The sequence below is a fragment of the Rhizobium sp. NRK18 genome (genome assembly GCF_024385575.1).
In the GTDB taxonomy this organism is placed as follows: Bacteria; Pseudomonadota; Alphaproteobacteria; order Rhizobiales; family Rhizobiaceae; genus JANFMV01.
This window is the reverse complement of sequence record NZ_JANFMV010000001.1, coordinates 115,343-173,013: the sequence shown is the minus strand read 5'-3', so window position 1 is coordinate 173,013 and position 57,671 is coordinate 115,343. Positions and strand designations below refer to the sequence as shown.

General features: G+C 58.9%; 51 protein-coding genes and 1 tRNA gene (2 of these 52 running past the window's edge). 35 read left to right on the top strand and 17 right to left on the bottom strand.

The features are described 5' to 3' along the window. From NN662_RS00735 to NN662_RS00725, 3 genes are all read right to left on the bottom strand, one after another. A protein-coding gene (locus NN662_RS00735; RefSeq protein WP_261928403.1) for a GH36-type glycosyl hydrolase domain-containing protein crosses the window boundary here: on the bottom strand, positions 1–3,949 show its 5' end (the start). Its footprint begins 4,553 nt before the window's first position; 3,949 of the gene's 8,502 nt are visible here — the first part of the coding sequence; the start codon lies at positions 3,947–3,949; its stop codon lies off the left edge, out of view. A 311-nt stretch (positions 3,950–4,260) separates the two neighbouring features. Beyond that, a complete protein-coding gene (locus tag NN662_RS00730; RefSeq protein WP_261928402.1) occupies positions 4,261–4,959 on the bottom strand; it encodes a helix-turn-helix domain-containing protein in 699 nt (232 codons plus the stop codon). Positions 4,960–5,073: 114 nt separating this feature from the next. Next, positions 5,074–5,271 carry a hypothetical protein gene (locus NN662_RS00725; RefSeq protein WP_261928401.1) on the bottom strand — a complete coding sequence of 66 codons (198 nt, stop codon included), beginning with the start codon at positions 5,269–5,271 and terminating at the stop codon, positions 5,074–5,076. A 146-nt stretch (positions 5,272–5,417) separates the two neighbouring features. Here NN662_RS00725 and NN662_RS00720 point away from each other — a divergent pair, with 146 nt between their 5' ends. Beyond that, complete coding sequence (locus NN662_RS00720) at positions 5,418–7,079, top strand: GMC family oxidoreductase (RefSeq protein ID WP_261928400.1); 1,662 nt, start codon at positions 5,418–5,420, stop codon at positions 7,077–7,079. Between the two features lie 22 nt (positions 7,080–7,101). On the opposite strand, the gene NN662_RS00715 is transcribed toward NN662_RS00720, so the two are convergent. Both NN662_RS00715 and NN662_RS00710 read right to left on the bottom strand, forming a co-directional pair. After that, the gene (locus NN662_RS00715) at positions 7,102–8,946 is read right to left on the bottom strand and encodes an ABC transporter ATP-binding protein (RefSeq protein WP_261928399.1); all 1,845 of its coding nucleotides are present in this window, start codon (positions 8,944–8,946) and stop codon (positions 7,102–7,104) included. Positions 8,947–8,990: 44 nt separating this feature from the next. Beyond that, positions 8,991–10,154 carry a M20 aminoacylase family protein gene (locus tag NN662_RS00710; RefSeq protein WP_261928398.1) on the bottom strand — a complete coding sequence of 388 codons (1,164 nt, stop codon included), beginning with the start codon at positions 10,152–10,154 and terminating at the stop codon, positions 8,991–8,993. A 309-nt stretch (positions 10,155–10,463) separates the two neighbouring features. On the opposite strand from NN662_RS00710, the gene NN662_RS00705 reads away from it, so the two are divergent. The 3 genes from NN662_RS00705 (at position 10,464) to NN662_RS00695 (ending at position 14,163) form a co-directional block, all read left to right on the top strand. Next, entirely contained in the window at positions 10,464–12,170 is a 1,707-nt protein-coding gene (locus NN662_RS00705) for a peptide ABC transporter substrate-binding protein (RefSeq protein ID WP_261928397.1), read from the top strand. A 78-nt stretch (positions 12,171–12,248) separates the two neighbouring features. Continuing rightward, entirely contained in the window at positions 12,249–13,259 is a 1,011-nt protein-coding gene (locus NN662_RS00700) for an ABC transporter permease (protein ID WP_261928396.1), read from the top strand. Then, positions 13,252–14,163, top strand: coding sequence for an ABC transporter permease (locus NN662_RS00695; RefSeq protein ID WP_261928395.1), 912 nt, complete (start codon positions 13,252–13,254; stop codon positions 14,161–14,163). The genes NN662_RS00700 and NN662_RS00695 overlap by 8 nt, the downstream gene beginning before the upstream one ends. A gap of 90 nt (positions 14,164–14,253) precedes the next feature. Here NN662_RS00695 and NN662_RS00690 read toward each other — a convergent pair whose 3' ends face one another. The 3 genes from NN662_RS00690 to NN662_RS00680 form a co-directional block, all read right to left on the bottom strand. After that, positions 14,254–15,969, bottom strand: coding sequence for a thiamine pyrophosphate-dependent enzyme (locus NN662_RS00690; protein ID WP_261928394.1), 1,716 nt, complete (start codon positions 15,967–15,969; stop codon positions 14,254–14,256). Positions 15,970–15,978: 9 nt separating this feature from the next. Continuing rightward, the gene (locus tag NN662_RS00685) at positions 15,979–17,628 is read right to left on the bottom strand and encodes an FMN-binding glutamate synthase family protein (protein ID WP_261928393.1); all 1,650 of its coding nucleotides are present in this window, start codon (positions 17,626–17,628) and stop codon (positions 15,979–15,981) included. A 224-nt stretch (positions 17,629–17,852) separates the two neighbouring features. Continuing rightward, positions 17,853–19,475 (bottom strand): ABC-F family ATP-binding cassette domain-containing protein, encoded by a 1,623-nt coding sequence (locus NN662_RS00680; protein WP_261928392.1) that lies wholly within the window; start codon positions 19,473–19,475, stop codon positions 17,853–17,855. Positions 19,476–19,640: 165 nt separating this feature from the next. Here NN662_RS00680 and NN662_RS00675 point away from each other — a divergent pair, with 165 nt between their 5' ends. Further along, positions 19,641–20,159 carry a hypothetical protein gene (locus NN662_RS00675; protein ID WP_261928391.1) on the top strand — a complete coding sequence of 173 codons (519 nt, stop codon included), beginning with the start codon at positions 19,641–19,643 and terminating at the stop codon, positions 20,157–20,159. Positions 20,160–20,180: 21 nt separating this feature from the next. On the opposite strand, the gene NN662_RS00670 is transcribed toward NN662_RS00675, so the two are convergent. Further along, positions 20,181–21,728 carry a trimethylamine methyltransferase family protein gene (locus tag NN662_RS00670; RefSeq protein ID WP_261928390.1) on the bottom strand — a complete coding sequence of 516 codons (1,548 nt, stop codon included), beginning with the start codon at positions 21,726–21,728 and terminating at the stop codon, positions 20,181–20,183. A 90-nt stretch (positions 21,729–21,818) separates the two neighbouring features. On the opposite strand from NN662_RS00670, the gene NN662_RS00665 reads away from it, so the two are divergent. Further along, positions 21,819–22,748 (top strand): LysR substrate-binding domain-containing protein, encoded by a 930-nt coding sequence (locus NN662_RS00665; RefSeq protein ID WP_261928389.1) that lies wholly within the window; start codon positions 21,819–21,821, stop codon positions 22,746–22,748. Positions 22,749–22,884: 136 nt separating this feature from the next. Next, a complete protein-coding gene (locus NN662_RS00660) occupies positions 22,885–23,847 on the top strand; it encodes a diguanylate cyclase domain-containing protein (RefSeq protein WP_261928388.1) in 963 nt (320 codons plus the stop codon). Positions 23,848–23,879: 32 nt separating this feature from the next. Here the strand turns inward: NN662_RS00660 and NN662_RS00655 are convergent, their stop codons facing one another. Continuing rightward, positions 23,880–24,242, bottom strand: coding sequence for a hypothetical protein (locus tag NN662_RS00655; RefSeq protein WP_261931827.1), 363 nt, complete (start codon positions 24,240–24,242; stop codon positions 23,880–23,882). A 295-nt stretch (positions 24,243–24,537) separates the two neighbouring features. On the opposite strand from NN662_RS00655, the gene NN662_RS00650 reads away from it, so the two are divergent. From NN662_RS00650 to NN662_RS00625, 6 genes are all read left to right on the top strand, one after another. Beyond that, on the top strand, positions 24,538–25,764 hold the full coding sequence (locus tag NN662_RS00650) for a PAN domain-containing protein (protein WP_261928387.1): 1,227 nt from the start codon (positions 24,538–24,540) through the stop codon (positions 25,762–25,764). A 457-nt stretch (positions 25,765–26,221) separates the two neighbouring features. Then, complete coding sequence (locus tag NN662_RS00645; RefSeq protein ID WP_261928386.1) at positions 26,222–27,397, top strand: tyrosine-type recombinase/integrase; 1,176 nt, start codon at positions 26,222–26,224, stop codon at positions 27,395–27,397. A 37-nt stretch (positions 27,398–27,434) separates the two neighbouring features. Then, positions 27,435–28,400: a hypothetical protein gene (locus NN662_RS00640; protein ID WP_261928385.1), complete on the top strand. Its 966-nt coding sequence runs from the start codon at positions 27,435–27,437 to the stop codon at positions 28,398–28,400. A 314-nt stretch (positions 28,401–28,714) separates the two neighbouring features. Continuing rightward, positions 28,715–28,960: a helix-turn-helix transcriptional regulator gene (locus NN662_RS00635; protein ID WP_261928384.1), complete on the top strand. Its 246-nt coding sequence runs from the start codon at positions 28,715–28,717 to the stop codon at positions 28,958–28,960. Further along, positions 28,953–29,708, top strand: coding sequence for a hypothetical protein (locus NN662_RS00630; RefSeq protein WP_261928383.1), 756 nt, complete (start codon positions 28,953–28,955; stop codon positions 29,706–29,708). Before NN662_RS00635 ends, NN662_RS00630 begins: the two co-directional genes overlap by 8 nt. A gap of 123 nt (positions 29,709–29,831) precedes the next feature. Further along, entirely contained in the window at positions 29,832–30,722 is an 891-nt protein-coding gene (locus tag NN662_RS00625) for a hypothetical protein (protein WP_261928382.1), read from the top strand. 15 nt (positions 30,723–30,737) lie between these two features. Here the strand turns inward: NN662_RS00625 and NN662_RS00620 are convergent, their stop codons facing one another. Then, complete coding sequence (locus NN662_RS00620) at positions 30,738–31,253, bottom strand: hypothetical protein (RefSeq protein WP_261928381.1); 516 nt, start codon at positions 31,251–31,253, stop codon at positions 30,738–30,740. 264 nt (positions 31,254–31,517) lie between these two features. On the opposite strand from NN662_RS00620, the gene NN662_RS00615 reads away from it, so the two are divergent. Both NN662_RS00615 and NN662_RS00610 read left to right on the top strand, forming a co-directional pair. After that, positions 31,518–32,099, top strand: coding sequence for a hypothetical protein (locus NN662_RS00615; RefSeq protein ID WP_261928380.1), 582 nt, complete (start codon positions 31,518–31,520; stop codon positions 32,097–32,099). A gap of 8 nt (positions 32,100–32,107) precedes the next feature. Beyond that, positions 32,108–32,473 carry a DUF3768 domain-containing protein gene (locus NN662_RS00610; protein WP_261928379.1) on the top strand — a complete coding sequence of 122 codons (366 nt, stop codon included), beginning with the start codon at positions 32,108–32,110 and terminating at the stop codon, positions 32,471–32,473. Positions 32,474–32,499: 26 nt separating this feature from the next. Here the strand turns inward: NN662_RS00610 and NN662_RS00605 are convergent, their stop codons facing one another. Further along, positions 32,500–32,766, bottom strand: a complete 267-nt coding sequence (locus tag NN662_RS00605; protein WP_261931826.1) for a helix-turn-helix domain-containing protein — start codon at positions 32,764–32,766, stop codon at positions 32,500–32,502. Between the two features lie 161 nt (positions 32,767–32,927). Between NN662_RS00605 and NN662_RS00600 the strand changes: the two genes are divergently transcribed. After that, positions 32,928–33,434, top strand: a complete 507-nt coding sequence (locus tag NN662_RS00600; RefSeq protein ID WP_261928378.1) for a DUF805 domain-containing protein — start codon at positions 32,928–32,930, stop codon at positions 33,432–33,434. Next, a complete protein-coding gene (locus tag NN662_RS00595; protein WP_261928377.1) occupies positions 33,434–33,952 on the top strand; it encodes a superinfection immunity protein in 519 nt (172 codons plus the stop codon). Before NN662_RS00600 ends, NN662_RS00595 begins: the two co-directional genes overlap by 1 nt. A 148-nt stretch (positions 33,953–34,100) precedes the next feature. On the opposite strand, the gene NN662_RS00590 is transcribed toward NN662_RS00595, so the two are convergent. Then, positions 34,101–36,629, bottom strand: a complete 2,529-nt coding sequence (locus NN662_RS00590; protein WP_261928376.1) for a DEAD/DEAH box helicase family protein — start codon at positions 36,627–36,629, stop codon at positions 34,101–34,103. Positions 36,630–37,045: 416 nt separating this feature from the next. Between NN662_RS00590 and NN662_RS00585 the strand changes: the two genes are divergently transcribed. The 4 genes from NN662_RS00585 to NN662_RS00570 all read left to right on the top strand — a co-directional run bounded on the left by NN662_RS00585 (position 37,046) and on the right by NN662_RS00570 (position 42,701). Continuing rightward, entirely contained in the window at positions 37,046–38,806 is a 1,761-nt protein-coding gene (locus NN662_RS00585) for an ATP-binding protein (protein WP_261928375.1), read from the top strand. A 287-nt stretch (positions 38,807–39,093) separates the two neighbouring features. Beyond that, complete coding sequence (locus NN662_RS00580) at positions 39,094–39,663, top strand: recombinase family protein (RefSeq protein WP_261928374.1); 570 nt, start codon at positions 39,094–39,096, stop codon at positions 39,661–39,663. 276 nt (positions 39,664–39,939) lie between these two features. Next, on the top strand, positions 39,940–41,346 hold the full coding sequence (locus NN662_RS00575; RefSeq protein ID WP_261928373.1) for a hypothetical protein: 1,407 nt from the start codon (positions 39,940–39,942) through the stop codon (positions 41,344–41,346). Positions 41,347–41,621: 275 nt separating this feature from the next. Continuing rightward, positions 41,622–42,701, top strand: coding sequence for a hypothetical protein (locus NN662_RS00570; RefSeq protein WP_261928372.1), 1,080 nt, complete (start codon positions 41,622–41,624; stop codon positions 42,699–42,701). A gap of 131 nt (positions 42,702–42,832) precedes the next feature. On the opposite strand, the gene NN662_RS00565 is transcribed toward NN662_RS00570, so the two are convergent. Continuing rightward, positions 42,833–42,922: transfer RNA gene (locus tag NN662_RS00565), tRNA-Ser, on the bottom strand. A 308-nt stretch (positions 42,923–43,230) separates the two neighbouring features. On the opposite strand from NN662_RS00565, the gene rplU reads away from it, so the two are divergent. The 14 genes from rplU (at position 43,231) to NN662_RS00495 (ending at position 55,426) form a co-directional block, all read left to right on the top strand. Next, complete coding sequence (gene rplU, locus NN662_RS00560; protein ID WP_261928371.1) at positions 43,231–43,548, top strand: 50S ribosomal protein L21; 318 nt, start codon at positions 43,231–43,233, stop codon at positions 43,546–43,548. A 31-nt stretch (positions 43,549–43,579) separates the two neighbouring features. Continuing rightward, positions 43,580–43,852: a 50S ribosomal protein L27 gene (gene rpmA, locus NN662_RS00555; protein ID WP_261928370.1), complete on the top strand. Its 273-nt coding sequence runs from the start codon at positions 43,580–43,582 to the stop codon at positions 43,850–43,852. 128 nt (positions 43,853–43,980) lie between these two features. Beyond that, positions 43,981–44,619: a GNAT family N-acetyltransferase gene (locus tag NN662_RS00550; protein ID WP_261928369.1), complete on the top strand. Its 639-nt coding sequence runs from the start codon at positions 43,981–43,983 to the stop codon at positions 44,617–44,619. Then, the gene (locus NN662_RS00545; RefSeq protein WP_261928368.1) at positions 44,616–45,191 is read left to right on the top strand and encodes a GNAT family N-acetyltransferase; all 576 of its coding nucleotides are present in this window, start codon (positions 44,616–44,618) and stop codon (positions 45,189–45,191) included. The genes NN662_RS00550 and NN662_RS00545 overlap by 4 nt, the downstream gene beginning before the upstream one ends. A gap of 161 nt (positions 45,192–45,352) precedes the next feature. Then, positions 45,353–46,423, top strand: a complete 1,071-nt coding sequence (gene obgE / locus NN662_RS00540; RefSeq protein ID WP_315972573.1) for a GTPase ObgE — start codon at positions 45,353–45,355, stop codon at positions 46,421–46,423. A gap of 1 nt (position 46,424) precedes the next feature. Further along, entirely contained in the window at positions 46,425–47,594 is a 1,170-nt protein-coding gene (proB, locus tag NN662_RS00535) for a glutamate 5-kinase (RefSeq protein ID WP_261928367.1), read from the top strand. Continuing rightward, the gene (locus NN662_RS00530; protein ID WP_261928366.1) at positions 47,587–48,861 is read left to right on the top strand and encodes a glutamate-5-semialdehyde dehydrogenase; all 1,275 of its coding nucleotides are present in this window, start codon (positions 47,587–47,589) and stop codon (positions 48,859–48,861) included. Before proB ends, NN662_RS00530 begins: the two co-directional genes overlap by 8 nt. Before the next feature lie 66 nt (positions 48,862–48,927). Next, positions 48,928–49,509 (top strand): nicotinate-nucleotide adenylyltransferase, encoded by a 582-nt coding sequence (locus NN662_RS00525; protein WP_261928365.1) that lies wholly within the window; start codon positions 48,928–48,930, stop codon positions 49,507–49,509. A 186-nt stretch (positions 49,510–49,695) separates the two neighbouring features. Beyond that, positions 49,696–50,109: a ribosome silencing factor gene (gene rsfS / locus NN662_RS00520; RefSeq protein ID WP_261931825.1), complete on the top strand. Its 414-nt coding sequence runs from the start codon at positions 49,696–49,698 to the stop codon at positions 50,107–50,109. 111 nt (positions 50,110–50,220) lie between these two features. Continuing rightward, entirely contained in the window at positions 50,221–50,703 is a 483-nt protein-coding gene (gene rlmH, locus NN662_RS00515) for a 23S rRNA (pseudouridine(1915)-N(3))-methyltransferase RlmH (protein WP_261928364.1), read from the top strand. Positions 50,704–50,813: 110 nt separating this feature from the next. Continuing rightward, positions 50,814–52,256, top strand: coding sequence for a murein hydrolase activator EnvC family protein (locus NN662_RS00510; RefSeq protein WP_261928363.1), 1,443 nt, complete (start codon positions 50,814–50,816; stop codon positions 52,254–52,256). Then, entirely contained in the window at positions 52,246–53,583 is a 1,338-nt protein-coding gene (locus NN662_RS00505) for a S41 family peptidase (protein ID WP_261928362.1), read from the top strand. The genes NN662_RS00510 and NN662_RS00505 overlap by 11 nt, the downstream gene beginning before the upstream one ends. Positions 53,584–53,653: 70 nt before the next feature. Continuing rightward, entirely contained in the window at positions 53,654–54,862 is a 1,209-nt protein-coding gene (locus NN662_RS00500) for a divergent polysaccharide deacetylase family protein (RefSeq protein ID WP_261928361.1), read from the top strand. A 36-nt stretch (positions 54,863–54,898) separates the two neighbouring features. After that, complete coding sequence (locus NN662_RS00495) at positions 54,899–55,426, top strand: RNA pyrophosphohydrolase (RefSeq protein ID WP_261928360.1); 528 nt, start codon at positions 54,899–54,901, stop codon at positions 55,424–55,426. 73 nt (positions 55,427–55,499) lie between these two features. Here NN662_RS00495 and bfr read toward each other — a convergent pair whose 3' ends face one another. The 3 genes from bfr to NN662_RS00480 all read right to left on the bottom strand — a co-directional run. Then, a complete protein-coding gene (gene bfr / locus NN662_RS00490) occupies positions 55,500–55,985 on the bottom strand; it encodes a bacterioferritin (protein ID WP_261928359.1) in 486 nt (161 codons plus the stop codon). After that, positions 55,951–56,262 carry a (2Fe-2S)-binding protein gene (locus NN662_RS00485; RefSeq protein ID WP_261931824.1) on the bottom strand — a complete coding sequence of 104 codons (312 nt, stop codon included), beginning with the start codon at positions 56,260–56,262 and terminating at the stop codon, positions 55,951–55,953. Before NN662_RS00485 ends, bfr begins: the two co-directional genes overlap by 35 nt. Positions 56,263–56,407: 145 nt before the next feature. Continuing rightward, a protein-coding gene (locus NN662_RS00480) for an error-prone DNA polymerase (RefSeq protein ID WP_261928358.1) crosses the window boundary here: on the bottom strand, positions 56,408–57,671 show its 3' end. The gene runs 2,060 nt beyond the window's last position; 1,264 of the gene's 3,324 nt are visible here — the last part of the coding sequence; its start codon lies beyond the right edge, outside the window — the gene reads right to left on this strand; it ends in the stop codon at positions 56,408–56,410.

Genomic DNA, 57,671 nt, shown 5'->3' with positions numbered 1-57,671 from the left:
CGTTCGGCAGATCGCCCTTGGCGATGGCAAACAGGCTGGTCAGGCGCGCTTCGGATGCCAGGAGGTCGTAGCAGGCGTCATCGAGTTCGTTGGTGTCGATACGATAGCCGATCGAAAGGAGGCGGCGTTCCGGACGGAACAGGAAGCCGAAATCCATCGAGAAGGCGATATCGCGGGCCCGGTCTCGCACCTTGGCAAGGCGCTCGCGCAACGGTTCGATATTCGACAGGTCGAACAGCGTGTCGTTGATGTGCGCCTGGCAGACGGCAACGAGCGAACGCGCCCATTTCGTCACTTCACTGCTCTTCGGCGAGCCGATCTCGTGATCGAGATTGACGGCGAGCTTCTCGATGTCGCCGGAGAGCACCGTCAGGTTCGACATGCGCAGCGACGTGAAGGCCTGTTCGCGGCGGATCGCCGAGAGCGCGGCACCGAAGCCGGCAATGCGCTCCTCGAGGCGGCGCCGCATCGGGCGCAGCGGCTTGCGGTCGTCCGGCAGGTCGGCCAGCACTTCCTTCAGGATGTTGGCGACGTCGCCGACACCGTCGAGATTGCCCTGGAGGTAGGCCGCAGGCGCTTCCGCCCAGTCGCGGCAGGCCGACGACACGGCGATCAGGTGACCGGCGAGGTTGCCGCTGTCGACAGCGGACACGTAACGCGGCTTCATCGGCTTCAGCGTGTCGGTGTGATACCAGTTCAGCAGGTGGCCGCGGTATTTCTCCATCCGATCGACCGTGGCGACCGTCTGTTCCAGTCGCTCGATCGTCTGCTCGAAACTGATCCAGCCGAACTCGCGCGCCGAGATGACGGAGAGGAGGTAGACGCCGATATTCGTCGGCGACGTCCGATTGGCGACTGTCGGCTCGGGAACTTCCTGGTAATTGTCTGGCGGCAGGAAATTGTGTTCTTCGGTGACGAAGGTCTCGAAGTAGCGCCACGTCCTGCGGGCAATGCCGCGCAGGCTCGCCGACACCGGCTCGGCGACGATGAGGCGGTCTTCGGTTTCCGCCGACTGGCTGACATACCAGGCGATCAGCGGCGAGAGGATCCAGAGCGTTGCGAACGGCACGCCGACATAGAAGCCCGGATCGCCCGAAATGACGGCGAGGAAATAGATGAACAGGCCGATCAACGGCGCATGGCGCATGTTGCTGTAATAGGAGAGGATGCTCCCCTGCGAGCTTGCCTGCACGCTGGCCGCCGTCCGCCATTCCAGCATGTGCTTGTGGCTGACGAACATGCGGAACAGCGACCGGACGATCGCATCGCCCATCATGCAGGCGGTGTCGGCAATGAAGACGATCCGAAGCGCCACCTGGGCGTTGGCCGAGCGGATATCGGCCCAGACGGTCGAGAAATGCGCCTTGGCGATGATATCCGTGCTGCGCGGAATGACGCCGGAGAGAAGCGACAGGGTCGGCGCCACGAACAGGCTGAAGATCATGAAGATCTGCCAGGCGAGCGCGCCCGTCGCATCCATGATGAACCAGCCGCTGAGCGACGAAAGCAGCCAGGCGATCGGCGTCAGCGAACGACGCAGGTTGTCCGCCATTTTCCAGCGGCCGAGCGCAGGAATGCCCTTCTTCGGATTGAAGATGAACGGCAGGAGCTGCCAGTCGCCGCGGGCCCAGCGATGCTGGCGCGACATCTCCACTTCGTAGCGGATCGGGAAATCCTCGACCAGTTCGACGTCGGTGACCAGCGCGCAACGCGCAAACGAGCCTTCGAGAAGGTCGTGGCTGAGAACCGTGTTCTCGTCGATCCGGCCTTTCAGCGCCGCCTCGAAGGCGTCGACATGATAGAGGCCCTTGCCCGTGAACGTGCCTTCGCCGGCAATGTCCTGATAGACGTCGGAAACGGTGAAGACGTACGGGTCGAGGCCGCGGTTGATCGAGAAGATGCGCTGGAAGACCGAGGCGTCCTTGCCGGTGGTCAGCGACGGCGTGACGCGCGGCTGGAGGATGCCGTAGCCGCTGACGACGCGGTTCGATGCCGGATCGAGCACCGGCCGGTTGATCGGGTGGTGCATCTTGCCGACGAGCTTGGTCACGGCATCCCGCGTGATGCGGGTATCGGCGTCGAGCGTCATCACATACTGGATATCGGCCGGCAGTTGCTCCGGCGCCGCCAGATAGCTGGTGTCACGGTCTCCGCGCAGCAGGAGATTGAGCTCATGCAGCTTGCCGCGCTTGCGCTCCCAGCCCATCCAGGCGCCCTCCGACGGATTGTAGAGCCGGCGGCGGTGCAGAAGGTAGAAACGGCGCTTGCCGTCATGGGCATAGCGGCTGCTCAGCCGATCGACTTCCTGGCGCGCATAGGCGAGGATTTCCTGGTCGGCTTCGGATTCCACCCGTTGGCTGTCCGGCCAGTCGCTCAGGAGCGCGAAATAGATCTCGCCGCGCGGGTTGGCCAGATAATGGACTTCGATATTGCGGATGAGCTCGTCGACACCGTCACGGTTGGAAATCAGGCAGGGCACGGCAACGAGCGTGCGCGCTTCGGCCGGAATACCCGACTTGAACTCGTAGCCGGCGAGACGCGCCGGGCGGATCATGAACGACATGACCGTGTTGAAAAGCCCCGTCACGCCTTCCGAGGCGGGAAGGGCAAACAGGATCAGCAGCAGGATCACATCCACGGTCGGAATGTCCTGCCACAGAAGCAGCTTGCCGACGAGAGCCATAGCAATCAGTGTCATCGAAATGACCGGCAAGGCGATGGAAATCCAGCTCAGGCTGCGGCCGATCGCGATCAGGCGGTCGAGCACGCTCGGCTGATAACCAATGCTCTTCTCGAACGAGGCGCGCATCGAGCCCACGAGAAACTCGCCGACATTTTCCGGCTCGCTGCCATCGACGAGCGCTTCGCCGCAATGGCCGGAAATGGAGATGGCGCGACGCGCGACCTCCTCTTCGGTGAGGTCCGACCGACGGGCGAGGCGTTCGACGCGGTCGCGGTAGACGTCGCGGGTGCCGAAGTCGAGGTCGGCGAAATCGGTGCCTTCGCGCAGGATCTTGTCGACGACGGATACGTCTTCGAACCAGACCGGCCACTCGGCGTCGTCGATCTCGCGCAGGCTCTTGATGATGTTGCCCATCGTGACATTGCCGGAGGCAAGCCGGTTATGCTCGGCGAGGATCATTTCCTCGCTGTCGGTGCCGGCCTTCTTCAGGCAATCGTCGAGCCAGGAAACGGCAAAGCCCGAGGTTTGCGAACCATCGCGCAGACGATAGAGAAACTGCGTCGCGAAGGTGCAGTCGGCCGCGATCGGTGCGGCATTGGCAAGTAGGTCGGCGCATTTGGCCGGGTCGGCGAGGCGGATAAGCTGGTCGGCGAGGTCGTTGGCCTTGCCGCGCATGCGCCGGGCGCGTTCGACCCGGATGGAGATACGCCGAAGGTTCTCGATCAGAACGAAGCGCAGAAGCGACGGCAGCGCCCAAAGCTCGCCGATCTCCATTGTCACATTCGTCTGGTAGCCGTCGACCAGCGCCTTGAGGCTCGCCTGCGAAACGGTGCTGTGAGTATGCGCCACATAGAGCCAGGCGAGCGCCAGAGCACGCGGCATCTTCATGCCGCCGACGTCGATCTCGGCAAGCTGGCGGTAGAATTTGCGCGGCAGGTCCCGGCGCACCTGCAGGATCGCTTCCTCGACGATGTAGTGATTGTCCAGCAGCCACTCAGCCGCAGGCGTAATGGTTTCGCCTTCCTCCACATCCGCCGCCGTGGTGCGATAGACCCTAAGAATTTCCTTTTCGTTGTCGCGGCTGCGCGAGTGGAAATCGAAGGGAACGAGCAGCGGCAGCGCGCTCACGCCTTCGCGCGAAGCCCGTTCGCCATACTCTCGCAGTTCATCGGCGTTGAAGAACTCCGCGCGGATCGAACCGTTATGATCGACGACGCTCGCTTCTGCTTCGGGATTGGTCACGGGGGGCTGGGATGTAGGTGTCATTGTGTCAACGATGGGATTCTTGTATTTCCGGGAAATTGGCTGCCGCACCTGTCCTGTGCGGCAAGATCGATGTCATGTTCTCGGAACGGCTCATCTCTGGTCCCCGACAAACGTATAGCGCGAGGACGGTGGCAAATTGAACGCTAAACGTTTCAAGATCGGGTTGGTTCCGAGGCTCTAGATCCCTTCAGGAAAAGCCGGCCGGCGAAGACGCCGAACCAAGGATGATCGCAAGAATTGCGCATGTGGCAGTGCAATAGAATAATGGCCGCATTTAGACTTGAGCGCGGAGCGGTCAGCACGACGGGCGCTCATATTGCACCATTTCTATCCGCATAGGAGATGATGGAAAGAAACCGGATCGGCAGCGTCACCAGAACCTCCGGCCCGTGCGGCGCGTCGGCATCGAAAAACAGGCTGTCGCCCGGCAGAAGCGTGTAGAGCTTGTCGCCGTGGCGGTATTTGACCTCACCCTCGAGCATGTAGATGAACTCGATGCCCTCATGCTGGAAGGCCGGAAAGACATCGGAATCGGCAGTCAGCGTGATGAGGTAAGGCTCGACCTGCACGCCGCCGGCGGAGTGATCGATCTGGCCCAGCAGATTGTACTGGTGGCCGGAACGCGTGCCGCGCCTCTCGATCTCGACACCGGAGCCGGCACGCACGAAGACCGCGTTTCGTACCTCTTCAAACCTGCGGAAAAATGCCGTCACCGGCACCCCCAGCGCCCGTGCGAGCGATTGCAGTGTGGTCAGCGACGGGGATGTATTGCCGTTCTCGATCTTGGACAGCATGCCGAGCGAAATACCGGTCGCGGATGCAAGATCCGCCCCGGTGATGCCGAGTTTCTTGCGGAAGGCGCGGACCTCGTGACCGATGGCGATCTCCAGATTGTTGACCTTGGGATCGCGATGGCTCTGGGGATCCTGGCTGAGAGAGGGCTTGCTGGCCGCATATTCCACGGCGGGTATGCCCTCGACTACGTCACTGCTCGCCACGGATTTCGCCATTCCACCCCTCATTCACTGATACTGCGCTACCACAGTAATGTGACAGCCATAGAAATTCTATCCTCGAGGTAAAAAAAATCCACTCAAGAAAAAGCTTACATAAGCATCTGCAAATCAGGAAATGACACCGGCCGTCAGTGCGAAAATGAAGACGATCGAGCCGAAAAGCGCGAGGAACGGAATGTTCGACCGCCAGGCAATATTTGCCTTGCGGCGATGCAGCGACCCCGCTCTCGAAAGACAGATGTCATTGTTCTGCATGTGAGAAATCCGGATATCCAGAGACATGGTGATGTTGTTGATCTTCATCATACGCACGGGCCATCCAGTGAAATAGATATGGTTTTTTCCATGCGAGGCGGCAGGGAAAACGGACGACGGCAAAATGGTCGCTTTGAAAAAATCCATTCCGCCCGCTAAGGATGATCGGAGCATTACGGGGAGGAGACCCGAAACCCATGCCAGAAACAGTATTCGACTACGTCATCGTCGGGGCTGGTACAGCCGGCTGCCTTCTTGCCAACCGGCTGAGCGCCGATCCGGAGAAGCGGGTTCTGCTGATCGAGGCCGGCGGCAAGGACAATTATCACTGGATCCACATTCCGGTCGGCTACCTTTACTGCATCGGCAATCCGCGCACGGACTGGCTTTTCAAGACCGAAGCGGAAAAGGGTCTCAACGGCCGCAGCCTGCTTTACCCGCGCGGCCGGACGCTGGGCGGCTGCTCGTCGATCAACGGCATGATCTACATGCGCGGCCAGGCCCGCGATTATGACAGCTGGGCAGACGCCAGCGGCGACGACGCCTGGAGCTGGAACAACGCCCTGCCGGACTTCATGGCCCACGAAGACCATTACCGTCTCGACGACGGACAGGATCCGCCATCGGCCGGCAACAAGCATTTTTCCGATGTGCACGGCCATGGCGGAGAACTCCGGGTCGAAAAGCAGAGGCTGCGCTGGGATGTGCTGGACGCCTTCCAGGAAGCCATGGTTCAGGCCGGCGTTCCCCGCACCGACGATTTCAACAGCGGCGACAACGAAGGCGTCGGCTATTTCGACGTGACCCAGAAGGGTGGCTGGCGCTGGAATTCGTCAAAGGCATTCCTGCGCCCGGCAGCCGGTCGCAGGAATCTCGAAATCTGGACCGATACCCAGGCGGAAAGGCTCGTCATCGAGCCGGGCGCCGATGGCGCGTTGCGCTGCAGAGGCGTCGTCGTCCATCGCGGCGGCGAGAAGCGGAAGGTCAGCGCGCGCGGCGAGGTGGTGCTCTCCTCCGGCGCGATCGGCACGCCGTACATCCTCCAGCTTTCCGGTATCGGACCGGCAGACCATCTGCGCGAAAACGGCATCGACCCGGTTCACGAATTGCCGGGCGTTGGCGGCAACCTGCAGGATCACCTGCAGATCCGTGCCGTGTTCAAGGTGAACGGCGTGAAGACGCTGAACACCCTGGCGAGCACGATGTTCGGCAAGGCGATGATCGGCCTTGAATATGTGCTGAAGCGCAGTGGTCCGATGAGCATGGCGCCTTCGCAGCTGGGCGCCTTCGCGAAGTCCGATCCCGATCAGCCGCACGCCAACATCGAATACCACGTGCAGCCGCTGAGCCTGAATGCCTTTGGCGAGCCGCTGCATGCCTTCCCGGCCTTCACCGCGAGCGTCTGCAATCTCAATCCGACCAGCCGCGGGGCCGTGCGTCTCAAGGGCCCGGATTTCCGCGCCGCGCCGGCCATTGCGCCAAACTATCTGAGCACGGAAGGTGACCGCAAGATCGCCGCCGACAGTCTCCGCCATGTCCGCAAGGTTGCAAGTCAGCCGGCTTTGGCGAAGTACAAGCCGCAGGAATGGAAACCCGGCGTCGAGTACCAGTCCGATGAGGAGCTGGCGCGCCTTGCCGGCGACATCGCAACGACAATCTTCCACCCTGTCGGCACCGCGAAAATGGGCAAGCTGGACGATCCGTTCGCCGTCACCGACAGCCATTTGCGGGTGAGGGGCATCGACGGCCTGAGGATAGCCGATGCCAGCGTCATGCCGACGATCACCAGCGGCAACACCAACGCGCCAACCCTGATGATCGCGGAAAAGGCCGCCCGCTGGATCGCCGGCGGCCTCTGATCCGGGCTCGTTACGAAGGCACTCAGATCATCACGAGATGGCCTTCGGAGATCGTCTTGTACTGCCGGCGCGGCGGCTCGAAACCGAGCGGCCGGACCGGGCTCTTGATTTCGTCCGTCGACAGATTGCGCTTCATGCCGCGGCGCGCCGGATCGGGGACGGGAACCGCCGCCATCAGCTTCTTCGTGTAGGGGTGTTGCGGATCGCTGAACACCGCTTCGCGCGGGCCGATCTCGACGATTTCGCCAAGATACATGACCGCGACGCGGTGGCTCACGCGTTCGACCACCGCCATGTCATGCGAGATGAACAGATAGGCGAGGTTGAGGCTGTGCTGCAGCTCCAGAAGCAGGTTGACCACCTGCGCCTTGATCGACACGTCGAGCGCCGAGACGGACTCGTCCGCAACGATGATCTTCGGATCGAGCATCAGGGAACGTGCGATGCAGATGCGCTGCCGCTGGCCGCCCGAGAATTCATGCGGATAGCGCTTCATCATGTCGGCGCTGAGCCCGACCTTTTCTAATAGACCGGCCGCCTTGTCACGCGCCTGCAACCGGCTGCCAAGACCGTGCTCCAGGAACGGCTCGGCGACGGCGGACCCGACACTCATGCGCGGATTGAGGCTGGCGAAGGGATCCTGGAAGACCATCTGGATGCTGCGCCGCATCTTTCTCAATTCGGAATTCGAAAGCTTCATCACGTCGAAACCGTCGACGATGATCGAGCCGCTTGTCGGGTTGACGAGACGGGTGATCGACCGCCCGGTGGTCGACTTGCCGCAACCAGATTCGCCGACAAGCGACAGGGTTTCACCCTCATAGAGATTGAACGAGACGTTCTCGACGGCATGGACCGCGCCGCTCTTGCGCCCGAACAGTCCGGAGACGATGTCGAAGCGGGTGGTCATGTTCTTGACTTCGAGGATGGGCGTTCGGCTCTTGTCGATCGTGCTGTCGACCTCGACCGGCTCACTGCTCTCGCCGGTATTGATGTCGACGATCGGGAACTTCAGCGGCCACTTCTTGCCTTCCATCGAGCCAAGCTTCGGCACGGCTGAGAGAAGCGCCCGGGTATAGGCATGTTTCCCACGATGGAAGATATCCTCCGTGGGTCCCTCCTCCACCACGTCGCCGCGGAACATGACGACGGTCCGGTCGGCGATTTCGGCGACCACACCCATGTCGTGGGTGATGAAGAGGACGGACATGCCGTCTTCGACCTGCAGCTCCTTGATGAGGTCGAGGATCTGGCCCTGGATCGTCACGTCGAGCGCGGTCGTCGGCTCGTCGGCGATCAGTAGCTTCGGCTTGGAAGCGAGCGCCATGGCGATCATCACGCGCTGGCGCATGCCGCCGGAAAACTGGTGCGGATATTCGTCGAAGCGATTGGCGGCATTTGGAATGCGCACCTTTTCCAAGAGCCGGATGGTCTCCGCCCTGGCGCTCGCCGCCGAAATATCGCGGTGGCAGGTCATCGCCTCGGCGATCTGCTTGCCGATCGGAAAGATCGGATTGAGGCTCGTCATCGGCTCCTGGAAGATCATCGAGATGTCGTTGCCGCGTACCTTGCGCATCTCTTCTTCCGGAAGCGCGAGCAGGTCGCGGCCGCCCAGCATCACCTGACCGGTAATCCGGCTGGTATTCTTCGGAAGGAGCCGCATGATCGACAGCGACGTCACGCTCTTGCCGGAGCCGGATTCACCGACGATCGCCACGGTCTCGCGCGGGTTGATGTCGAAGGATATCGAATTGACGACCGTCCGCCATTGATCGTCCACACGGAACGCGGTCGACAGGTCCCGGACCGAGAGAACCGGCCCGGCCAGTCCCCCCGATGGCATTTTCGATGTTTCGGCGCCGAGCATGATTTCCCCTTTATTGTCGGCCTTTTCGGCCTCTTGATTGAGCGTCAGGCAGCAAGAGCCGTTTCGGCGAGCGTCACCCAGTAGCTGATGCCGTAGGGGATCGCTTCGTCGTTGAAATCATAGGACGAATGATGAAGGATCGGCGTATCGCCATTGCCGATGAAAACGAAGGCGCCGGGCCGGCTTTCCAGCATGTAGGAGAAGTCCTCGGCACCCATCAGCGGTGCTACCTCGCCCTCCACCGCAGCGGTCCCGGCAACGTTGCGGGCGACCGAAACGACGAAATCGGTTTCGCGGTCATGGTTGACGGTGACGGGATAGCCGCGGACATAATTTACCTTGGCGCTACCGCCGTAGATGGCGGCCGTCGCGCTCGCCACTTCCTCGATCCGCGTCGCCGCGAGATCGCGAACCTCCGGAGACAGCGTGCGGACGGTACCCGACAGCTTCACCTCGTTCGGAATGACGTTGTAGGCGTCTCCGCCGCGCATCATGGTGACGGAAATCACCAGCGATTCCAGCGGATCCGTCTGGCGTGACACCAGCGACTGAAGGGCGATGATCACATGCGCGGCAATGACAATCGGATCGATCGTCTTGTGCGGCGTCGAGGCATGGCCGCCCCTGCCGATGACGGTGATGTCGAACTGGTCGGCCGCCGCCATGATCGACCCCTTGCGGGTGGTGAAATGGCCAACCGGCAGGCCGGGCATGTTGTGCATGCCGTAGACTTCGCTGATCGCGAATTTCTCCATCATGCCGTCCCGGACCATGGCGAGACCACCGCCCCCACCTTCTTCGGCAGGCTGGAAGATGACCGCGACGGAACCCTTGTAATTGCGCGTCTCGGCCAGATACTGGGCGGCGCCCAGCAGCATTGCCGTATGCCCGTCATGCCCGCAGGCGTGCATCTTGCCGGGCGTGTTCGACGCCCATGGCACACCGCTGGTCTCGCTGATCGGCAACGCATCCATGTCGGCGCGCAGGCCGACGGTCGGCCCCTCTCCGTGACGGCCCTTGATCAGGCCGACGACGCCGGTGCGGCCGATGCCGGTCTCCACCACGTCGCAGCCGAACTCCTTGAGCTTGCCGGCGACGAAGGCCGACGTCTTGACCACGTCGTACAGCAGTTCCGGATTCTGATGGATGTGACGACGCCAGCCGGAAACCTCTTCCAGCATGTCCGTGGCGCGATTGATCAAAGGCATTTGCTGTTCCCGTTCGTTATCAAAATTCTTAGTTGAGCGGGATATTGCACAGCCGAAAACGGGTTTTGCAAGGTGCAATTTTCTTTCTTGAATGGAAAATAGGAGCATGCTTAGATGCCAGCGATTTTAGCGGGGCTGGTGGCACAACCCCGCGAAACGTTTGAGGAGACTCACATACAGATTTCTGCCGCCCGTTGGGAAAAACCCATAACTACCAATGACTAAAATAGGGCGCGCCAAGAAATTCCAGGTCTGAAAATCATCATGACCTGGCTGCTTTCATGACAAAAACACAAGGGGAATAATGTTATGAAGAAACTGAAGGCTCTCATGGCCGGTACAGCTCTGGCGGTGTCCGTTCTTGGCGGCGTCGCCCACGCGGCACGCGGCACGGACGGCGACCTGAAGATCATTTTCTGGCAGGCCGTATCCACCATGAATCCGTATCTTTCGGGAGGAACGAAAGAAGTCTACGCGGCGTCCATGGTCATCGAACCGCTGGCCCGCTATGACGAGAAGGGCAATCTCGTCCCGATGCTCGCAGCCGAAATTCCGACCGTCGAGAACGGTGGAGTGGCCGCCGACCTCAAGAGCATGACCTGGAAACTGAAGCCCGACCTGAAATGGTCCGACGGCTCCCCGGTCACCGCTGACGATGCCGTCTTCACCTGGAAATACTGCACGGCGCCCGATGGCGGCTGCGCACAGGGTGCTTACTTCGAAGGCGTGAGCAACGTCGAAGCCGTCGATCCGAAGACGGTCAAGATCACCTTCTCGGAAGCCAAGCCATACCCCTACAGCGCCTTCGTCGGCGCCCAGTCGCCCGTTATCCAGGCAGCACAATTCAAGGACTGCATGGGCATCAAGGCACCGGAATGCACGGACGCCAACTTCCATCCGGTCGGCACCGGCCCGTTTGTCGTCAAGGACTTCAAGCCGAACGACGTCGTGACCTTCGAAGCCAATCCGAACTATCGCGACGCTGAAAAGCCTGCCTTCGCAACCGCCACGCTGAAGGGCGGCGGCGATGCGGCCTCGGCTGCCCGTTCCGTTCTGGAAACCGGCGAATTCGATTACGCCTGGAACATGCAGGTCGAGCCGGAAATCCTCGACCAGATGATGCAGGCCGGCAAGGGCCACCTCGTCACCGCCTTCGGCACCCAGGTCGAGCGTATCGACATCAACCACTACAATCCGGATCCGGCGCTCGGCGACAAGCGCTCGACCAAGGAAGCCGGCCCGCATCCGTCTCTCGCCGATCCGGCTGTCGACCGGGCGCTTTCGCTCGCCATCGACCGCGAAGTGCTGGTTGAAGCCGGCTACGGCGCTGCCGGCAAGCCGACCTGCAACATCCTGCCTGCCCCGGACATCTATGCTTCGACCGATGTCGACTGGTGCCTGAAGCAGGACATCGAGGGCGCAAAGAAACTTCTCGACGATGCCGGCTGGAAGCCCGGCCCGGACGGCATTCGCGCCAAGGACGGCGTTCGCCTCTCCTACCTCTTCCAGACCTCGACCAACTCCGTCCGCCAGGGCAGCCAGGCCCTGATCAAGGATTGGTGGAGCCAGATCGGCGTTGAAACGGAACTGCGCAACATCTCCGCCAACGTCTTCTTCGGCGGCGATCCGGCATCTCCGGACACCTTCCAGAAGTTCTATGCCGACGTGCAGATGTACACCAACAACTTCGACGGAACCGATCCGGAAAAGTACATGGCCAGCTGGATGTGCGACAAGATCCCGGGTCCGGCCAATGGCTGGCAGGGCGAAAACATCGTTCGCTACTGCAATCCGGAATATGACAAGCTGGTCAAGGAACTCGGCAAGACCGCAAAGCTCGAAGAGCGCGCGACGATTGCCAAGAAGCTCAACGACATGCTGACGAACGAATTTGCGCAGATCCCGCTGATCCACCGTGGTCAGGTCTCCGCCGTCAGCAACACGCTCGAAGGCGTGCGCATGAACGGCTGGGATTCCGAGCTTTGGAACGTGGCCGACTGGTCCCGCAAGAAGTAATCCGCTTTGCCGGATCCGGGCACATCGCCCGGGTCCGGCCTTTGCCTCAAGCGGTAATGCGGACCGGAGCAAATTCCCATGTTTAATTACACGCTGCGTCGATTGTTCTTCGCAATACCGACGCTGCTCGTCATAAGTTTCATCATTTTCGCGCTGCTCGATCTGGCCCCTGCCGATCCCCTGAGCAACCTGCCTCTGACCATTCCACCGGAAGTTCGCGAGCAGATCAGGAACGCGCTTGGCCTCGATCAGCCCTTCCTCATCCGATACCTGAAGTGGCTGCACCAGTTCTTCGTCAACGAGCCGCTCAACATCCTGCAGCAGACGACGGGCATCGTGATCGGCGATCCGCATCGGCTGAGGATCCTGTCCTGGGCGACCAGAAGCCCCGTCGTCGACCTGATCGTGCAGCGCATGCCGCAGACCCTCTGGGTGGTCGGCCTCTCCTATGTCTTCGGCGTCATGCTGGCGATCCCGATCGGTGTCATCTCCGCCTACAAGCAGTATTCGATCTTCGACCAGATCGGCACCTTCGTGTCGATGGTCGGCTATTCGGTACCGACCTTCTTCACCGGCGTCCTTTTCATCGTCATCTTCAGCTCGACGCTGCAATGGTTCCCGTCCGTCTACGACACCACGCTTTCGGTGAACGACTGGTCCTCATTCGTCGCGCAGGTCAAGCAGATGGTGCTGCCGGTCACCGTGCTCACCCTCTACAATACGTCGCAGATCAGCCGCTTCGTGCGCGCCTCGATGCTGGAAAACCTGCATCAGGACTATGTCCGCACGGCGCGCGCCAAGGGCGTGAAGGAAAAGACGGTGCTTCTGGTGCACGTGCTGCGCAACAGCCTGATCCCGGTCGTGACCGTCATCGCGCTCGGCGTCCCGACGATCTTCTCCGGCGCCATCATTACCGAGCAGATCTTCCGCGTGAACGGTCTCGGCCAGTTGCTGATCACCGCGATCCAGGGCGCCGACCTGCCGCTGGTGCAGACGCTCACCTTCATCTTCGCCGTCCTGATCGTGCTCTTCAACCTGATCGCGGACGTGCTCTACGGCATTCTTGACCCGAGGATCCGCTATGACTGACATCGCCCAGCCAGCCCTGCCGGAAAGGCGCCGCAGCGCGCTCGGCGACCTCTGGCACCGCTTTCGCCGCCACAAGGGCGGAGCGGTCGGCCTGTTCACCTTCCTGTTCATCCTGGTGGTCGTCTATCTCGGGCCGCTGGTCCATACCGTCGATCCCAACAAGCTCGACATCCGCGCCAAGAACCAGAGCCCCTCGCTCCTGCATCCCTTCGGCACCGACAATCTCGGCCACGACATGCTGGCGCAGGTGATGGCCGGCGGGAAGGTTTCGCTCGCGGTCGGCATCACCGCCATGCTTCTCGCCATCGTCATCGGCACGCTTGTCGGCGTACTCTCAGGCTACATCAAATGGCTGGACGGGCCGCTGATGCGCCTGACCGACCTGTTCCTGGCCCTGCCGCTGCTGCCGCTGCTGCTCGTCATCATCATGCTGTTTCGCGACACGCTGCGCTCGGCCTTCGGCCCGACGACCGGCATCTTCATCCTGATCGTCTTCGTGATCGGGATCACGAGCTGGATGCACACGGCCAGAATTGTGCGTGGCGATGTGCTGGCGGTCAAAAACCAGGAGTTCATCCTGGCTGCGAAAAGCGGCGGCACGCGGGAATACAATATCATCCTGCGCCATCTGCTGCCGAACGTGATGAGCTCCATCATGGTGTCGGCGACGCTCGGCATCGCCTCGGCAATCATCACGGAATCGGCGCTGAGCTTCTTGGGCCTCGGCTTCCCGTCCGATTATCCGACCTGGGGCCGGCTTCTGTTCGACGGCTCGCCCTTCCTGCAGATCACCCCCGCCCGCGTCTTCTGGCCGGGGCTGGCGATCTCCCTGACAGTGCTCAGCATCAACTATGTCGGCGATGCGCTGCGCGACGCCCTGGATCCCCGATCCGCCCGGCACTGATCGCGGCAGGCTCTCCATTGGAAATGGGCGACATCCCGCAAGGATGCCGCCCTTTCGCCATTATGGGGAACCTGACGATCGGCCGCCTCGTTACCGCAGAAAATTATCCCTCAGCAGCGATATCACCTCGTCGGTGCGCCCGTTGAGAACCGCCTTGGCGCCGAAGAGCGCGGTCGAGGCCACCTGTCCGAACTCCACCTTGGGCGGCATGATGAGTTCCATGCGGCTGACTTTCACATCGAGGAGCGCCGGACCGTCATGGGCGAGGAACCGCTCCATCGCCGGCTTGAGATCGGAGGCGCGGTCCACCCGATGGCCCCAGAAGCCGCAAACCTCCGCCAGCCGCGAGAAGTCCGGGTTCATGAGCTCCGTAAAGGCGTCTAGCATGCCTTCCACCCGCTGCTCCATCTCCACGAAGCCGAGCGATCCGTTGTTGTAGACCAGTAGCTTGACGGGAAGTTTCTCCTGCACCAGCGTCAGCAGGTCACCCATCAGCATCGTCATCCCGCCGTCGCCGCAAAGCGCCACCACCTGCCGTCCCGGATAGGCCGCCGCGATGCCCATCGCCTGCGGATAGGCATTCGCCATCGTGCCGTGCAGAAGGCTGGTGAGGAACCGGCGCCTCCCATTGGCAGTCAAGTGCCTCAGGCTCCACAACATCGGGCCGCCGCCATCAGCGGTGAAGGCCGCGTCATCGTCTGCAAGCTCATCGAGCGTCTGCGTTACGAATTGCGGATGGATGAGGCTGTCGTCCTTTTCCTCCGCCGATGCCGCATAGGCGTTCAGGTCCTCCTTCCATTGCTCGAGAGCCGCATCGAGATGCTGGCCGCCCGGGCGCTGTTCGATCATCGGCAGCAAGGCGTCGATCGTCGCACCGACATCGCCGACCAGACCGAGATCGACCGGCGTGCGCTTGCCGATATTGTCCGTCGAAATGTCGACCTGCGCGATCTTCGCCTTCTGCGGATAGAACTGAGAATAGGCAAAGTCCGTCCCCAGGCAGAGAAGCAGGTCGCAACTGCCGATCGCGTCCATGCCGGCGCGGTTGCCGAGGATACCGGTCATCCCGACATTGTGCGGATTGTTCGGCTCGATGAACTCTTTCGATCGCGTCGTGTGGACGACGGGGGCACCGATCCTTTCGGCCAGGGCCACCACCTGGTCATGGGCGTGCCGGGCGCCGATACCCGCATAGATCGTCACCTTCTCGTGTTCGGCAATCAGCCGCGCAAGCGCGCCGAGTTCGTCATCGCTCGGCCGGATCATCGGTCTCGGACGGTTGACGGCCCAGGGCGTCTCGTCCGCCACCTTCTCCTTGAACATGTCACCATTGACGATGATGACCGCCACACCCTTTTTCGTCAGCGCCGCCTGCGCCGCCATGGCCGTGATCCGCCGCGCCTGGTCCGGATGCGAGATCGACTTGCAGAAGACGGAGGCCTGCTCGTAGATCTTCTGCTGGTCGACTTCCTGGGGAAAGCCGAAGCCGACCTCCTGCCTGTCGATATTGGAGGCGATCAGGACAACCGGCGCACCGTTGCGATGGCTTTCGAAGATGCCGTTGACGAAATGCAGGCTGCCCGGACCGGTCGTCCCGGCGCAGACGGCGAGTTCACCAGTCATATAGGCCTCGCCGCCGGCGGCCAGCGCTCCGGTCTCCTCATGGCGCACATGCACCCATCGAAGATCGGACGAATGAATGGCATCGACGAAGTGGTTGATCGTGTCGCCGACAATCCCGTAGCAGCGCTCGGCCCCTGCCTTCATAAGCGTTTCGACGATGACCTCGGATACGGTTTTTGACATGGGAGACTCCTATACGGCGGCCTGCTGGCTGCCTTTCTTGGCGCGAACGCTTTCCAGATCGGTCCGCGGTTTGAAACTTTCGGGCGTCGCGGCCTGCCACCAGTCGGCATAGACAGTGTCTTCCGGGGCATCGAGCAGCACGCCTTCAGGCAGGAAGGGATAGATCATGTCCATGGTCTCGGCCTTCTCCGGACCCATGCGATGCATGACGTGATGCGGTGACAATTCGCGCGGATGTTCGAGACCTGCGGCGGCGATCATGTCGGCAAGCGAATCGAGCGTCTTGGCGTGAAAGCGCGCTGCCCGCTCTGCCTGCACCTCCGGCACAAGCGCCCGCATCCGCGACGGATCCTGTGTCGTCACGCCGGTCGGACAGGTGCCGAGATGGCAGCGCTGAGCCTGGATGCAGCCGACGGAAAACATGAACGCGCGGGCCGCATTGCACCAGTCGGCCCCGATCGCCATGTTGTAGGCGAGCCCCATGCCGGAATAGACCTTGCCGGATGCGGCAAGCTTGATCTTCGGCTGGAGGCCGGCGCCGACCAGCGCATTGCGCATCAGGATGAGCCCTTCCTTCAGCGGCATGCCGACCCAGTCGGAGAGCTCCAGCGGGGCTGCACCGGTTCCGCCCTCCGCACCGTCGACGACGATGAATTCCGGCGTGATGCCAGTCTTCAGGATCGCCTTGACGATGGCGAAGACCTCGTGCGGTTGGCCGATGCAAAGTTTCAGGCCCACCGGCTTGCCGCCGGACAACTCGCGCATGCGGGCGGCAAATTCCAGCATCTCGATCGGCGTGGAAAAGGCCGTATGGCCGCGCGGCGACAGCGCATCCTGATGGACCGGAATCTGGCGGATGCGGGCGATCTCCTCGGTCACCTTGGCCGCCGGCAACAGGCCCCCATGGCCGGGCTTCGCACCCTGGCTGAGCTTGATCTCCGTCATCTTCACATTGTCGCGCTGCGCGCCGTCGCGAAATTTGTCCGGATCGAAATGCCCGTCCTTGTCGCGCGCGCCGAAATAGGCGGAACCCAGTTCCCATACGAGATCACCGCCATGTTTCAGATGGTAGTCGCTGACGCCACCCTCGCCGGTGTCGTGATAGAAGTTGCCCTTCTTAGCCGCCATGTTCAACGCCTCGACGGCATTGGCCGACAAAGCCCCGAAGCTCATGGCCGAAATGTTGAATATCGATGCGTCATAGGGCTTGCCCGTCTGGTCGTTGCCGACACGGACGCGTGGCGAGCGCTCCGGATTTTCCGCTGGCGCGATGGAATGCGAGAGCCAGTGATAGGTGCTGGCATCGGTATCGCGCTCGGTGCCGAAGGGATGGGTATCGGTCACGCCGCGGGCGCGGGCATGGACGAGATTGCGGGCCTCGAAGGAAAACGGCGTACCGTGGAGGTCGTCCTCGACGATGTAGGCGCGGAGGAAGGGGCGCAGATCATAGAAGAACCAGCGCAGACGGCCGGCGACGGGATAATTGCGGGTAATGGTCCAGCGTGTCTGGAAGAAATCGTAGAGCCCGAGAACCACGAGCCCGACAGCAGGGACAAGAAGCAGGAACCACCAGACATTCCGCGCCATCAGGAAAAGACAGAGGATGGAGATGATGAAGGCGGTGATGGGAATGATGGTGCGGCGTATGAACCCTACCATATGGGTGTGTCCTCCTTCGGTTGCGACCGTTAGGAAGAACACTTGGGACTCCGATCACCCAAGTCCAGCGGGCGGGCGGCATTTAGGCCCTTGTCGGGGAACGACAAAGGGTCGCAAGGCTGTGCGTCTCGAAAGCCAAAGCCACCCGCAGCCGATTGTTCCGGTCAGGGCCGAAATTCCGCTACAGAAACCCCGCCTGACCGGCTCGATGCCGGCCGTGGCGCTCAGGAATGCAGCCCCGGCGCTTCCTGGCCGGTACGCTCCACATACTCGGTGTAGCCGCCACCATATTGATGGATGCCCTCCGGCGTCAGTTCCAGCACGCGGTTGGAGAGAGCGGCAAGGAAGTGACGATCGTGCGAGACGAACAGCATGGTTCCCTCGAAGGACGACAGCGCCTTGATCAGCATTTCCTTGGTGTCGAGGTCGAGGTGGTTCGTCGGTTCGTCGAGCACGAGGAAGTTCGGCGGATCGAACAGCATGGCCGCCATGACGAGGCGAGCCTTCTCGCCGCCCGACAGCACCCGGCAGCGCTTTTCGACATCATCGCCGGAAAAGCCGAAGCAGCCGGAAAGCGCCCGAAGCGGTGCCTGTCCGGCCTTCGGGAAGCGTTCCTCCAGCCATTGCAGGATGGTCAGGTCGCCGTCGAGCAAGTCCATCGAATGCTGGGCGAAATAGCCGAGCTTGACGCTGGCGCCGATCGTCACATTGCCCTTGTCCGGCTCGGTCGTGCCGGTGACGAGCTTCAAGAGCGTCGACTTGCCGGCGCCGTTGACGCCCATGATGCACCAGCGCTCGCGGCGGCGGACCATGAAGTCGAGTCCGTCATAGATCGTCCGGCTGCCATAGGCCTTGTGAACGCCCTTGAGGCTGACGACGTCCTCACCCGAGCGCGGCGCAGGCAGGAAATCGAAGGCGACGGTCTGGCGCCGGCGCGGCGGCTCGACGCGGTCGATCTTTTCCAGCTTCTTGACCCGGCTCTGCACCTGGGCGGCATGCGAGGCACGCGCCTTGAAGCGCTCGATGAACTTGATCTCCTTGGCGAGCATCGCCTGCTGGCGCTCAAACTGCGCCTGCTGCTGCTTTTCGTTCTGCGCCCGCTGGCCTTCGTAGAATTCGTAATCGCCGGAATAGCTGGTCAGCGATCCGGCATCGATCTCGATGATCTTGGTGACGATGCGGTTCATAAACTCGCGGTCATGCGAGGTCATCATCAGCGCGCCGTCATAATTCTTCAGGAACGCCTCCAGCCAAATCAGGCTTTCGATGTCGAGATGGTTCGACGGTTCGTCGAGCAGCATCACATCGGGGCGCATCAGCAGGATGCGGGCCAGCGCCACCCGCATCTTCCAGCCGCCGGAGAGCTTGCCGACATCGCCGTCCATCATCTCCTGGCTGAAGCTCAGGCCCGCCAGCACCTCCCGGGCGCGGCCTTCCAGCGCATAGCCGTCGAGTTCCTCGTAGCGCGCCTGCACCTCGCCGTAGCGTTCGATGATGGTGTCCATCTCATCCATGCGGTCGGGATCGGACATCGCCGCCTCGAGATCGCGCAGCTCGGCCGCGACTTCGCTGACCGGCCCCGCTCCCTCCATGACCTCGGCAACCGCCGAACGACCGGCCATCTCACCGACATCCTGGTTGAAGTAACCGATGGTGATACCCTTTTCGGCAGAGACCTGTCCCTCGTCCGGCAGCTCCTCGCCGGTAATCATGCGAAACAACGTCGTCTTGCCGGCACCGTTCGGTCCGACCAGGCCGATCTTCTCGCCACGGTTCAGGGCGGCCGACGCTTCGATGTAGAGAATGCGATGGCTGTTGGACTTGCTGATGTTTTCGATGCGGATCATGGAACCGGAGGCCTTGAGGAAAATCGCGCTCCCTATGGCACGGCCCGCCGGCAAAGTCACCTGCCGAGCGCCGATCATAACGGTGCCGGCCTTGAAGCCCGGAGTTAGCGGTGGCGGTTGGACGCCGACGCCGCTATGAGAAGACCGCAAGCATCAGGAGAGCGGATGTCCCCGAAGCCGAAACGCGGCCGCGCCGACTACAAGAAGCGGCTCAAGAAGGAATTCCCGGAGATCCACGCTGATCTGCGCGCCGGGAAATATGCGAGCGTCACCGAAGCCGCCATCGCCGCGGGCATCAAGGAGCGCCGCGACCGCCTGGACGACCTGAAGGCGGCCTGGACGAAGGCCAGCCGCGGCGAACAGGACGCCTTCCTGGCATGGCTCGGAGGCACAGCACTGCCCCAGCCACAGTCACAGGTAAAGGCGGCCGTTCCCTCCTCGCCGAGCTTCGTCGGTCCCCGCGCCTCCACCATCGCCGCCGGCCGCTACCTGCTGCCGCATGCGGCGGCGCGGGTCGAGAACATCATGATCCGCCGAAAGATGAAGCCTGCCGACATCATGGCGGAAATGGGCTTCGACAAGCGCGACGCCTCGCTCGGCCGGGCGCTGATAAACGGCTCGAGCCTGCGGCTTGCCGTCATTGCCGCGCTGGAAACATGGATTGCCGAGAACGACAAACCCTAGCGGGCGTCCAAGGCACGCCGGTCAGTACCACGCATCCGGCAGCGCCGCCTTCTTGCGGGTGACGAAATCGAGGAGCGCCTCGTCGACGGCGACGTCCAGCGGCGGCGCCTCGTATTCGGCAAGCGTCTTCTTCCATTGCCGGTTGGCGCGCGTCGCCATGTCCGTCGATCCGCCTTCCTGGCTCCATTTTTCGAACGGCTCGTTGTCCGAAAGGCCGGAATCCCAGAACGCGGTCTGGTAATTCCGCATCGTATGGGCGGAGCCGAGGAAATGACTTCCCGGCCCGACTTCCGTGAAGGCGTCCACGGCCAGCGTATTGTCATCGACCACGACGCCGGCGAGATAGGAGTGCAGCGCGCCGCAGAAATCGGCGTCCATGACGAACTTCTCATAAGACATGGAGAGAAGCCCATCGAGGAAGCCGGCCGAATGCAGGATGAAGTTGGCGCCGCAATGGACCGCCGAGAGCATCGACATCACGCCTTCCTGCATCGCCTGTGCATCCGGCAGTTTCGAATTGGAAAAGTTGCCGGCGCAACGCATCGGCAGGCCAAGCCGCCGGCAGAGCTGGCCGATCACCATCGACCCGATCGCCGGCTCTGGGGTTCCGAAGGTCGGCGATCCGGACCGAAGCGACATTGACGACAGGAAATTGCCGAAGATCACCGGCGCGCCCTTGCGCTCGAGCTGCGTGAGCGCGCAGCCGGCCATGGTCTCGGCATAGGATTGGGCGATCGCACCGGCATTGGTGACCGGCCCCATCGCGCCGCCGAGGATGAAGGGAACGATGACCGCCGCCTGGTTTGCGCGTGCGTAAGCCCTGAGCGACTTCGTCATGGTTCCGTCCCAGACGAGCGGGGAGTTGACGTTCACATTGCCGAGGATCACGCAGTGGCCGTCGACGAAATCGGCGCCGAACAGAATGCGGGCCATCTCGATCGAATCTTCCGCCCGATCCTCCGCCGTGATCGAGCCCATGAAGGGACGGTCCGAATAGCGCATGTGACTGTAGACCATGTCGAGATGGCGCTTGTTGACCGGCAGATCGACCGGCTCGCAGATCGTGCCCCCGGAATGGTGCAGCCACGGGCTAGACTGCGCCAGCTTGATGAAGTTGCGGAAATCCCCGATCGTGCCGTATCGCCGTCCCTTGTCGAGATCCATGACGAAGGGCGAACCATAAGCCGGCGAGAAAACGACATTTTTGCCGCCGATCCTGACCGATTTCTCCGGATTGCGGGCATGCTGTGTGAATTCGCTCGGCGCGCTGGCAAGGATTTCCTTCAGCATGCCCGGTTCGAAGCGGACGAGAACGCCGTCGACCTTCGCACCGGCCCGACGCCAGAGATCGAGGGTTGCCGGATCGTCGCGAAATTCGATGCCGACTTCGCTGAGGATGCGATCGGCCGTCGCCTCGATGCGAAGAAGGCTCTCCTCGCCGAGGATGTCGTAAGTCGGGATGTTGCGGACGATGTAAGGGACGCCCTTGATCTTGGCGGAATTGTCCCGCCGCACACCGCGCCCCGCCGATCTGGGCCGTCTTTCGATGGTGATGTCTGCAGCGTCCATTGGCGATCTCCCATAAATCTGAATTAAGGTACCGCGGCAAATACCACCTGTAATCTTGGAAATTTCTTTTCCTTCCTATAAGAAAGGATTATGGAAAATCTTCGTGGTCTCCTGCCCTCCGCCTCCCGGCTGATCCTTTTCGAGGCTGCCGCCCGACACCTGAATTTCAGTCGCGCCGCAAAGGAGCTCGGCGTCAGCCAGGCCGCCGTGTCGCAGGCCGTGCGGGCACTGGAGGACGACCTCGGCGTCCAGCTCTTTCTGCGCGTCCACCGTGCCGTGGAACTGACCGACCCCGGCGAGCGCCTGTTCATCGACGTTTCCACCGGCATGGGCCGCATCCAGAGAACGGTCGAGGACATCCGCCAGAAAAGCCGGGATGCGAGCGTGACGATCGCCGCCTCCAGCGCGTTCGCCTCGATGTGGATGCTGCCGCGTCTGGAGCGGTTCCGCGAAGACCTCCCGAACATCGACCTGCGCATCCAGACGAGCGTGCGCGACCTTGACCTCGTCAACGAACCCGTGCCGCTCGCCGTGCGTGGCGGACGGCCCGAGGACTGGCCGCAATATCACGCCGCCCCGATCGCGTCCGAAGTCATCACTGCGGTGGCAAGCCCCGCCTTCATTGAGAGAAACGACATCGACGACAGCCTGGAAACGCTTGCCCGCCAGCGGCTGATCTGGCTGGACGAACCGGTGCGCACCGCGCTCGACTGGCCGCAATGGTTTGCCGCCGGCGGCTTCACCCTGCCCCGCCAGGCCCGCAAGCTGGTGATCAACGATTATGTGCTCGTCATCCAGGCGGTCCTTGCTGGCCAAGGCGTGGCGCTCGGCTGGCGCCACCTCATCGAACCGCAGATCGCCGCAGGCCTGTTGCAGCCGGTGACCTCGCATGTGGTCCACACCGGGGCGGCCTTTTACGTCGTCTGGCCGCGCACACGCGAACTCAACCCGCGCGCCCGCGCCGTCCGCGACTGGCTGATCGCCGATGGAGAGCGCGGTGAAGGTCAGCGCCAGGCCTGACAGGCGCCTCGCCTTGAGATTCTTGGCTTATTAGATTTTTCTTGCTTGGGCAGCGAGCAGAAACCCAACAGCAACACTTTCCACTTAGGCTTCACCTGATAAGCGTGATGAGGGATGGAGGAAATAGGTGTCGAATATGGGGCGAACATCGGCTCGACTGCACAGGATGCGTCCGGACACGCAGACTGCCAACGCGACCACCTCGGACCGCTTCAACCATCTGCAGGAACTGTTCGACAAGTCCTTCAAGGCAGCCCGCATCGGCATCTGGGAATGCAGCCTCCCGGATGAAGTTCTCACCTGGACCGATACCGTCTACGAACTGTTCGATCTTGAGCCGCAATGCGCGCTGAGCCGCGACGATATCGTCGCGCTCTACACGGACGATTCCCGCCGGAAGCTCTCGGAAATCCGCAGCGCCACGATCGCCGCCGGCAACGATTTCACGCTCGATGCCGAGATCATCACCGCGACCGGCAATCGCCGCTGGATCAGGATCACCGCGATCGTCGAACGGGTCGATGGCAGACCGGTCCGACTCTTCGGGATGAAGCAGGACATCACCGCCGAAAAGACCATGATGGATCACATCCGCCATCTGGCGGAAGTCGACACCGTCACCGGTCTCGCCTCGCGCGCGAAATTCGAGGCCGTGTTCGAAGACGTCTATGCTGCGTCAGCCGCAGTCCCGCATGCCCTGCTGCTGATCGACCTCGACGGTTTCAAGGCGGTCAACGACAGCCTCGGCCACCAGGCCGGAGACGCGTGCCTGAAGGAGGCCGGCCATCGGCTGACTGTCGCCCTGCCGGACGCAATCGTGATCAGCCGGCTCGGCGGCGACGAGTTCGCCGTGCTGCATCCCTGCCGATCCGCAGATTGCCTCGAACAACTCGGCAACCGCATCGTCAAGGACATGCAATGGCAACTGGGCATCGCCGGCCTGAGTATCTCAAGCTCGGTGGGCGGCGCCCCTGTCAATGGCGATATCGAACCGAAGGACGTGTTCTCTCGCGCCGACCGGGCGCTCTATAGGGCCAAGAGCGAAGGCAAGAATTCGTTCAGGCTGTTCGAGGCCGGCCAGCACCATCACCGAGGCTGAACCAGCCATCGCGACAGACCAGCCTGCCGATGTCAGGCGTCCGCCGTCTCCCGAACATCATCCAGGAGAAAATGCACGACCACATAGGAGGTCGTGTAGTGCTTCCCGCTGTCGGAGACGCTCTCGACGCTGCCGCCGTCGGCAGGGTGCCAGTTGCTGTAATGCGGATTGTTGGCAATCAGCGTGATCGCCTTTCCGGCAAGCCGTCCTCCAAGCCGATAGCGCGCCTCGGCCAGCGGCCAGATCTTTTCGAAGTCCTGCTGGCTGATGCGGGCCTTCAGGGCCTTGCGGCTGATCGCCTTTCCCGGCGAACCATTCTCATGGACGACCGCGGGAATATGAAGCTCAACCTCTTCCGCACCGTCCAGCAGAAAGGCGTATTCATCTGGCCACATCCGTCTCACGTATCACTCCTCCCAAAGCTAACCGTCGTCTGACAGGACGATTGTAACGGGAATGTTGCAGGAGGCAATGCGGATAAGGTCGGAATTCGAGGGCAGAGGTGCGGGGCAGGAAAGCGTCGTTCGATGCTCCGGAAGTTGCCCGCTGCTCATGATTTCAGGAAGCTTGGCGTACCCTTCTGTTTGCACGAATACTCCTCCCGACCCATCAACGCCCCCGGCAGGTTGCGCATGAAACTTGCTCATCCTCAGACAATATAGTTTGATGGGCTTGGGTAAGGGTTTTTTCATGCGTACTAGATTTCAAGCTGTGCTCGCCGTCGCGCTTCTGTTTCTCGTTGCAGCTGGCAGTGCGTCGACCGCTGAGAAAACCTTCGGACCCTTCATCATAAGCGACGACTATCCCGATCTGATTATTCTCAATGGCGAGATAGACGTTAGCTCCGCGCTAAACTTCAGACGCGTGCTTGATGCTGCTCCAAACGCCAAGGTGGTCGCACTCAATAGTCCAGGCGGAAATGTGCAGATGGGGCTTCTGATTGCGGATGATATCCATCAACGGGAGCTGACGACCTACATTCCCAAGGGAAGCGGCTGCTATTCGGCCTGCGCATACATCTTCCTTGCCGGCGTATCGCGGGAAGTCGAAGGAGAGCTCGGCGTCCACCAGATCTCGTCGCAATCATCAGATCTCGTCGGCGCCCAACTTACCATTTCTGATATCATCGACGTCCTTGGCCGCTTCGATACGCCACCTGAAGTGATGAGCGTCATGTTCAAGACGCCACCAGACGATATGCACATTTTCACCCCCGAAGAGATCGTCCGCTATCGACTAAACAAAACAGGCGCAGCAAATGACGGCGTCGTGCAGCAGGATCCAGCTAAATCGGCCAGCGGCCTGGTAATGGATGCCCCCCGAGCTCACTCATCGACATCGGAAGCTTCCCTTCCTCCGACCCAAACATCAGACCGACCAGATCGCCTTGCGATCTACACTGGGCTCGACCTTTTCGGCGACGACATCCGTTCGGTGAGGGTTGCAGACGCTGCTGAATGTGCCGGACAGTGCGGGGCACTGAGAGGCCAGTGCAAAGCCTTCACGTTCAATATAAACCCAGCCATCAAACGCGGCCCAAACTGCTTCCTCAAATCAGGCTACGGCAGGGTCGATGGCAATAAAGTTGCCTTTTCCGGCATGCTTCTAAGCGGATCCGATCCTGATCCCGAAACTTTTACCTTGGGTACCATTGACCCCCAGGACGCTCTCTTTGACGATGTCGACTTGCCAGGCGGCGACCTTTCCAGTCGTCCCTTCCAACAGGCTACAACGCCCCTCCAATGCAGACTTGCATGCATCGACAACAATAGCTGCATCGCGTTCACATATGTGCGCGCGAAGAGCGAGTGCTGGCTCAAGGGATCAGTCGGCAATCCGCGCTCACGGCAGGGTATGGTCAGTGGCGTGAAAACGCCTCGGAGCTTTTCGCCGGCCACGGTTATCGATCTAAATTGAACGCGACAGACGGCTTCACAGCCAAAGCCTGCTTGGATTGCCCACGTCAAATCAGAGAACGTAAAGCCAACACGTGGCAGCAAATAGAATCAATGCGCAGGCTCGAAAGCACCCCTGTCCGACCGACAAACGAATAGCTGCCGAAAATGCACTGCGGCATTTTGAGGTTATTTAGATCCAGCAGTACCGGGAATGTGGCCATCGAGACGAAGGTTCGGCGTAAGTACCGGAACTTTCGGATTTCCTGTCATGAAATTCGCGACGAGAAGTAATGCTATTCGCAATGCATGGCGGAGAGGGGGGCCGCCCAATTACAGCGCAGAATAGAGCTATGAAGTGCAATATGGTGTTATGTATCAATTACATAAAAAAATTGCATTGCACAACGTTGTTCATTGAGACCCCATAAAATGCACGATAAATTGTGTGGCGAAATGTGGGGTACGTGGGTTGGGTAATGGCAAAAGCAAAAGGCAAGCATCCGGAAAAGGCACTTTCCGCACTTAAAGTGAGGCAGGTCACGAAGCCCGGAAAGTACGGCGACGGAAACGGCCTGTATTTGGTCGTGGACCCGTCAGGAGCCAAGCGATGGCTTCTGCGGATCGTTATCCAGGGCAAGAGGACCGACATGGGTCTCGGCGGCGCCGATCTCGTCAGTCTTGCGGAAGCGCGGGAGAAAGCTCTGGAATTTCGAAAGGCCGCGCGGGCCGGCGGCGACCCGCTGGCTGCAAAGCGGGAAGCGCGCAAAATCTATCCCACCTTCAAAATCGCAGCCGAAACGGTTCACAAAGAACACAAAGCGGCATGGACCAACCCAAAGCACGTGCAACAGTGGATAAATACGCTGACGCAGTATGCATTTCCGGTGATTGGCGAGCTGAGGATCGACAAGATCGAAACACCGGATGTGTTGCGCGTTCTATCTCCGATCTGGCTGAACAAGCCAGAGACCGCCCGCCGGATTCGGCAACGCATGGCGAGCGTCTTCGATTGGGCGAAGGCGTCTGGCTATCGGGAGGGTGACAACCCGGTAGATGGCGTCAGCCGCGGCCTCCCCAAGCAGGTCGACCGGGATAAACATCATGCCGCAATGCCATTCGGCGACGTGCCGGCCTTTGTGAAGCGGCTACGCGACAATGATGCCAATCGGATTTCCAAGCTAGCTTTCGAACTATTGATTCTGACCGCCACCCGCACGAGTGAAATCCTGCTGGCCCAACGCGCCGAGGTTGATCTGACGGCGAAGATATGGACGATTCCAGCCCAACGGATGAAGGCAAAGCGCATTCACCGCATTCCACTCAGCGATCGTGCTATCGAGATTGTCAAAGAGGCAATAGCTCTCTCGACCGGCAGTGAATACCTGTTTCCCGGGCGTTCAAACGAGAAGCCCATGTCGAACATGGTGTTCATAGCCATGCTGCGCCGGATGGAGGTGAACTTCACGCCGCACGGTTTCCGATCATCGTTCCGCGATTGGGCAGCAGAAACTACTAGTTTCCCACGCGAGGTGGTTGAAATGGCTCTTGCGCATACAATTGAAAACAAGGTGGAGGCAGCATATCGTCGTGGCGATCTTCTGGAGAAGCGGCGAGAGTTGATGGCTGGCTGGACTAAGCACGCATGTCAATAATAACAGGCTTCAATGGACAATAATCAGAGGTCAAATTATGGCAGGCAAGAAAAATAAGAGTGCAGTTAAAGAAATTTCTGAAAGGAAATTTGAATTACCGTTTGTCGAAATGCAATTCAGGAAGTCTTTCATAAAGCAGTTCGACGGCCTATCCGCGATCAAGATTCTCGGTGATCCGCGAAGCTCATATCCGGGACACAAGGAAGTGTTGAGAGCAGGCTTCATTGCGTGGGTTTTCTTTCCGGCCGATCATGCGCTGAGAAAGAAAATTATGGCATCCGCGATGCTAAAAATGATCATAGACGCCGAAAGAAAAGCAACTGAAGAAACCAACACAAGAAATTTACTGACAGATTTTTATGCCAGACATATATATTTGAGCAAAGAATTTTTCTCTGAAATATATTACCCATTAGGTGGGGCGGTAAGATTTAGATCCATAGATTCTGGGCAAAAAATACAAAAGAAAGTTATCGATTCCAAAAGAACGCTGTTGCACATATTCGAAATTTGCAAGATTCATCATTTTCTGACGGAAGACTGTGAGGCAAAACAGGTCCGACGGAAATCGTTGGCCGGCTCCAACAAGATAATTAAAAGCCTAAATGATGACGATCATACATCATTCGAAGCCGAAAAAGGGTTTCGACCACTATCCGAGCGAGCGATAGAACCCGCATGGGTAAGCAGGAAAGCGACCCTTCCACTCATTTATGCCTCTGGAAGCATCAAGAGGGGAGATGGAACCCTATTCTCCTCGATCTGTAGTGGGACGTTTCCGTTTCACATGAGTAAGCCTCTCTTTGACGAGTGGATTGCAAAGGCAAGATACGTAGCATCAGACCTATTTTCTGGCGCTGAGGATTCGCAGTTGAGCGACCTCGGTCTCGAGAATTTGCCGCGAGGAAAGAAAATGGTCTTTACCCTACCAGCACTGTCGGACAAGCAAATCGACTACATTCGGCGGAAAGGGCAACCTACCCCTCCGACCGACGCGAAATAGACCTCTGAAGTCAGTATTTATCCGGCGAAAGAGAAACATATTTGTCGTTTCGATGCATCAGTCTGATGCTGCGGGTCGCGGGTCCGCACTTCTCATTTATCTGACGTGTAGAGACATCTCTGCAAACATTTCTGTAGATTCAAATATTAGCATTCTTCCCGACATCAGAAATCCGGCAAGCGGTAAGGGTGGGGGCAGACTCCGATTGCGGGGAGGGCAGATTCAGATTGCGGATTTTGGAGCGCTGAAAACTTCAATACTTTGAGAGTGTTCGCGGCAATTGGGCCCGAACCCAAAGTGTTTGGAGAACAGAAATGACTTCACTGAAAATGCCGAACCAACACACCGTCAAGCTTCCTGAGGAAGGATATGTGCGGTTGAACGACTTCCTAGGAAAAGGGAAGTTTCTGCCGATGAGCCGCTCAACATGGTACTCGCGCGTCCGTTCCGGAGAAGCTCCTGCGCCAGTGAGCTTGGGAGCACGCATTGTCGCATATCGTGTCGAGGATATTCGCGCATACTTTGAGCGGTTCCAGCGTGGAGGTAATGGAAATGTCTAAGTATCAAAATTCCAAGGCATCCCCCTCCCGTTCTCGAAATTCGAAATCGGGACCAGCGGCGAAGAATGAAAACGATGCGCAGAGTGCCATCGAAAAACTACTGGAAATTCGCACCAGCTTGGCACCGATCAACACCATTTCAGATGAGGTGAAGCGGATTTACGGACCCAAAATCTACAAGATCGCATATCTGCTGAATGCGGATGACGATCAGTGGCAAGCGTTCTGTGAACATTCAGATTGGCAGAATGAAAGCCCAAGGCCGAAGTTCCAGAAAAGTCCGCGAAAGAATCTGATTTCTTTTGTCACCAAATTCGCGGTCGGCGCTGGAAGCATGTCCTCGGCAAGACGCGCGGGTATGTTCAATCGGCTGCTGAAGCCATTTTGGGAAACCGAGACGTTGCCGAAAGCAGTTGCCGACAAAATTCGCGAGCAACAAGAGGAGAAGAAGCGCGCATCAGCGAAGAGACGAGCGGAGCGAAATCGCCAGAAATTGGCGATTCATTTCGAACCTGGAGAACTATCTCAACAACTCAACTCCTGCCCCGCATTGGTGAGTGGAGGCAGAGTTCTCGTACGGATGCGCCTAAGACCGCGAAAAGGCAATGTTTGCACTGCGCAAATTCTCGCATTCAGAGACAAGGTTGGAGACAGCCTGACCATACCGAAATTAAAAAAGCAAAAGCCCACCTCCGGGGGCAAAGGCACGACGCCTAAGCCGCCATCTGGAGGCAAGGGCAAAGGGTGATGGGTTACCCTTGTAGTACACCAACCCACCCCTGAACCACGACCATCATAACATTTGAACCATATGCAACAGGCAGGGTACCCGCTTGAACGGCGAAGCTTTGCCTGTTGCCTAGGAGGCAACATGAGAAAGCCTATTCGTTCGATATCGGAATTGCATAAGCGTCAGCATGAAATAGATGTGCAGTTTCGCAATTACAGACTTTCAAACCTCGGTAGACACAGTGTCAGTCCGCAACTCGCAACCCAGTTGGAGTTGCGATCGGCAAAGAACCTTAATGCCGCAAACTTCATATCCAGAATCGATTTTGCGACGGACCTAAACAGTCATTTGAAATCCACACTGAAGGACTCGCAAATAGAGAACTTGTTTTTCGTGACGCTGGCGAATGCGGAGCATTCGATGGCGGCAACGGAAGCTGCCAACGTCGATGTTAAATCGATGATGACGTGGATCAGTTCGACGCTCGCGGAAACGAATTATGTCGGAATGATCGAGCCGGCTTATTATCCAAAAGCTTCGTGCGTACCGGGTGGGAACAGGCCATGGATGTCATGGCATGTTCACTTGTTGGTCTGGGGCATAGATTTGGCGGAAATCACCAAATTGCAGGAACAGACTAATCAGAAACACATGGCATTTATACCCGGAACCATCGTCTTTCATTTTCGCTACATCACCAGAAAGAAAGTCACCGGATATGTTGCCTATATGTGTAAGAGTCCGGTTAGCGAGCACAATCTCTATCCCTTCAAAGAGGAGACGGTGGATATGTCCACCGGCGAAATACTCACGACCGTCACCGGGAAATGGCGGCAACGGAAACGTGCGATCCGAATGAGCGGATTGGCGAAAGCGCTGACGGCGCTGGAACCGCAGACGATCAAGTCACTTTGCGTTGCCAACGGCGAGGGAAAGCGGATTAAGAAGCGGGCAATTCGATCGGCAAGATGGAGTCTGCGGCAACAGGAGCGCAGTCGCGATATGGAACTTGAACGCGCAATTTTGGGATAGAAGAGATATGGCCGCTCAGGATGGCCTAAGCGGCGTTACCGGCTCGATGCGATATCTCTTCTCGAATTCAGTCAGAACCATTTCCAGTGTAGCCTCGAAGGCGCTCAATTCAAACTTCATTGTTGTTGGTTTCGGTTCGTGGAGATAACGCCAGTCTACGAACGCGCTTTTGTGCTGTTCCAGGATATGTCGGATGCCGTAGTCGGCATAGAAACCATTGGAGTGATATGGAACGACTGCCTTCTTGAACTCCGCGTCCAACACCTGCTGACTCTCCGGCTTCAGCGCGCCGAACAGCTTAGTCAGATTGTGTGATATCATCACATTGGCGTCGTCATGATCGAAGACCCACCATGCTTTCAGCGCTAGCTCCATCGAGAGCGCCAAGAGCATGGGTTCCACGCCGATATGGTTGCTTTCTCTGAGGTCTGTATGGTTCCCGTAGCCTTTGTCAGGAAAGGTGCGTGTCTTCCGCAGTATCGCCCTAGCGGCATCTCCAATTCTAACCGCAGTTGTCAGGCGCGCGCTCATTCGAACTCCCTCGGATTCAGACCACTGTTTGTAATGTTGGTCAGAAGTCAGCGATAGCATTGTCGGGCCGTCCGCCCCTTCTGAAATCCATATTTGTCAGAGCTACCCCGGACCTGCAACGGTCGCTATCTCACTTTAGAGGGAAATGGGTTGCACTTGGATCAAATTGACAATCCTGAGTTGTTATTGTATAACATTACAGCCGGCGATCATGCCGACACACGAGGGGCCGCTTGGCCCCTCTTCTATTTTCGGAGAGCTAAAATGACATCACTCGCAACCCATGCCGGCAGCAAGGCAACCCTGCCGCAGGCCGTCATCCTCCTTGGACGTGACGACAAGGGCAAGGCACATGCTTCGTTCTTCCCGGCAACGGATTCCCATGCGGCACACAAGGCAGCCGATCTCATGGGCATGCTGGCCCTGAAGGTCGAAACGGACGAGGTGCGCGGCTTCCTGAAGAAGCTGCCGAAGGGAAAGCTGTTCGACAGCGGCAAGGCCTTCGTGCCCTTCGTCAAGCAGGACCTCTACCGGGAGATCGCCTCACACCTTCCCGAGGAAGACCGGGTGAAGGCGGAGCAGGTGCGTGTGGCGCCGGCTGCCGAAGAGGGTGAGCCTCTGCCCGTCAAGCCGGTGTCGAAGCCGAAGGACTGGGATGAGGTCGTGGTCGGCAGCGTGGTGCTGATCAAGGACGGTGCCGGGGAGCCTTGGTACGAGGCGACCGTCATCTCCATCAAGGACGATGGCACCTACCGCCTCAAGTGGCGTGACTTTCTCGAAGAGCCAGCCTTCAACAGACGCATCGAGGATATCGGCCTCATGCATCCGGCCTTCGTCGAGAAGTGAGACCGGCGATGGCAACCGCAATCGTGACAACGAACACAGGAGACGCGGCCGATCGGGCCGCGCTCATCCGCAGCCGCAACGATCGTTTCCGTCGGAGCTTTGTCGGTGGGCGCGTTCTGATGACGCCGGGCGTCACTGCCCTCGACGGCATCGAGAAGCTCGCCCTGATGGCCGCTGTGCAGCGTTTTGATGCCTTCGACACCGGCAACGACCCGTATGCCGAGCATGACTTCGGTTCCGTCACCATCGCCGGCACCTGCTTCTTCTGGAAGATCGACTACTACGACAAGGATCTTGAGTTCGGCTCGCCCGATCCGGCGGACGACGACGTCACCTGCCGGGTTCTGACCCTGATGCGGGCGGACGAGTATTGAGGGGGTGGTGATGAACAGTTCGGCCTTCAACTCGATTTCGGTCGCCGGCCTGACGGAAGTGCCTCGGGCCATTTCGCGCCGTCTTCAACCTCGGCGAAGAACTCCGACACGTGGGCATGCAGCGCATTGGCAAGGGCTTCCAAGGTGGACACCGTCACGTTCTCCTGCCCGCGCTCGACCCTGCCCACGTAGGCGCGATCGATACTCGCCTCCAGAGCCAATCGTTCTTGCGAGAGGCCTTTTTCGACGCGGATGCGCCTCAGATTCCAGCCGATGGTTTGCCGTACGTCCATGGCAGACAGCAAAGACATATCTGCGGCCTGTTAATCGACGGACTGTTGATCCCATATTTAATTTGTGGCACCACTTTCGCGTGTTGCCTACCGCGCCTCGGCAACGGGCGTCTGGCATTGTTTTGAAGGGGGGATTTCCTATGAATGCATATCTTGACGGCATGAAGAACTACGCCAATTTCAGCGGCCGCTCTACGCGGTCGCAATATTGGCTGTTCACGCTGTTCTTTTTCATTTCGATTTTCTTGGGCGCGGTCCTGGACGAGATGGCAGGCACGTCGCTGCCCGATGGTGGTGGACCGATCACCGGAATTATCATGCTGGCGCACATGCTGCCGGCGCTCGCCGTCTTCGTTCGCCGCATGCATGACATCGACCGCAGCGGATGGTGGCTGCTCGTTGGCGTCGTTCCGCTGGTCGGCTTTATCATTCAGATCGTGTTTCTGTGCACCGCCTCGACGCCGGGTAGCAATCGGTTTGGACCGCCGGTCGGTTCCACACCGGAAGTGGCAACGGCTGCGAATGCAACGGCTCCCGCAAGGCAGTCGGCATCCTCGGCCGACACCGTAGGGCAGCTGGAAAAACTTGCCGCTCTGAAGGCTTCCGGCGCCATTGATGATGCCGAGTATCAGAAGATGAAAGCGGACGTTCTGGGCGGAGCGGCGTGATGACCGGGAAGCATTCTCGGCGATTCTCATCGATCGCCTTCAGAGCAGCGATAGCATCGGCCTTGATTGCCCTTCCTTCGGGAAGGGCTTTTGCTGCCACGGATGGCGGCGAAGGAGGGCTCGTGCTGCTGGCCCTCGTCGTCATCGCCATCTGGTCGGCCTACATGATCCCAACCATCGTCGCCTTCAGGCGCGGTCATCCCAATCGCTGGCTGATCGGCGTCATCAACATTTGTTTTGGCGCAACTGGCATCGGTTGGCTCGGTTCGCTCGTATGGGCCTGTCAGGCCGTGCACCGCAGCCCGACCGGCAACCACGGCGGAGAGAGCGGGTTGAACATCGCCGTCAATGATCCGGTGATGGTGAAGATGGTGGATGAAGTGCCGGCCGCAGTTCAGCGTGCGGATGTCGATGAGATTGCTGCTAAGCTCTCACGGCTCAAGGCGCTTTCTGATCAGGGTATGATTTCAGCCGAGGAATATGCGCGAATGAAGGGCAATTTTCTGTCGAATTTATAGAAATGAACCGTTGCCCTCAGGAAATCCTTATACGATCTTAATTATTAATGACAGCTTCGCGCCCCCCCTGCCGGCCACTCGCTGCGCGGCATCGTGGTAGTGTCAAGAAGACCACGTCACGAATTAACCTGCCAAAGATCGGTGCTTCTCAATCCGCGTCCTTGAGGCAACCGACTTTCAGCCGCTCGAAGATAGCGAGCGGTTGCCAGTCCGGTTGACCGCCGATCTCGGACGCCTTGCCATATTTTTCCAGTGGAGACAGCTTGGAGAGTGTGGTCACAGCGGTGATAAACGAGGTCTGGAGATCCTTCATCGCCTTTCGATCGGCAAAGAACATATCAACGGACGGATTACTGCTGCCGGTAACCGATTTACTCTCGGTATAAACAAGGATGCCCGGAACATTATAGTCTGAGTATCGCGATCTCGCCCACTCCAGATGCTGATAAATCTGCCCGACCTCTTCGGAGTTTATCGCACTGCCCTCAAGCTTGTCTGTCTTCAACTCAATGGGGATAGCAACCTTGGTATTATGATCAATCCAAACGTTGTCTGGGCCGTCGTGCTCGTCAGTATCTGGTCGCCGAGACTCAAAGCCCAGCGCCGCTCCGATGACCCTAACTGCCTCCTCCGCCTTCTTGTGCGAAGGATCGCCATAGGCAGGTTCCGCAGCTTTTATCAGTTTAGACATCTTACGACTTGCTTCAGGCACGGTAAGTGCACAGAATTCGCGCAGCCCCTCCTCGATCACAGTTTTACAGGCCGGAAGCACGCCGATGTCCTCTTGCTCCTGACGCGGCAACGGAAGCTTGCCGCCTAGTCTGTTTCGGGCCTCATCGAACCAATCAAACATCGCGTCAGAACGACCGAGGATAGCGTTCGCTGAGCCAAGCCAGATTGCGTACCAACCAGCGAGACGGGGATTCTTCATTCTCACTTCATCGATAACTTCCTCCAACTGCTTGAGTGCTCCGCTGTGATCTCCCTGCCAGAGCATGAGGATAAAGTTTGCTTCGCGCTTAGCGAGCTCGTCGTCAAATTTCGTGTAGTCCTCACGATCGCTAATCCGCTTCTCGTCGATTGGATTCTGGCCAATCTGCGCCTGATAATAGGCGAGCCACCCTGCGTCACGCTCGATGATCTGCGTCACTATCGACTCGATTTTATCCGCCGTCATGTCTTTCAATTGATCGCAAAACTCTTCGGAAAGCCGTATCTGCTCTTGAAGGACTTTTGGAAAGTACGCTTGGTTGGCAACATTTCGCAGCCAGTTTTCAGCATCGGTCGAATAGATGAAGTAGATGCCGTAGTCATTCTTGCCGCGATTGATTCGACCGAAGAGCTGAGTGAACCGATTGGCGACCCGCGGGAAAAATGTCTGGTCTAACTTTATTCGATCGAACAAGTACCGTTCTAGCTGTGCTGAACCAACAGGCACTCCATCCACCGCCATTACGCGGCAGTCATCGTCGGGTAAGTCGATACCATCATATCTGCCAAGCAACATGAACGCGCCCGCCGTACTCGCCCGAAACTCGTTGAGCCGTTTTGTGAATGCATCTGCGCTCTTAGGCGCAGAGGCAAAATCGTCCCATTTATCCGCTGTCCTTTCTGCTGGGGTAGCAATAAGAACTTTCACTTTCTTGCTCAGGGCTTGGATGCCCTCCACGTTGTTGCAGAATTCGTTCAATGAAGAACCGAACAACATGAGTCGCTCGCCGAGGCCAGCATCTACGTCCGGCTCAATTACACGCGGAGATCGTCCAAATGCCCGAATAATATCGCCCTTTGATTGAACGGTGGCCGAAAGAAACACCTTGGGCACGCTTTTATCTTCCAGCGCACGGACATGGAGTGCAGGAATGAAGGGAGGTGTAATCTCGATTACAAACTTACTGATGGTTATCGCGCAGTATTGAAGATGCCCGCGCAGATAGTCGAACGGCAGCTGGAGGCCTATGTCGCCATCGACGTGCGGTTCTAACGCCGCTTGAAACTCGTGGCTGCGGTTGTGAACACCATTCGGTGGGCAAAGAGCGACCGAGCCTGAGGAGAAGTCGGAGACAATTTGCTCAAAATTATAAACCTGCCCGATATCGTGGAAGCACTCCTTGATGATCGCTGCTACCTGAGAATATAGCGCTGCGTTTTCTGCCTTTCGGATCGTCAATGTAAACGCGTCTCGGACCAGTCGTTCTCCGACATGGGCATCGTCAAAGATGATTGCGCCCGGCGCGTTCTGTCCGCGGAATTTGTTGCGGGTGTTTAGCAGGGCCTGATAAGTTGTTATACAAAAGGACTTAGACTGGGCAAAATGCTGGTCTGAAAATTTTGATTGATAGAATGTCGTGGGCGTAATTCCTATTCCATTTGCCTCACCAACCGTTTGATGGATTAGGTCAATCGTAGGGCAGACGTAAAGTACGTTTCGGACGCCCTGTAGCAGATAACTCTGAGCTATCAACACTCCCACAAGCGTTTTCCCCGCACCTGTATACATAGAGATTAAGGTGTCTTGCTTTGGGTTTTTGTACCATTCGTCAAGCGCTTGCGCTTGCCCTTGCCATAGCTCTTTGATTTTCGCTTTACCTGAAGGACGGCTGCGGAAAATGTCTCGTGGATTGGCCGATGCACTCTTCGCCTTCGGCTTGTCTAATCCACCAAAATCAAAAACCATGGCCCACCTCCTGATATTGAAGGGAGACTAGCAACCTATCTGTTGAAATCAAGAAGTGACCGATCGACCCTAATTTACAATTGTCGGCGGCGAACTATTCAATGCAACGGGAACTTGAACGAGGAAATACCTAATTTCTGGTCGAAGAAGCAATCCGATTTGGCATAGCCGGGTCTACATATCCCGACCTTTCGGGGAATGAATTGGACGCATCATAGTCGTGAAGTGCGCGAACAGGTTTGCAATCCCTGAACTTCCCGCGCGATGTGTACTAGGTTCCTTTAAAGGCACTATGAATTGGCTAGCCCAAGAATGACCGTGCCGTTTTGTTTCCTGTGAAGGGTTCATCCTCGAAGGTTACCGAGGCTTACTTCTTCTGCTACCTCTGGTTTACGTTCGGTTGGGGAGCAAGTTTTATGGACGATGCCCATTTTTCGGTAAATACACGACTGACAAGACTTCTGGGTGAAACCTACCGATCGAGCGAGGTGGCTCTGAAGGAACTGGTAGACAACGCATGGGACGCTGATGCCAAGAATGTCTGGATCACGTTGCCCGCGCCTATGTCGTCTGATCCGATTATCGTCCGCGACGACGGTTCTGGAATGACTTCTCTGGAAATGAGGACCGAATACCTAAACATCGCCAGCGACAAGAGAGCACGTACAGGTGAACGCACGCCTCTACTCAAGCGGAAAGTGAAGGGTCGGAAGGGTATCGGTAAGTTCGCGGGCTTGTCGCTGGCAAGCCGGATGGAAGTTTCATCGGTCGCCCGAGGTGTGAAGTCCAGCTTGACGATTGACAAGCTCGTGCTGGCCGAGAACGAAAATGACCTGGAAGCTGTGCCTTTACCATTCATAGAGGAAGATTCATTGGACGCTCATGCAGGCACTACAATCATCCTGTCCGGTCTTGACAACAGATTGAATTTCCCCACCGCCGATCGCTTTCGAGAAGTCCTCGTGCACGAGTACGGCCGGGAGGATGCCTTTAAGGTATTTGTAAATGGCGCGCAATTGTCGGTCGATGACGTTCCGGGCGTATCAAGGGTGGTCGAAAAAGCTCTTACAGAGAATGGCATCGTTCGCTTAAAGTTTACGATTGCAGATGGCAAGAAAGCCCCAAAATCACCGGGTATAGTGCTGAAGATGGACGGGAAAGTCGTCGGGAAGCCGATGATGTTTGGCCTAGACGACGACGAGGAAATACCCTTCAAGCTGTCTAAAAGAGTCTATGGAGAGGTGCAGCTTGAGGGCAACGACCATTTCGTAACCGCCGACTGGGGCGGTGTGATCGAGAACAGCAAGGTGTTCCAAGAACTCCAATCCTATGTGAAATCGATCGTCAAAGAAGGGCTGAAGGAGAGTCATTCTCGCGATATGAGCCTACAGCTAGCTCGATTAAAAAAGCAGTTGGACGCTAGACTGAAAGTCCTCCCAGAATACCGTCGACGTTACGCTGAGGAAGCCCTCCACCGAATCCTGCAGCGGTTCTATAGGGAAAGCGAAGACCGAATTGCGACAATCGCGGAAGTCGCACTCGACGCGATGGAGCATGACGCTTACTGGGCAGTGCTTGAACGGATAAGTGCCACCGATCGCAACGATGTCGGTTCCTTCGCAGCCGCGCTTGAAGATTTTGGTGTGGTAGAGCTCTCTGGAATCGCTTCACAGGCGACGAGACGATTGAGATTTCTTGACTACCTCGAGGAGCTTATCCACAATGAAGCGACCCTCGAAAAGGACGTCCATAAAGCGTTCGAGACGAATTTGTGGCTTCTCGGTCGTCAATACGCCCTGATGTCATCTAACATCACTCTCAAAAGGATTATCGCGGAATATAGTGATAAGAAATTCACGGGCGAGCGAGCTTTGAAACGGCCTGATCTTCTACTGTCGCAGGATCTCGCTGACAGCTACCTGCTTATTGAATTCAAGCGGCCCAATCATCCGATTTCTCGAGAAGACATTGCGCAAGCCGAGCAATATCGTGATGACCTATCGGGGACTATAACCTCAAGCAGCCCGTTGAGGATCTTGATGGTCGGCAAGGGCTCCGCAGCCTCTATTGACAAGAGATACGGGACGGACATGACGACAGTCAGTTCCTACGCAAGCGTAATCTCATCCGCTCGCACGGAACTCGCGTGGCTGGTTTCGTCACTAGCCAACTCGTAATTCGCTTGTTCTCTGAAAACTCGAACAATCAATATCTTAACTTGCCCTAGTGCGGTGGGGCAGGCCAATGACCGACTTTGGCCCGGCCACCTCGGCGTTGTTGGAATCATGTCAGCTACATTCGTCAATCTTATGTCGCAGTTCCGCTGCCGACCCCAAAGTTATCACGTCACATCAAGGTATACCCTACCGATACGTCACATGCCGTGGCCAGCGCCATGTAACATCTGGGTTGACACCGGCTATTTGTGACAGGGTAGCCTTAGGCCTAAACCCTGAGGTGACACATGGCTCGAATAGGTTACGCACGCGTCAGCACGATTGACCAAGACTTGGAAATTCAAACCGCCAAGCTGAAGGCCGAGGGATGCGAGATCATCCGATCGGAAAAGGTGTCGGGCGGCTCTCGCGATGGCCGCAACGAACTGGCGACGGTTATCGAGTTTCTGCGCCCCGGCGATGAATTGGTCGTCGCCCGCCTTGATCGACTCGGACGTGATACCCGAGACGTCCTCAACATCATCCATGATTGCGAGCAGCGCGGCGCATTCGTGACAGTGCTTGATCCTCACGTCACCACCCGCGGCGAGATGGGACAGATGGTCCTCACTGTGCTGGGTATGGTCGCGCAGATGGAGCGCCGATTCATCAAGGAGCGGCAGCGGGAAGGAATTGCCAAAGCCAAGGCACAGGGCGTTTACACGGGCGGCAGGCAAAGAATTGACCGGGAAGCGGTTCGCCGCCTGCATGCTGATGGATTGGGACCTTCGGCAATTTCGGCATCACTCGGATGCTCACGCATGCAGGTCCATCGCATCATATCCCACAACGGCTCCGATCGCGACCCTCCGCCTTAGTTGCGAATCCGCTTTTATAGATAGCGTCGACAATCCATCTGCAAAAAGACGCAGAAACGCTGATAAAACGCCTATCTCAGCAGCTTAGCTATAAAAGCGAAATCTGTTGAAGCGAGTGCGCAACTTATGTGCTTCAAATTTTTCTATGAGCGCGCTCCCAATCAAATATTAGTCATCTCTATCTGCCGCTATGCTGCAGCTCCGAGACTCAGGGTTGTCCTTGGGCGGTAATGAACCTAAAGTTTTCCCAAGAAATGATGGGGGAAAACTCGCGACATGTTGGCCATAAAATCATTTATCGGTTTCATAGCGGTTCTGACATTCGTGCATTGTGGATGCTCGCATGCGTTAGCTACTGACACGAATGCAGATGAACTTCAATTAATTGGCTTAGCGCTGTATTCACCAGCTGGAGAGGCGGTAGATGGATTCAATAGATCCGAGCAGGGAAAGGGTTATGTGCTTTCAGATGTTATCAGCAAGAAGTGTAGTCCGAGAACACTAACTTATGCGGAAGATGGAGGTCCCAGTTCTGGAAAATCAGTTTATATGACCGCGATCTGCAGCAATTCAGGAAATAATACAATTGGTTTAGTGAAGTACTCCCTTGAATTTGACAGGCTGGCTAATGATCTACTTGGCAAAGGATGGGGGTCAATCGACTCTGGGCCGCCTTATTCGCTGCTTTGGCACCCCACAGATATTACTGGATCAATCCTTGACACCTCTCGGCGCCTGCATCTTTTTGGCGAGCTTCGCGAGAATGGCAACCAACCAAATCCGGGCGTTTTCGTTCAGCGATTACTCGAAACAGGTTCAACCGACCACACATTCAGTGTGGAAGGGGTTGGTACTCTTACAGACGAGCACTTAGGGAACATGGGTTCATTAAGTCCAAATGGTATAGCCTACATCTCCCGTCCTGGATTAGTGGACGGTGGTAGTTCCATTTTGCTATTTTCGATATCGCCCGATGGAATTGAGCGAACTGTTGAAATTCAAGTGGGGATCGACGGGGTTGTGCCCGTGGGGGTTACTGTTGGCGAAGATGACCATTTATATGTCTATGGTCATACGAGACAGACGATTGGCCGGCGGCTGTTTATTGCGAGATTGAATGCCAGCGGCGACGGAATAGATGAGACGTTCGGCGCTAAAGGTGTCGTGAGTTTTGATTTTGGGGAGCAGAGCCCAGAGGCTATCAAAGTTAAGTTTGCGAACGGGAAGATTTATTTCCTTGGCCTATTAAGCGTTCAGAACAGATCAAATCCCCATGAAATTCAAACGTTTCCTGCAGTTGCTGTGTTGAAAGCAGACGGCACACTGGACGCGTCGTTCAGCGGAGATGGTCGCCGAATTTTGGAATTCGCATCTCGCAGGAACTCCCCAGCTTATCCGCATTTCAAAGACTTTTCGGTTGCCAAGAATGGGCGTATTTATCTTGTCGGCGCAGCGAAGGATAATGTGGCAATCGTGGCAATAGATCGGTCTGGGGAAATTGAACTCGGCTTTGGTCAAGCGCGTAATAGCGAAGGTGGCCTGTTATTGGATCGGTCCTTTAATCTGCCGGGTTCGAAAGAACTTAAGTCCGCAGCGGGGGTGGCTTCGGATATCGATATCGCTGGCAACTTAATCGTTCTCGTTTCGATCACCGCGTCTCCGAAAATGTCCGCTGACGAATAGGCATCTCGCATAGTGGCGATTGTATCGCCTAAGACCTATCTTGGCATCGAATGTTCGTACTCGTGAATGTGCATCACGGCCGCGCGAGGGGGAATTCCATGATGAAAGCCAATTCGGCCAATGACAAACCCACCAATTCGGCGGAGAAGGAACCACGATGACATGTGAATACCGTGATCCGCGCATTCGAATTGCGTGGAAGACTTGGCTGCATTCCGTATGCATTTTGACCTATGTTCAGTATGTCACTGTCATCCAATTACAAGCATAGCGCTATGGAATATTTCCCAAACCAGATCGATACCAATATATTCTATCGGCTGGCCTCCAGCCGTGAAGAGTTCCCACGCATTGTGAATCCCAGAACAGCAGAGGATGAACTGCTAAGGATACAAGCCGACGCGATCACTAATCATACCAGGATCTATAGAGTAATGCTTGCGCGTGCGAGATCGCGAGGTTCCAACACGTTATTGACAGATGAACACAGAAAGGACTTTGATGAATATATTTCCTACCTTCCCGAATTTGAAAAATTAATATGTGAGGATATTCCATGCCGTTATATATTGACGAACAATTATGAAGCCATGTGCCTCAAGGTCGACAACGGAAAGGTTATAATTGTTTCTGAGGTATTACGATATTTCCTTTACTTCATGAATTTAGGTACAATTTCATTTGATGAAAAAATACCGCAAGGCGTACGAAACTCCGCAATAATGATCGCAATTAGAACACTTCTACTAAGCGAGTCGTTGGATTTCGACCTTGACCCCAGAGGCATTGTGCCTGATTCGATTAACGATCAAATAGAGCGCTTAGTATCTTGGCAGATGAAATTTATAATTGGGCACGAGTATGCCCACCATATTTTGGACCACGACGCCGAGGATACCTTGTACGCGTGTTCCTCAATGCGTTTTTGTGATGGCGATGATCCGGGTGAGTGGACCGGATACCTGCGTCGACACACGCAAGAGTTCGATGCTGACTCCTATTCCATTTCAGCTGTCGAAGAGAACCGCGTTAGAGACAATCTTTTCGTAGGCGGAACAAGTTTTCTATTGGCGTTATACGTTTTCGAAACGGTCGCTGCGGTAATAGACCCATCTTTCCTCGAGATAAATTCCCACCCCAGCACTGTGACCCGATATCGAAAATTGGTCGCCCTTGCCCCCGCGGAGACCAACTCGATCATGAAGGAAGCCGACTCTGTCACCCGCATGTATGACGATATTGCTGACAGTTTAATCGCGCATTTTCGGCGTCATCCCCAAGCTTTCACTCAATATGGTTCCATATATCTGGATGAATGGCGAGGACCGATCTTAAGGGACAGAATCGATTACTAGCTGCTCAAATTTGCCGGGCTGGCAACACAACAAAAGGCGATACATTGCCAATAGAATGTGGGGCAATTTGCGGGTGTATCGTGTCGAGTTGGTATTAAGTTATTGAAAATTTTGCATAAAACAAACACAAATGGCGGAGAGGGGGGGATTCGAACCCCCGATACGGTTGCCCGTATGCCGCATTTCGAGTGCGGTGCATTCGACCACTCTGCCACCTCTCCGCATAACTGGTCGGCGCTTGATTTGCGCGGGGTGTCTCATAGCGATGAAAATTCTGGCTGGCAAGGGCGAAAATCAAATGTTTCAGGGGATGTCGCCTTGACAGATTTTGGCTTCTCACGTATCAGCCACACCGACTGGAAAAGCCCGTAAAAGGCCCACCAATTCTTTGCAAGCGTGCAAAGCTTCACCGGCAGACCGGGTTCGAGACCTCAACCTCTTGAAATCGCTGCTAAACACCGACTGACAAAAAGACGGCCACCCGGGCGATTTCCCGGAGAGAGCCGGAACGAACATGAAAGGATAAAAAATGTTCGCAGTCATCAAAACCGGCGGCAAGCAGTACCGCGTGGCAGCAAACGACGTGCTGACCATCGAAAAGCTTGAAGCAGACGCCGGTGCTACTGTTGAATTCACCGAAGTCCTCGTTGTCGGCGTTGGCGCCGATGCCAAGTTCGGCGCTCCCTTCGTTGCCGGCGCAGCCGTCAAGGCTGAAGTTGTCGAGCACAACCGCGGCAAGAAGGTCATTGCCTTCAAGAAGCGTCGCCGCCAGAACTCTAAGCGTTCGCGCGGCCATCGCCAGCACCACACGGTCGTCCGTATCACGGACATCGTGGCCGGCAAGTAAGACAACGGACAAGGTTTAAAGGAGAACTCCAATGGCACACAAAAAAGCTGGCGGTTCCTCGCGCAACGGTCGCGATTCTGAATCCAAGCGCCTTGGCGTGAAGAAGTTCGGCGGCGAGACCGTCGCAGCAGGCAACATCCTCGTCCGTCAGCGCGGCACGAAGTGGCATCCGGGCGCCAATGTCGGCCTCGGCAAGGACCACACGATTTTCGCGCTTACCGAGGGTAACGTGTCCTTCCGCACGAAGGCCAACGGCCGCGTATACGTGTCCGTAATGCCGAAAACGGCGGAAGCAGCAGAGTAAGCCGGTCGCTCTCTAAACAGCCGGCGTCGCATCGACCCGGCTGACTGCAAGGTTCAGGCCAAGATCAAAAGGGGAGATGGGGCGCCACCCAACTCCCCTTTATCTTTTGCTCCAAGGAGGACTGAACCATGCAGGAAGAATTGTTGAGGGAGGGCCAATCGCGGTCTCCCGAAAGCCGGTTAAGGCCGGACAGGTTAAGAAGCGATTGCCCCGTCTTGTTATCGGAGCGCCTGGTTCTGCGCGCCCCCCACGAAGACGACATTGACGCCCTTGCCCATCTCGCCAACAACGCCGCAGTCGCGACCATGGTGTCGCGCATGCCCCATCCCTACACGGTCAACGATGCCAATGACTTCGTCCGACGTGCGAAGGACAATGGCGTGATTGGCAAATGCGTCTATGCCATTACGAAAGCCGCCAATGGTGAATTCCTCGGCTGCTGCGGCATAGAACCGGACATGGAAGATGCCGGCATCGTCGAGATCGGCTACTGGATCGGCGAGCAGCACTGGAACAGGGGCTATGCCACCGAGGCGGCCCATGCGCTGATCGACATGGCGTTCCGCACCCGCGACATCGACGCCATCGATGCGCGCTGCCGGGTCGTCAACGTCGCCTCGCGCCGGGTCATTCAGAAGTGCGGCTTCCAGTTCCAGGGCTCCGGCATGATCCCGTGCCTGGCCGTCGGCGGCATGATGCCGGTCGAATGGTTCCGGCTCGACCGCAAGACCTGGCTGTCCTTGAAGAGCTGGAGGGACGGACGATGAACGCGATCGCAAGAGAACTGCACATCGCCCGCATCTCGTTTGCCCGCCAGCCCGAGATCCGCACGCAGAGCCTGATCCTGCGACCGGTGACGGCGGCGGACGTCGAGGCGATCGCCCTCGGCCTCAACGACCATCAGGTGGCGAAGATGCTGCCGCCCGTTCCGCAACCCTACTACCGCGAGGATGCGGAGGAATGGCTGGGTCGCTGGCAAACGGGTGAAGCGGAAGGCTGGTGCTTTGCCATCACCCGTGACGGCGGACCCTTGATCGGGGTGATCTCGATCGAGAACCGCGAGGGCGAATGGCATCTCGGCTACTGGCTGGCGAGGCCCCACTGGGGCCAGGGACTGATGAGCGAGGCGGCAAGCGCCGTCGGGGAACGCTTCTTCGGCGCGATGCTGGCGGAAACGCTGCATTCTGGCGCGGTTGCCGACAACGCGGCGTCGCTGGCCATACAGGAGAAGATCGGCTTCGCAGTCACCGGCTGCAGGCAGGTCTGGTGCGCTTCGCGCAGCGAAACGGTGACCGTGATCACCACGGAGCTGACCTTCGGCAGCTACATGCCGCTTTGATATCCCGATCGGGCGCCGCTGACCCCAGTGGCGCCCGGTCGTCATGTCCCGGACGGGCCTTGCGGCCCTTCCTGTGACAATTATCTTTGACCTTGAAACCGTGCGTCTATATCGGTAGCCGCAAAAATAAGGGCCTCGGCCAGCGAAAGAACGGCATTGCCATGAAATTTCTCGATGAAGCGAAAGTCTATATCAAGTCCGGGGATGGCGGAGCCGGCTCCGTTTCCTTCCGGCGCGAAAAATTCATCGAGTTCGGCGGCCCGGACGGCGGCGACGGCGGCCGCGGCGGCGATGTCTGGGTCGAAGCGGTCAACGGCCTCAACACGCTGATCGACTTTCGCTACCAACAGCATTTCAAGGCGCAGATCGGCATGCACGGCATGGGCCGCAACCGCACAGGCGCCAATGGCGAGTCGATCACGCTCAAGGTGCCCGTCGGTACTCAGATCCTGGAAGAAGACGGCGAAACGCTGATCATCGACATCACCGAGGAAGGCCAGCGCTACCGGTTGGCTGCCGGTGGCAATGGCGGCTTCGGCAATGCCTACTTCAAGTCCTCGGTCAATCAGGCGCCCGACTGGGCCAATCCCGGGCTTCCCGGCGTCGAAAAGACGATCTGGCTCCGCCTCAAGCTGATCGCCGACGCCGGACTGGTCGGCCTGCCGAATGCCGGAAAGTCGACATTCCTTGCGTCCGTCACCCGCGCCCGGCCGAAGATCGCCAATTACCCCTTCACCACCCTGCATCCCAATCTCGGCGTCGCCACCATCGACGACCGCGAATTCGTGCTAGCCGACATTCCGGGCCTCATCGAGGGCGCGCATGAAGGCGTCGGCATCGGTGATCGCTTCCTGGGGCATGTGGAACGCACGCGCGTGCTCCTGCACCTGGTGTCGGCCATGGAAGAGGACGTCGCCAAGGCCTACAAGACGGTCAAGCACGAGCTGGAGGCCTATGGCCACGGCCTGGACAACAAGTCGGAAATCGTCGCGCTGTCGCAGATCGATATTCTCGACAAGGATACGCTGAAGCAGAAGACCAAGGCGCTCGCCAAGGCTTCCGGCAAGACCCCCTTCCAGCTCTCCGCCGTCACTGGGCAGGGCATGACGGAAACCTTGCGGGCGGTGCGCGACGTGATCGTCTCGAGCGGGGCCGAAGAGGACCTCGCCATCCCGCGCCAAAAGCGCGACAAGGGCCGCCATGCCGATATCGAGACGCGGGACGAGGAATAGCATGCAATCGCGCCAGCCGCTTTCCGCCTACAAGCGCATCGTCGTCAAGATCGGCTCCGCCCTACTTGTCGACCGTAAGTCTGGGCTTAAGAAAGCTTGGCTCGACAGCGTCTGCACAGATATTGCCGCACTGAAGGCTGCGGGAACCGACGTGCTTGTCGTCTCGTCTGGCGCCATCGCACTGGGACGGTCGGTGCTGCAGCTCCCCTCCGGCACGCTGAAGCTGGAGGAAAGCCAGGCGGCCGCCGCCGTCGGTCAGATCGCGCTCGCCCGCGCCTGGTCGGAAGCGCTGTCGCGCGACGAGATCATCGCCGGCCAGATCCTGCTGACGCTTGGCGATACCGAGGAGCGCCGCCGCTATCTCAACGGCCGCGCGACGATCAGTCAGCTGATGAAATTCGGCGCCGTGCCGATCATCAACGAGAACGACACGGTCGCCACCACCGAGATCCGCTACGGCGACAATGATCGTCTCGCCGCCCGCGTCGCCACCATGACCGGCGCCGATCTTCTCGTTCTCCTGTCCGATATCGACGGGCTGTACACCGCCCCGCCGCATCTCGATCCGGACGCGAAATTCCTTGAGGCGATTGCCGAAATTACGCCCGAAATCGAGGCCATGGCCGGCGGCGCGGCGTCGGAACTGTCGCGTGGCGGCATGCGCACCAAGATCGATGCCGGCAAGATCGCCACGTCCGCGGGCTGTGCCATGATCATCGCCTCCGGCAAGATGGACCATCCGCTCTCGGCAATCGACAAGGGCGCCAGGTCGTCGTGGTTTGCGCCGTCCGGCACGCCGGTGACCGCCCGCAAGACATGGATTGCGGGCAAGCTGCAGCCGGCCGGCGAAATGCATGTCGATGCCGGCGCCGAAAGAGCGCTTTCCGCCGGCAAGAGCCTGCTGCCCGCCGGCGTCACGCTGGTGAGCGGCCAGTTTGAGCGTGGCGACACGATTGCGATTTTCGGCCCCTCGGGTCGAGAGATCGCCCGCGGACTTGCCGGCTATGATGCCAGCGAAGCGCGCCAGATCACCGGCCGCAAGTCCAATGAAATTGAAGCGATACTCGGATATGCCGGCCGCTCGGCCATGGTGCACCGGGACGATCTTGTGATGACGGCGGCTGCGTCGACGCGCAAGAGCGACAGGGAGAAGGACGCAAGCCATGTCTGACGGCATGATCAGCATCGATGCACTGATGAGCGAGATCGGCCGCAATGCCAAGGCGGCATCGCGCAAGGTCGCCATCGCCTCGACGGAGCGGAAGAACCAAGCGCTTTTCGCCATGGCCGATGCGCTGGTTGCCGCGAGCAAGGATATTCTCGCCGCCAATGCGGTCGATCTGGAGAATGCCCTGAAGAACGATCTCTCCGATTCGTTCGTCGACCGCCTGACACTGACGGAAGCGCGCGTCACCGCCATGGCGGAAGGCATCCGCGAGATTGCGGCGCTGAAGGATCCGGTGGGAGAGGTCATCGCCGCCTGGGACCGGCCGAACGGGCTGAAGATCGAGCGGGTCCGCACCCCGCTCGGCGTGATCGGCGTGATCTATGAAAGCCGCCCGAATGTAACGGCCGATGCCGGCGCGCTCTGCCTGAAGGCAGGCAACGCGGTGATCCTGCGCGGTGGATCGGATGGACTGCGGTCGTCGCGGGCGATCCACGCCTGCCTGGTCGCAGGTCTGAAGGCGGCAGGTTTGCCGGAACACACCATCCAGCTTGTGCCGGTCAATGATCGGGCCGCCGTCGGCGCCATGTTGACCGGTCTCGACGGTGCCATCGACGTCATCGTTCCGCGCGGCGGCAAAAGCCTTGTCGCCCGCGTCCAGAACGAAGCCCGCGTGCCCGTCTTCGCCCACCTGGAAGGCATCTGCCATATCTATGTCGACGCCTCGGCGGATCTGGAGATGGCGAAGAAGATCGTCGTCAACGCCAAGATGCGGCGGACGGGCGTTTGCGGTTCCGCAGAAACGCTTCTGGTCGACGGCGCCGCCATCGGCACGCATCTGATGCCGCTTCTGGAAGCATTGACGGAGGCCGGTTGCGAGATTCGCGCCTCCGCCACCGTGCTCAAGGTCTTTCCGGCCTTCAAGCCGGCGACGGAAGAGGATTGGTCGACCGAATATCTCGACGCGATCATTTCGGTCGCCGTCGTCGACGGTGTGTCCGGCGCGATCAATCACATCAACAGGTATTCGTCGCACCACACCGAAGCGATCATTGCCGAGGATCAGGCCGCCGTGGAACGCTTCTTCAACGAGATCGATTCGGCGATCCTGCTGCACAACGCCTCCACGCAATTCGCCGATGGCGGCGAATTCGGCATGGGTGCGGAAATCGGCATCGCCACGGGCAAGATGCACGCCCGCGGCCCCGTCGGGGTCGAACAGCTGACCTCGTTCAAGTATCGTGTCCGCGGCAGCGGCCAGACGCGGCCGTAAGCCGATCGCAACCGAAGGGAAACTGCCGACGTGGGGACGGAAGCGATAGAACGACGGCACCTGATCATGCCGCACGTGGAACCGCGCATGGCGGTCGGCCTGTTCGGCGGCTCGTTCAATCCGCCGCACGAGGGGCATCTGCTGGTTGCCGAGATCGCGCTGCGCCGTCTTCGCCTCGATCAGGTCTGGTGGCTGGTGACGCCGGGAAATCCGCTGAAGAACCATTCCGGCCTTGCGCCGCTGGCCGAACGACTGGAGCAGAGCGAGAAGCTCGCGCACGACCCGCGGATCAAGGTAACGGCCTTCGAGAAGTCGCTCGGCCAGAGCTATACGGCGAAGACGCTCGCTTTCGTCAAGGCGCGCAACCCCGACGTCCGCTTTGTCTGGATCATGGGGGCGGACAATCTGAAGTCCTTCGATCGCTGGCAGCATTGGCAAGGCATCGCCGAAACCTTTCCCATCGCCGTCATCGACCGGCCGGGTTCGACCCTCTCCTACCTGTCTTCCAAGATGGCCAAGACCTTTGCCCGCGCCAGGATCGACGAGGAGGATGCCGGAACGCTGTCAGCCCGCAAGGCGCCGGCATGGACCTTCATTCACGGCCCCCGCTCTGCGCTGAGCTCGACGGCGATCCGCAATGCCGGCTGACGAGGAGTGCGCCGGAGGCTTTCAGGCAGCACAAGAACCGGGCAAACGGGCAACACTGCTTTACAAGACATTAACCGCTGAACCGCAGGCGTCTTGAAACATTAACCATTCAATGCCTATCTTATTAATGGTTCGGCAAAACTTCGCGCCGAGTCGAAGTGCTGTTTTTGATCGAAAGGAACAACCCTGACAACAGTACACGCAAAGGGAAGGACGCCAGTCCATCTCCCGCAGAGCCAGGAACGTGGCGCCGATGCCGCGGCCCGTGCTCTTGAAACTGTCCTCGCCAGCCTCGAGGACTCCAAAGCAGAAGATATCGTCACCATCGACATTGCTGGAAAATCCGCGCTGGGCGACTACATGGTCGTCGTCTCCGGGCGATCCAACCGGCATGTCACCGCGATCGCCGACCGCCTGATTTCCGATCTCAAGGATGACGGCTTTTCCGGCGCCCGCGTCGAAGGTCTGGAAACAGGAGACTGGGTCCTGATCGACACCGGTGACGTCATCATTCACGTGTTCCGCCCGGAAGTCCGCGAGTTCTACAACATCGAGAAGATGTGGGCCGCGCCCGATATTCAGGACGAAACACTGCATTGATGCAGCACTCAGGCATGATCTGATCGCCTGAGTTGAAAATTGTGGCAACGCATGCCGGACGGCCCATAAAGGCCGGCAGGGATGCTCGCCGCAAAAAATGGCGGGAGAAGCATGCGAATTGGCCTTTTTGCGGTAGGGCGGCTGAAAGCCGGGCCCGAGAAGGATTTGTCGGCGCGCTATCTCGACCGCTTTTCCAAGGCCGGCCCCGCGATCGGGCTGGAGTTTACCCGCGTGACGGAAGTCCAGGAAAGCCGATCCTCCGATGCCGCGACCCGCAAACGCGAGGAAGCCGCAATGCTGGAAAAGGCGTTGCCGGCAGGCTCGGCGCTCATTCTCCTCGACGAGCGCGGCAAGACGATCGGCAGCGAAGAATTCGCGAAACTCCTCGAAACACTGAAGGACAACGGCCGCCGCGACCTGATGGTCGCCATTGGCGGTGCCGACGGCCTCGATCCCGATCTGCACCAGAAGGCGGATTACGTCCTCAACCTCGGCCGCATGACATGGCCGCACCAGCTCGTGCGGATCCTGATTGCTGAACAGCTATACCGCGCGGTCACCATTCTTTCCGGACACCCCTATCATCGGGCCTGATCGCCGCACCCGCCCGGCACTCCCGTTTCGCACTTTTTTCCGCTAAGGAGTGAACCGGCCCGCCTCGGGCCATAGTTTCGCGCAATCTTGCCGGCTTACGCTGGGAGGGAATGAAGATCGCCGCCAACAAGAGACATGCCTGGCTTCTGGCGCCGCCACTGCTGGCAGGCGGCCTGTTGCTGTTCGTCTTTTTCGGCGTGCCGGGCTTTGCCGATCCGGTCTACTCCCAGGAGCCGCCCACCGACTCCATTCCCGCCGCCGCCGGCGCCAGCGCCGATGCCGCTGCTCCCGAAGATCCCGCCAAGGCTCTGGAAGAGAAGCGGGAACAGACACGCGCGGAGATGCAGAAGCTTGCCGACAGCATGAAGCTCTCCGACCAGCGCGCCAAGGAGCTCGCAAACAGCATCGCGGAGCTGGAGAAGACCAGCGCCTCCATCAAGCAGGCCCTTATCGAATCCGCCGAAAAACGCCGGCAACTCGAAGACAAGGTCATCGACAGCGAAAAGAAGCTGTCAGCGCTCGGGCTGGAGCAGGACAAGATCCGCGCGTCGCTGCACGAGCGCCGAGGCGTTCTGGCCGAAGTTCTCGCCGCATTGCAGCGCATGGGACGCAACCCGCCGCCGGCATTGCTCGTCAGCCCCGAGGATGCGCTTGCGTCGGTGCGCAGCGCAATTCTGCTCGGTGCCGTCGTTCCCGGCATCCGCCAGGAGACCGACAAGCTCATCACGGCGCTCAAGCAGCTGACCTCCGTCGAAACCGCCATGCGCAACGAGAAGGCCAATTACGCCTCCATCATCCAGCAGAACCTGGAAGAGGAGAAGCGCATGGACCTGCTTCTGGCCGAAAACGATCGCGTCAACAACGAAAACACCGCCAAGCTGGAAGCGGAACGCAGGAAGTCCGAGGAACTCGCCGCCAAGGCGACCAACCTGCAGGACCTGATCGCTTCGCTGGAAAATGAAATCGGGACGCTGCGCGATGCGAAGGAAGCGGCACGGGCGGCCGAGATCGAACGATTGAAGAAGGGCCAGGGCAAGACGGATGATGGGAAGGGTCTCGCCGACGATGGCCTGCCCGATAAAAACCGCATTGCGCCCGCATATGCGTTTGAAGACTTGAAGAATAAACTGCAGTTCCCGGTCGCCGGCGATGTCGTGCGCAAATACGGGGATTCGGACGGGACGGGCCATCCTGCAAGGGGCACGACGATCGCGACGAATGCGGGGATGCTCGTGATAGCCCCCGCGGACGCTCAGGTGGTCTATGCCGGCAAGTTCCGCAGCTACGGACAGATGATCATTCTCGACATGGGCGACGGCTACCATATGATCCTATCGGGCATGGACTCGCTGAAAACCAGTCAGGGCAAGTTTGTCTTCGCGGGAGAGCCTCTGGCGGTGATGGGCGCGACACGAGTTGCAAGTGCCGCCGCATTGGCGCTGGAAACAAGTCAGCCAACACTTTACATTGAATTCAGACATGACGGGGAGCCGGTTGATTCTGCCCCCTGGTGGACCGGGAAAAGCACTGGAAAGGCACGCAATGATACGTAAGGTCTCTCTCGTTGTCGCAGGGGCTCTCATGGGAGCAACGGCGATGGGTGTTCTCTATTCAGCCGGCATCCCCGCCCAGGCAGCAGGGATCTCGACCTATAAGGAGCTTGCCATCTTCGGCGACGTCTTCGAGCGGGTTCGCGCGCAATACGTGACGCCGCCGGACGAACAGAAGCTGATCGAAGCCGCCATTTCCGGCATGCTGTCCTCGCTGGATCCGCATTCCAGCTACATGAATGCCCAGGACGCTGCCGACATGCAGACGCAGACGCGCGGTGAATTTGGCGGCCTCGGCATCGAAGTCACGATGGACAACGATCTCGTCAAGGTCATCACCCCGATCGACGACACGCCGGCCGCCAAGGCGGGCGTTCTTTCCGGCGACCTCATCTCCGCCATCGACGGCGCCGACGTGCGCGGCCTGACGCTGGAACAGGCGGTCGACAAGATGCGCGGCGAGGTCGGTTCGCCGATCAAGCTCACCATCCTGCGCAAGGGCGCCGACAAGCCGATCGATATCGAGGTCAAGCGCGCCATCATCGCCGTTCAGGCGGTCAAGTGGCGGGTCGAGAAGGCGGATGACGGCGATGTCGGCTACATGCGCATCATTTCCTTCACCGAGAAGACATTCCCGGATCTCGAAAAGGCCTTCGACAAGATCAAGGAACAGGTGCCGGAAGACAAGCTGAAGGGCTATGTCCTCGATCTGCGGCTCAATCCGGGCGGCCTCCTCGACCAGGCGATCAACGTGTCCGACGCCTTCCTGGAGCGCGGCGAGATCGTTTCGACCCGCGGACGCAATCCGGAGGAAACCCGCCGCTTCAACGCCGGCCCGGGTGATCTCGCCGATCACAAGCCGGTTATCGTACTCGTCAACGGCGGTTCGGCTTCCGCTTCGGAAATCGTTGCCGGCGCCCTGCAGGATCTGCATCGCGCCACCGTTGTCGGCACCCGGTCCTTCGGCAAGGGCTCCGTTCAGACCATCATACCGCTCGGCGATGCCGGTGCGCTTCGCCTGACCACCGCGCTCTACTACACGCCGTCCGGCAAATCGATCCAGGGTACCGGCATCACGCCGGACATCACGGTCGAACAGCCGCTGCCAGACGACCTGAAGGGCAAGCTTCGCACCGAGGGCGAATCCAGCCTGCGCGGCCACATCCAGGGCCAGAGCGAGACCGATGCCGGTTCGGGTTCGATCGCCTACGTTCCGCCGGATGAAAAGGACGACATCCAGCTGAACTACGCACTGGACCTGTTGCGCGGCAAGAAGACGGACCCGGCCTTCCCGGCCAATCCGGAAAAGGCCGAGCTTCTGAAAAAGTAATGCGAAGGGCGCGGTTCTCATCCGGGAACCGCGCCCTGCCCTTCCGTAGCCTTCAACCGGAAAAGCCCGCGTGAAGACGGACCTCCATTCCCCTCTCGGACAGGAACGACCGCCGCGCCGCCAGCGCCTCGGCTGGCTCACGCGCACGCGCATCGCTGCCGCCCTCATCGTCGTGCCGGTCTTCGGATTATCTGCCTATTCCGCCGCCACCTCCCGCTTTGTCGGCACGGTTGCACCCGGAGAGGTGTCTGCGACGCAGGTCGCCGACAATGCGACACAGCCTCCACAACCGGCCGCAAAGCCTGACGACACCGCCAAGGGCACAGCCCAGGGACTGCCTCGGGCCGATGCCCGCTCCGGTGCGCGCGTCGAGAAGACCGAAACGGATGACGGCAAGGTCGTCACGAAGTTTTCGCCGGGCTCCCGCGACGGCAGCGGGCCGGTGATCGTCAGCGCCCAGCAGGTCGGGCAGGATCCGCGCATGGCCGCGCTGCCGAACCAGGACCTGATCGAGTCGAGCCCCTATGGCGACCTGCCGAAGGTCGGCGATGGCGGCCTGCGGCCGGTCGACCAATATGCCCGCCCCTGGTCGGGTGCCTACGGCAACCGGATCGCCATCGTCGTCAGCGGCCTCGGTCTGAGCCAGACGGGCACAAAGCACGCCATTGATCGCCTGCCGCCGGAAGTGACGTTGGCTTTCGCCTCCAGCGGCAACAGCTTGCAGCGTTGGATGCAGGAAGCCCGCCGCGGCGGCCACGAAATTCTGATCCAGGTGCCCTTCGAACCGCTCTCCTATCCCGCCAACGATCTGTCGCGCGACATGCTGATGGTCGGTCAAAGCGCCAGCGAGAACATCGAGAAGCTTCATCGTGCCATGGGCCAGATCACCAACTATACCGGTGTGATGAACTATCTGGGTTCGCGCTTTCTTGCCGATGCCGACGCGCTGGATCCGGTCATGCGCGACATCGCGTCTCGCGGCCTGCTGTTTATGGACGACGGCTCCTCGGCCCGCTCGCTGACCGGGACATTCGCCAAGACGCTGAACATGCCCTATTCGGTCGGTGACGTTCTTCTCGACGGCGATCTGAACCGCGCCGCCATCATGGGCAAGCTCGACGAGCTGGAACGGATTGCCCAGCGCAAGGGATCGGCTGTCGGCGTCGCCTCGGCCTTCGATGAAAGCATTGCGGCGATTGCCCAGTGGAGCAAGGACGCCGAGCGTCGGGGAATAGAGATCGTCGGGGTTTCCGCCCTGGCAACCAGCGCCGATCAGTAAGTCAGGAACGACATAGAAGTTGCAAGAGGACAGTCGATGAGCAAGAAGGCCGGCAAGATAACGGCGGAAGATCTTCCCTATCGTCCCTGCGTGGGCGTCATGGTGCTGAACGCCGCGGGCCTCGTCTGGGTCGGCAGGCGGATTCCGGACGGCAATTCGGAGTACGACGGTTCACCGCAGCTCTGGCAGATGCCGCAGGGGGGGATCGACAAGGGCGAGGAACCTCTGAAGGCGGCCTACCGGGAGCTCTACGAGGAGACCGGCATGAAGTCCGTCTCGCTTCTCGCCGAAAGTGACGGCTGGATCAATTACGACCTGCCGGCAGAACTCATCGGCATCGGGCTGAAGGGAAAATATCGCGGCCAGACGCAGAAATGGTATGCCTTCCGCCATGAGGGCAACGAAAGCGATATCGCGATCAACCCGCCGCCGGGCGGCCACGAGGCCGAATTCGACGCCTGGGACTGGAAACCGATGGGCGACCTGCCAGAGTTGATCGTGCCCTTCAAGCGCAAGGTCTATGAAGAGGTCGTCGCCCAGTTCGCGCATCTCTCCGGCAATTGACGGAACCTGATGCGACCGCCACAAAAAACCCGGCCTTTGAGCCGGGTTTCTTTTACCTGTATCGACTGTCCGCTTATTCAGCGGCGTCGGCGGAATCAGAATTGAGCTGACCGTATTTCTCTTCGCCGATCTTGCCGAGGAGTTCCAGCTGGGTTTCGAGGAAGTCGATATGACCTTCCTCGTCCATCAGCAGCTCTTCGAAAAGCTTCATGGAGACATAGTCTCCGGCGTCGTGACAGATGTCGCGGGACTTCTTGTAGGCCTTGCGGGCGTCATACTCGCCGGCGAGGTCGGCCTCGAGCACTTCCTTGACGTTCTGGCCGATGCGAAGCGGTGCGACGGTCTGCAGGTTCGGATGACCTTCGAGGAAAATGATGCGGTCGACCAGGCGGTCGGCGTGGTGCATCTCTTCGATCGACTCGGCGCGCTCCTTCTTGGCAAGCTTGGTGAAGCCCCAGTCCTGCAGCAGCCGGTAGTGGAGCCAGTACTGGTTGACAGCACCGAGCTCCAGAAACAGGGCCTCGTTAAGCTGCTCGATGACTTTTTTGTCGCCTTTCAATGTCCGCTCTCCTTTGTTCTTCGTGGAATCGTTTCAAGCGCGACATGAAATCGAACATCTCGGCCTCTGTCGAGGGGTGTTCCAGATGGTAGCGCTCGGTCGTGCGAATGATGATGTCGACGACATTCGGGAAGCAGCCACAGCAGCGCCCGCGCTTCGCCATCGCATGATAGACCTTCGAAGGCACGATCAGCTGCCAGCAATCCTCGTCGAGCAAGGCGACGATGGTGTCTTCAATTTCCTTGGCGGTGATGAAGTTACAACTGCAGACGAGCATTTCCAAGCGACCTGTCAAACATGACATTTACTATCTGGTTATCTGCTAAACATGGGATCGATTGTCAAGAATTTTCTCTTGCCGGACCCTGACGAGATATCGCCAGTTTGACGGCCAGCGCGGCTTTTTCATGGCCGCCGGACGATCAATGGAAGTTGCGGCCCTTCGGCATCAACTGTTCCAGCGCCCGCTGGTCCTCGCCCTTGTCCTTGCCCAGAAGGCCTGCGTAAGATTGCCGCGGCGTGCCGAACTGCCGTGACATTTGCGGTTTCCGAACCTCGTCGGCACGGGCCAGAAAGTCGATCCCGGCCCCCTTCTCCTCCAGCAGCGCCAGCAGGGGACTGAGGTTTTCGATGCGATTGGCCACCACGTGGATCACACCGTCCGCCTTCTGCAGCCGGCCGGTGACCTTCACCAGCCGCGCGCCCATGACAATCGAGCGGTAAGCCTCGAAGACCTTCGGCCAGACAATGGTGTTGGCGACACCGGTTTCGTCCTCCAGCGTCATGAAGATCACCCCCTTGGCGGATCCAGGCCGCTGGCGCACGAGGACGAGTCCGGCAACCGATACCAGCCGGCCGTTCGCCGTCGTTTCCAGATCCCGGCTGATCGTGATGTGGTCGGCATCAAAGACCTTGCGCAGGAACGAAACCGGATGCGCCTTCAGGGACAGCGACAGGTAACGGTAGTCGTTCAGCACCTCCTCGCCGGGCGGCATCGTCGGCAGCCGCATCTCCGCCTCCTTCTGCAGGTCGCCGCCACCGGCATTTTCAAACAGCGGCAAGCGTTCGGCCGCGCTCTGGCCGTCGAGCGCCCGCACGGCCCAGAGCGCCTCGCGCCGTCCGAGACCGATGGAGCGAAAGCAATCGGCATCGGCGAGCCGCTCGATGCCCGACTTCGACAATCCGGAGCGCAGCCAGAGATCACGAACGGAATCGTAGCCTGCGCCACGGTTGGCGACGAGCGCCGTCATATCCTCCTGCGAAAGCCCCTTGATCTGGTGAAAGCCGAGGCGCAACGACTTGCGCGTGCGGATGACCTTGCGCATTTCGCCGTGCCGCCGTTCGATCCTGCCGGGGTCGAAGGCTCCCTCCTCCAGCACGGAATCCCAGAATGACGCGTTGATATCGGCCGGGCGGATGTCCACGCCGTGCTCGCGCGCATCACGCACCAGCTGGGCCGGTGCATAAAACCCCATCGGCTGAGAATTCAGCATGGCGGCGCAGAAGACGTCCGGATAATGCGCCTTCATCCAGCAAGAGGCATAGACCAGGAGAGCGAAGGAGGCGGCGTGGCTTTCCGGAAAGCCGTATTCGCCGAAGCCTTCGATCTGCTGGAAACAACGTTCCGCAAACTCCGCCTCGTAACCCCTGGCGACCATGCCGTCGATCATCTTCCGGCTGAAGGTG

Bases quoted from the DNA above. Each gene is read 5' to 3' on its own strand.
- NN662_RS00705 (WP_261928397.1), top strand. From the start codon at position 10,464: ATGAAGAAACTGAAGGCTCTCATGGCCGGTACAGCTCTGGCGGTGTCC.
- NN662_RS00725 (WP_261928401.1), bottom strand. From the start codon at position 5,271: ATGATGAAGATCAACAACATCACCATGTCTCTGGATATCCGGATTTCT.
- rplU (WP_261928371.1), top strand. From the start codon at position 43,231: ATGTTCGCAGTCATCAAAACCGGCGGCAAGCAGTACCGCGTGGCAGCA.
- obgE (WP_315972573.1), top strand. From the start codon at position 45,353: ATGAAATTTCTCGATGAAGCGAAAGTCTATATCAAGTCCGGGGATGGC.
- NN662_RS00665 (WP_261928389.1), top strand. From the start codon at position 21,819: ATGGAAAATCTTCGTGGTCTCCTGCCCTCCGCCTCCCGGCTGATCCTT.
- NN662_RS00585 (WP_261928375.1), top strand. From the start codon at position 37,046: ATGGACGATGCCCATTTTTCGGTAAATACACGACTGACAAGACTTCTG.
- NN662_RS00635 (WP_261928384.1), top strand. From the start codon at position 28,715: ATGACTTCACTGAAAATGCCGAACCAACACACCGTCAAGCTTCCTGAG.
- NN662_RS00675 (WP_261928391.1), top strand. From the start codon at position 19,641: ATGTCCCCGAAGCCGAAACGCGGCCGCGCCGACTACAAGAAGCGGCTC.
- proB (WP_261928367.1), top strand. From the start codon at position 46,425: ATGCAATCGCGCCAGCCGCTTTCCGCCTACAAGCGCATCGTCGTCAAG.
- NN662_RS00685 (WP_261928393.1), bottom strand. From the start codon at position 17,628: ATGGTAGGGTTCATACGCCGCACCATCATTCCCATCACCGCCTTCATC.
- NN662_RS00720 (WP_261928400.1), top strand. From the start codon at position 5,418: ATGCCAGAAACAGTATTCGACTACGTCATCGTCGGGGCTGGTACAGCC.
- NN662_RS00550 (WP_261928369.1), top strand. From the start codon at position 43,981: ATGCAGGAAGAATTGTTGAGGGAGGGCCAATCGCGGTCTCCCGAAAGC.
- NN662_RS00575 (WP_261928373.1), top strand. From the start codon at position 39,940: ATGTTGGCCATAAAATCATTTATCGGTTTCATAGCGGTTCTGACATTC.
- NN662_RS00570 (WP_261928372.1), top strand. From the start codon at position 41,622: ATGGAATATTTCCCAAACCAGATCGATACCAATATATTCTATCGGCTG.
- NN662_RS00695 (WP_261928395.1), top strand. From the start codon at position 13,252: ATGACTGACATCGCCCAGCCAGCCCTGCCGGAAAGGCGCCGCAGCGCG.
- NN662_RS00655 (WP_261931827.1), bottom strand. From the start codon at position 24,242: ATGTGGCCAGATGAATACGCCTTTCTGCTGGACGGTGCGGAAGAGGTT.
- NN662_RS00505 (WP_261928362.1), top strand. From the start codon at position 52,246: ATGATACGTAAGGTCTCTCTCGTTGTCGCAGGGGCTCTCATGGGAGCA.
- NN662_RS00630 (WP_261928383.1), top strand. From the start codon at position 28,953: ATGTCTAAGTATCAAAATTCCAAGGCATCCCCCTCCCGTTCTCGAAAT.
- NN662_RS00485 (WP_261931824.1), bottom strand. From the start codon at position 56,262: ATGCTCGTCTGCAGTTGTAACTTCATCACCGCCAAGGAAATTGAAGAC.
- NN662_RS00580 (WP_261928374.1), top strand. From the start codon at position 39,094: ATGGCTCGAATAGGTTACGCACGCGTCAGCACGATTGACCAAGACTTG.
- NN662_RS00615 (WP_261928380.1), top strand. From the start codon at position 31,518: ATGACATCACTCGCAACCCATGCCGGCAGCAAGGCAACCCTGCCGCAG.
- NN662_RS00525 (WP_261928365.1), top strand. From the start codon at position 48,928: ATGCCGCACGTGGAACCGCGCATGGCGGTCGGCCTGTTCGGCGGCTCG.
- NN662_RS00640 (WP_261928385.1), top strand. From the start codon at position 27,435: ATGGCAGGCAAGAAAAATAAGAGTGCAGTTAAAGAAATTTCTGAAAGG.
- NN662_RS00620 (WP_261928381.1), bottom strand. From the start codon at position 31,253: ATGAGCGCGCGCCTGACAACTGCGGTTAGAATTGGAGATGCCGCTAGG.
- NN662_RS00625 (WP_261928382.1), top strand. From the start codon at position 29,832: ATGAGAAAGCCTATTCGTTCGATATCGGAATTGCATAAGCGTCAGCAT.
- NN662_RS00710 (WP_261928398.1), bottom strand. From the start codon at position 10,154: ATGCCTTTGATCAATCGCGCCACGGACATGCTGGAAGAGGTTTCCGGC.
- NN662_RS00605 (WP_261931826.1), bottom strand. From the start codon at position 32,766: ATGGACGTACGGCAAACCATCGGCTGGAATCTGAGGCGCATCCGCGTC.
- NN662_RS00510 (WP_261928363.1), top strand. From the start codon at position 50,814: ATGAAGATCGCCGCCAACAAGAGACATGCCTGGCTTCTGGCGCCGCCA.
- NN662_RS00650 (WP_261928387.1), top strand. From the start codon at position 24,538: ATGCGTACTAGATTTCAAGCTGTGCTCGCCGTCGCGCTTCTGTTTCTC.
- NN662_RS00645 (WP_261928386.1), top strand. From the start codon at position 26,222: ATGGCAAAAGCAAAAGGCAAGCATCCGGAAAAGGCACTTTCCGCACTT.
- NN662_RS00590 (WP_261928376.1), bottom strand. From the start codon at position 36,629: ATGGTTTTTGATTTTGGTGGATTAGACAAGCCGAAGGCGAAGAGTGCA.
- NN662_RS00700 (WP_261928396.1), top strand. From the start codon at position 12,249: ATGTTTAATTACACGCTGCGTCGATTGTTCTTCGCAATACCGACGCTG.
- NN662_RS00660 (WP_261928388.1), top strand. From the start codon at position 22,885: ATGGGGCGAACATCGGCTCGACTGCACAGGATGCGTCCGGACACGCAG.
- NN662_RS00730 (WP_261928402.1), bottom strand. From the start codon at position 4,959: ATGGCGAAATCCGTGGCGAGCAGTGACGTAGTCGAGGGCATACCCGCC.
- NN662_RS00690 (WP_261928394.1), bottom strand. From the start codon at position 15,969: ATGTCAAAAACCGTATCCGAGGTCATCGTCGAAACGCTTATGAAGGCA.
- NN662_RS00610 (WP_261928379.1), top strand. From the start codon at position 32,108: ATGGCAACCGCAATCGTGACAACGAACACAGGAGACGCGGCCGATCGG.
- NN662_RS00595 (WP_261928377.1), top strand. From the start codon at position 33,434: ATGACCGGGAAGCATTCTCGGCGATTCTCATCGATCGCCTTCAGAGCA.
- rpmA (WP_261928370.1), top strand. From the start codon at position 43,580: ATGGCACACAAAAAAGCTGGCGGTTCCTCGCGCAACGGTCGCGATTCT.
- NN662_RS00670 (WP_261928390.1), bottom strand. From the start codon at position 21,728: ATGGACGCTGCAGACATCACCATCGAAAGACGGCCCAGATCGGCGGGG.
- NN662_RS00495 (WP_261928360.1), top strand. From the start codon at position 54,899: ATGAGCAAGAAGGCCGGCAAGATAACGGCGGAAGATCTTCCCTATCGT.
- rlmH (WP_261928364.1), top strand. From the start codon at position 50,221: ATGCGAATTGGCCTTTTTGCGGTAGGGCGGCTGAAAGCCGGGCCCGAG.
- NN662_RS00715 (WP_261928399.1), bottom strand. From the start codon at position 8,946: ATGCTCGGCGCCGAAACATCGAAAATGCCATCGGGGGGACTGGCCGGG.
- NN662_RS00545 (WP_261928368.1), top strand. From the start codon at position 44,616: ATGAACGCGATCGCAAGAGAACTGCACATCGCCCGCATCTCGTTTGCC.
- NN662_RS00600 (WP_261928378.1), top strand. From the start codon at position 32,928: ATGAAGAACTACGCCAATTTCAGCGGCCGCTCTACGCGGTCGCAATAT.
- NN662_RS00680 (WP_261928392.1), bottom strand. From the start codon at position 19,475: ATGATCCGCATCGAAAACATCAGCAAGTCCAACAGCCATCGCATTCTC.
- NN662_RS00530 (WP_261928366.1), top strand. From the start codon at position 47,587: ATGTCTGACGGCATGATCAGCATCGATGCACTGATGAGCGAGATCGGC.